This is a genomic window from bacterium (assembly GCA_021372535.1).
Classification (GTDB): Bacteria; Latescibacterota; Latescibacteria; order Latescibacterales; family Latescibacteraceae; genus JAFGMP01.
In genome coordinates this window covers 1-45,689 of record JAJFUH010000109.1, presented here as the reverse complement: position 1 = coordinate 45,689, position 45,689 = coordinate 1, and the positions used below count along the sequence as shown (strand labels likewise).

53 protein-coding genes and 1 pseudogene are annotated in these 45,689 nt (G+C 51.3%); 49 read left to right on the top strand and 5 right to left on the bottom strand.

The window, feature by feature from the left end; translation table 11 throughout:
* From tuf to rlmD, 35 genes are all read left to right on the top strand, one after another.
* Window positions 1–190, top strand: a 190-nt coding sequence (gene tuf, locus LLG96_10385; GenBank protein MCE5250612.1) for an elongation factor Tu, incomplete at its 5' end; no start/stop codon positions are given.
* Window positions 191–204: 14 nt separating this feature from the next.
* Window positions 205–513 carry a 30S ribosomal protein S10 gene (rpsJ, locus tag LLG96_10380; protein MCE5250611.1) on the top strand — a complete coding sequence of 103 codons (309 nt, stop codon included), beginning with the start codon at window positions 205–207 and terminating at the stop codon, window positions 511–513.
* Window positions 514–597: 84 nt separating this feature from the next.
* Window positions 598–1,215, top strand: a complete 618-nt coding sequence (rplC, locus tag LLG96_10375) for a 50S ribosomal protein L3 (protein ID MCE5250610.1) — start codon at window positions 598–600, stop codon at window positions 1,213–1,215.
* Window positions 1,216–1,305: 90 nt separating this feature from the next.
* Complete coding sequence (gene rplD / locus LLG96_10370) at window positions 1,306–1,935, top strand: 50S ribosomal protein L4 (protein MCE5250609.1); 630 nt, start codon at window positions 1,306–1,308, stop codon at window positions 1,933–1,935.
* On the top strand, window positions 1,932–2,222 hold the full coding sequence (locus LLG96_10365; protein ID MCE5250608.1) for a 50S ribosomal protein L23: 291 nt from the start codon (window positions 1,932–1,934) through the stop codon (window positions 2,220–2,222). The genes rplD and LLG96_10365 overlap by 4 nt, the downstream gene beginning before the upstream one ends.
* A 98-nt stretch (window positions 2,223–2,320) precedes the next feature.
* Complete coding sequence (gene rplB / locus LLG96_10360) at window positions 2,321–3,145, top strand: 50S ribosomal protein L2 (protein ID MCE5250607.1); 825 nt, start codon at window positions 2,321–2,323, stop codon at window positions 3,143–3,145.
* 101 nt (window positions 3,146–3,246) lie between these two features.
* Window positions 3,247–3,534: a 30S ribosomal protein S19 gene (gene rpsS / locus LLG96_10355; GenBank protein MCE5250606.1), complete on the top strand. Its 288-nt coding sequence runs from the start codon at window positions 3,247–3,249 to the stop codon at window positions 3,532–3,534.
* Between the two features lie 114 nt (window positions 3,535–3,648).
* On the top strand, window positions 3,649–3,993 hold the full coding sequence (gene rplV, locus LLG96_10350) for a 50S ribosomal protein L22 (GenBank protein ID MCE5250605.1): 345 nt from the start codon (window positions 3,649–3,651) through the stop codon (window positions 3,991–3,993).
* Window positions 3,994–4,007: 14 nt separating this feature from the next.
* Window positions 4,008–4,655, top strand: a complete 648-nt coding sequence (rpsC, locus tag LLG96_10345; protein MCE5250604.1) for a 30S ribosomal protein S3 — start codon at window positions 4,008–4,010, stop codon at window positions 4,653–4,655.
* A 92-nt stretch (window positions 4,656–4,747) separates the two neighbouring features.
* Window positions 4,748–5,170: a 50S ribosomal protein L16 gene (gene rplP, locus LLG96_10340; GenBank protein ID MCE5250603.1), complete on the top strand. Its 423-nt coding sequence runs from the start codon at window positions 4,748–4,750 to the stop codon at window positions 5,168–5,170.
* Complete coding sequence (gene rpmC, locus LLG96_10335; GenBank protein MCE5250602.1) at window positions 5,171–5,410, top strand: 50S ribosomal protein L29; 240 nt, start codon at window positions 5,171–5,173, stop codon at window positions 5,408–5,410.
* Entirely contained in the window at window positions 5,410–5,670 is a 261-nt protein-coding gene (gene rpsQ, locus LLG96_10330; GenBank protein ID MCE5250601.1) for a 30S ribosomal protein S17, read from the top strand. Before rpmC ends, rpsQ begins: the two co-directional genes overlap by 1 nt.
* A gap of 75 nt (window positions 5,671–5,745) precedes the next feature.
* On the top strand, window positions 5,746–6,114 hold the full coding sequence (rplN, locus tag LLG96_10325) for a 50S ribosomal protein L14 (protein MCE5250600.1): 369 nt from the start codon (window positions 5,746–5,748) through the stop codon (window positions 6,112–6,114).
* Window positions 6,115–6,128: 14 nt separating this feature from the next.
* Window positions 6,129–6,455: a 50S ribosomal protein L24 gene (gene rplX, locus LLG96_10320; GenBank protein MCE5250599.1), complete on the top strand. Its 327-nt coding sequence runs from the start codon at window positions 6,129–6,131 to the stop codon at window positions 6,453–6,455.
* A 14-nt stretch (window positions 6,456–6,469) separates the two neighbouring features.
* Entirely contained in the window at window positions 6,470–7,012 is a 543-nt protein-coding gene (gene rplE / locus LLG96_10315; protein ID MCE5250598.1) for a 50S ribosomal protein L5, read from the top strand.
* Between the two features lie 27 nt (window positions 7,013–7,039).
* Complete coding sequence (locus LLG96_10310) at window positions 7,040–7,225, top strand: type Z 30S ribosomal protein S14 (protein ID MCE5250597.1); 186 nt, start codon at window positions 7,040–7,042, stop codon at window positions 7,223–7,225.
* 107 nt (window positions 7,226–7,332) lie between these two features.
* Complete coding sequence (gene rpsH, locus LLG96_10305) at window positions 7,333–7,731, top strand: 30S ribosomal protein S8 (GenBank protein MCE5250596.1); 399 nt, start codon at window positions 7,333–7,335, stop codon at window positions 7,729–7,731.
* Between the two features lie 84 nt (window positions 7,732–7,815).
* Complete coding sequence (gene rplF / locus LLG96_10300) at window positions 7,816–8,379, top strand: 50S ribosomal protein L6 (protein ID MCE5250595.1); 564 nt, start codon at window positions 7,816–7,818, stop codon at window positions 8,377–8,379.
* Between the two features lie 107 nt (window positions 8,380–8,486).
* Window positions 8,487–8,858 carry a 50S ribosomal protein L18 gene (rplR, locus tag LLG96_10295; protein ID MCE5250594.1) on the top strand — a complete coding sequence of 124 codons (372 nt, stop codon included), beginning with the start codon at window positions 8,487–8,489 and terminating at the stop codon, window positions 8,856–8,858.
* Window positions 8,859–8,967: 109 nt separating this feature from the next.
* Entirely contained in the window at window positions 8,968–9,456 is a 489-nt protein-coding gene (gene rpsE, locus LLG96_10290) for a 30S ribosomal protein S5 (protein ID MCE5250593.1), read from the top strand.
* A gap of 64 nt (window positions 9,457–9,520) precedes the next feature.
* Window positions 9,521–9,703 (top strand): 50S ribosomal protein L30, encoded by a 183-nt coding sequence (rpmD, locus tag LLG96_10285; protein ID MCE5250592.1) that lies wholly within the window; start codon window positions 9,521–9,523, stop codon window positions 9,701–9,703.
* A 39-nt stretch (window positions 9,704–9,742) separates the two neighbouring features.
* Entirely contained in the window at window positions 9,743–10,186 is a 444-nt protein-coding gene (gene rplO / locus LLG96_10280; GenBank protein ID MCE5250591.1) for a 50S ribosomal protein L15, read from the top strand.
* 1 nt (window position 10,187) lies between these two features.
* Window positions 10,188–11,507 (top strand): preprotein translocase subunit SecY, encoded by a 1,320-nt coding sequence (gene secY / locus LLG96_10275; protein ID MCE5250590.1) that lies wholly within the window; start codon window positions 10,188–10,190, stop codon window positions 11,505–11,507.
* Window positions 11,508–11,617: 110 nt separating this feature from the next.
* Entirely contained in the window at window positions 11,618–12,178 is a 561-nt protein-coding gene (locus tag LLG96_10270) for an adenylate kinase (GenBank protein MCE5250589.1), read from the top strand.
* Complete coding sequence (gene map, locus LLG96_10265) at window positions 12,178–12,936, top strand: type I methionyl aminopeptidase (GenBank protein MCE5250588.1); 759 nt, start codon at window positions 12,178–12,180, stop codon at window positions 12,934–12,936. Before LLG96_10270 ends, map begins: the two co-directional genes overlap by 1 nt.
* Window positions 12,936–13,154 (top strand): translation initiation factor IF-1, encoded by a 219-nt coding sequence (gene infA, locus LLG96_10260; GenBank protein ID MCE5250587.1) that lies wholly within the window; start codon window positions 12,936–12,938, stop codon window positions 13,152–13,154. Before map ends, infA begins: the two co-directional genes overlap by 1 nt.
* A 55-nt stretch (window positions 13,155–13,209) precedes the next feature.
* The gene (gene rpmJ / locus LLG96_10255; GenBank protein MCE5250586.1) at window positions 13,210–13,323 is read left to right on the top strand and encodes a 50S ribosomal protein L36; all 114 of its coding nucleotides are present in this window, start codon (window positions 13,210–13,212) and stop codon (window positions 13,321–13,323) included.
* A 102-nt stretch (window positions 13,324–13,425) separates the two neighbouring features.
* A complete protein-coding gene (gene rpsM, locus LLG96_10250) occupies window positions 13,426–13,794 on the top strand; it encodes a 30S ribosomal protein S13 (protein ID MCE5250585.1) in 369 nt (122 codons plus the stop codon).
* 126 nt (window positions 13,795–13,920) lie between these two features.
* Window positions 13,921–14,310: a 30S ribosomal protein S11 gene (gene rpsK, locus LLG96_10245; protein MCE5250584.1), complete on the top strand. Its 390-nt coding sequence runs from the start codon at window positions 13,921–13,923 to the stop codon at window positions 14,308–14,310.
* Window positions 14,311–14,341: 31 nt separating this feature from the next.
* A complete protein-coding gene (gene rpsD, locus LLG96_10240; protein ID MCE5250583.1) occupies window positions 14,342–14,950 on the top strand; it encodes a 30S ribosomal protein S4 in 609 nt (202 codons plus the stop codon).
* 66 nt (window positions 14,951–15,016) lie between these two features.
* On the top strand, window positions 15,017–16,024 hold the full coding sequence (locus tag LLG96_10235; GenBank protein ID MCE5250582.1) for a DNA-directed RNA polymerase subunit alpha: 1,008 nt from the start codon (window positions 15,017–15,019) through the stop codon (window positions 16,022–16,024).
* A gap of 6 nt (window positions 16,025–16,030) precedes the next feature.
* Complete coding sequence (gene rplQ / locus LLG96_10230) at window positions 16,031–16,669, top strand: 50S ribosomal protein L17 (GenBank protein ID MCE5250581.1); 639 nt, start codon at window positions 16,031–16,033, stop codon at window positions 16,667–16,669.
* Between the two features lie 6 nt (window positions 16,670–16,675).
* On the top strand, window positions 16,676–17,938 hold the full coding sequence (locus LLG96_10225; protein MCE5250580.1) for a family 10 glycosylhydrolase: 1,263 nt from the start codon (window positions 16,676–16,678) through the stop codon (window positions 17,936–17,938).
* Window positions 17,935–19,143 (top strand): FAD-binding oxidoreductase, encoded by a 1,209-nt coding sequence (locus LLG96_10220; protein ID MCE5250579.1) that lies wholly within the window; start codon window positions 17,935–17,937, stop codon window positions 19,141–19,143. Before LLG96_10225 ends, LLG96_10220 begins: the two co-directional genes overlap by 4 nt.
* Window positions 19,140–20,492 carry a 23S rRNA (uracil(1939)-C(5))-methyltransferase RlmD gene (gene rlmD / locus LLG96_10215; protein ID MCE5250578.1) on the top strand — a complete coding sequence of 451 codons (1,353 nt, stop codon included), beginning with the start codon at window positions 19,140–19,142 and terminating at the stop codon, window positions 20,490–20,492. Before LLG96_10220 ends, rlmD begins: the two co-directional genes overlap by 4 nt.
* A 52-nt stretch (window positions 20,493–20,544) precedes the next feature.
* Here the strand turns inward: rlmD and LLG96_10210 are convergent, their stop codons facing one another.
* Complete coding sequence (locus tag LLG96_10210; GenBank protein MCE5250577.1) at window positions 20,545–21,843, bottom strand: hypothetical protein; 1,299 nt, start codon at window positions 21,841–21,843, stop codon at window positions 20,545–20,547.
* Between the two features lie 544 nt (window positions 21,844–22,387).
* Here LLG96_10210 and LLG96_10205 point away from each other — a divergent pair.
* The 12 genes from LLG96_10205 (at window position 22,388) to LLG96_10150 (ending at window position 37,329) form a co-directional block, all read left to right on the top strand.
* Window positions 22,388–23,335, top strand: a complete 948-nt coding sequence (locus LLG96_10205; GenBank protein ID MCE5250576.1) for an SDR family oxidoreductase — start codon at window positions 22,388–22,390, stop codon at window positions 23,333–23,335.
* Between the two features lie 4 nt (window positions 23,336–23,339).
* Entirely contained in the window at window positions 23,340–24,788 is a 1,449-nt protein-coding gene (locus tag LLG96_10200) for an FAD-dependent oxidoreductase (GenBank protein ID MCE5250575.1), read from the top strand.
* A 62-nt stretch (window positions 24,789–24,850) separates the two neighbouring features.
* Entirely contained in the window at window positions 24,851–25,414 is a 564-nt protein-coding gene (locus LLG96_10195; protein ID MCE5250574.1) for a DUF4416 family protein, read from the top strand.
* The gene (gene ligA / locus LLG96_10190; GenBank protein MCE5250573.1) at window positions 25,384–27,372 is read left to right on the top strand and encodes an NAD-dependent DNA ligase LigA; all 1,989 of its coding nucleotides are present in this window, start codon (window positions 25,384–25,386) and stop codon (window positions 27,370–27,372) included. Before LLG96_10195 ends, ligA begins: the two co-directional genes overlap by 31 nt.
* Window positions 27,373–27,601: 229 nt before the next feature.
* Entirely contained in the window at window positions 27,602–28,321 is a 720-nt protein-coding gene (locus tag LLG96_10185; GenBank protein ID MCE5250572.1) for a hypothetical protein, read from the top strand.
* A gap of 123 nt (window positions 28,322–28,444) precedes the next feature.
* Window positions 28,445–29,359 (top strand): creatininase family protein, encoded by a 915-nt coding sequence (locus LLG96_10180; protein MCE5250571.1) that lies wholly within the window; start codon window positions 28,445–28,447, stop codon window positions 29,357–29,359.
* Between the two features lie 118 nt (window positions 29,360–29,477).
* Entirely contained in the window at window positions 29,478–30,113 is a 636-nt protein-coding gene (locus tag LLG96_10175; protein MCE5250570.1) for a hypothetical protein, read from the top strand.
* Window positions 30,114–30,171: 58 nt separating this feature from the next.
* On the top strand, window positions 30,172–31,125 hold the full coding sequence (locus LLG96_10170) for a TIM barrel protein (protein MCE5250569.1): 954 nt from the start codon (window positions 30,172–30,174) through the stop codon (window positions 31,123–31,125).
* A gap of 389 nt (window positions 31,126–31,514) precedes the next feature.
* A complete protein-coding gene (locus LLG96_10165; protein ID MCE5250568.1) occupies window positions 31,515–33,965 on the top strand; it encodes a hypothetical protein in 2,451 nt (816 codons plus the stop codon).
* Window positions 33,966–34,031: 66 nt separating this feature from the next.
* Window positions 34,032–35,024, top strand: coding sequence for a substrate-binding domain-containing protein (locus LLG96_10160; protein ID MCE5250567.1), 993 nt, complete (start codon window positions 34,032–34,034; stop codon window positions 35,022–35,024).
* A gap of 117 nt (window positions 35,025–35,141) precedes the next feature.
* Window positions 35,142–36,356, top strand: coding sequence for a hypothetical protein (locus LLG96_10155; GenBank protein MCE5250566.1), 1,215 nt, complete (start codon window positions 35,142–35,144; stop codon window positions 36,354–36,356).
* Window positions 36,357–36,435: 79 nt separating this feature from the next.
* Entirely contained in the window at window positions 36,436–37,329 is an 894-nt protein-coding gene (locus tag LLG96_10150) for a sugar phosphate isomerase/epimerase (GenBank protein MCE5250565.1), read from the top strand.
* A 274-nt stretch (window positions 37,330–37,603) separates the two neighbouring features.
* Here the strand turns inward: LLG96_10150 and LLG96_10145 are convergent, their stop codons facing one another.
* Window positions 37,604–38,842, bottom strand: a complete 1,239-nt coding sequence (locus tag LLG96_10145; protein ID MCE5250564.1) for a M20 family metallopeptidase — start codon at window positions 38,840–38,842, stop codon at window positions 37,604–37,606.
* A 45-nt stretch (window positions 38,843–38,887) separates the two neighbouring features.
* Window positions 38,888–40,177: an aminotransferase class V-fold PLP-dependent enzyme gene (locus LLG96_10140; protein MCE5250563.1), complete on the bottom strand. Its 1,290-nt coding sequence runs from the start codon at window positions 40,175–40,177 to the stop codon at window positions 38,888–38,890.
* Between the two features lie 390 nt (window positions 40,178–40,567).
* On the opposite strand from LLG96_10140, the gene carB reads away from it, so the two are divergent.
* Window positions 40,568–43,768, top strand: coding sequence for a carbamoyl-phosphate synthase large subunit (gene carB / locus LLG96_10135; protein MCE5250562.1), 3,201 nt, complete (start codon window positions 40,568–40,570; stop codon window positions 43,766–43,768).
* Between the two features lie 65 nt (window positions 43,769–43,833).
* On the opposite strand, the gene LLG96_10130 is transcribed toward carB, so the two are convergent.
* Together LLG96_10130 and LLG96_10125 are read right to left on the bottom strand one after the other, a co-directional pair.
* Window positions 43,834–44,109, bottom strand: coding sequence for a T9SS type A sorting domain-containing protein (locus tag LLG96_10130; protein ID MCE5250561.1), 276 nt, complete (start codon window positions 44,107–44,109; stop codon window positions 43,834–43,836).
* Between the two features lie 33 nt (window positions 44,110–44,142).
* Window positions 44,143–44,961 (bottom strand): annotated as a pseudogene (locus LLG96_10125) (SMP-30/gluconolactonase/LRE family protein).
* A 412-nt stretch (window positions 44,962–45,373) separates the two neighbouring features.
* Here LLG96_10125 and LLG96_10120 point away from each other — a divergent pair.
* The coding region (locus tag LLG96_10120) for a twin-arginine translocation signal domain-containing protein (GenBank protein MCE5250560.1) at window positions 45,374–45,689 on the top strand (316 nt) is incomplete at its 3' end.

Here is a 45,689-nt window from a genome sequence, read left to right as displayed (position 1 = left end):
TTTCCGCACGACAGATGTGACGGGGATACTGAATCTGCCCGAGGGAGTCGAGATGGTGATTCCGGGAGACAGTATCGAAATCTATGGTGAGCTGATTACCCCGATTGCTATGAACGAAGGGCTTCGATTCGCTATCCGCGAAGGCGGAAGGACGATCGGCGCCGGTGTGGTCACACAAATTATTGAATAACAGGAGATCGTTCTGTGGCTGGTCAGAAAATCAGAATAAAATTAAAAGCTTACGATCATGCATCACTCGATCATTCGAGCGATGAGATTGTGAGAACGGCTAAACGCACCGGAGCGAGGATTTCGGGACCGGTACCTCTTCCGACAAAGAGGACGATATATACGGTTCTTCGAAGCCCTTTTATTGATAAGAAATCGAGAGAGCAGTTTGAGCGCAGGATACATAAACGTCTTATCGACATTTATGATTCCAATCCACAGACAGTGGATTCACTCATGAAACTCGACCTTCCGGCCGGAGTTGACATAGAAATACAGGTTTGATACTTTTGAGCCGTCAGCTTCAGGTTTCAGAAAGCTGATATGGATGCTGACCGCTGAGGACTGGCCGCTATTACGGAGTAAAATATGATTGGACTTATCGGAAGAAAAATCGGAATGACCCAGATTTACAAGGAGAACGGCGAAATATGTCCGGCTACTGTTCTTGAGGTCGGTCCCTGTCCTGTTGTCCAGGTGAAAACCGCTGAAGGAAAAGACAGGTACAATGCCGTGAAGCTCGGATTCTGGGAATCCAGGAAAGTGTCTAAGCCCATTAAAGGAATTGTTTCGAAGCTCGGACTGCCCGGTGTCAAGGTATTGAGCGAGTTTCGGGTAAACAATATTGCTGATTACCTTGCCGGGTCTGTTCTCAAAGCTGATGTTTTCGCGGTCGGTGATACGGTGATAGTCAGCGGTACAATGAAGGGTCGCGGTTTTGCGGGTGTCACCAAACGTCACAGATTCAAGGGCGGCGATGATACTCACGGATGCCGTGCCAAGAGAATCCCGGGCTCAATGGGAGGTTCATCGGATCCTTCAAGAATTTTCAAGGGTAAGAAGCTTCCCGGGCACTATGGCGCTGTAAAGAATACGGTTAAGGGGCTGGAAGTTCTTGTCGTCGATCCCGAAAACAACGTGATTTTTGTCAAGGGTGCAGTACCCGGGCCGAGAAAAGGTATTATTTTTGTGACTAAGCAGGTTTAATAATTTACGATCAGCATGGTATAATCGATAGAATAATGGACCAGTAAATCGTGAATTACAATCCTTGTTATGATGTAAGGGTAAAATATAATGAAAACGGTTACGGTTTACAGAAAAGACGGTAGTGAAGCGGGAACCATGGAGCTGCCCGAGGAGATTTTCGGGATAGAGCCGAATGCGACTGTGCTCTACCAGGTTATAAAAGCGTACCTCGCCAACAAACGGCAGGGGAATGCTTCGACCAAAACACGGAGCGAGGTTGATGTAACGAAATCCAAGCCTTTTCGTCAGAAGGGAACCGGCCGTGCACGTGCGGGAAGTGCAAATTCTCCGTTATGGGTTGGTGGAGGTATTGCATTCGGACCAAAACCCCATTCGTACTCCCAGAAGGTTAACAAAAAAATGCGACGGCTTGCCCTCAAGAGTGCATACAGCATGAAGGCGCAGGAAGACAGGATTAAAATTGTCGAGGATTTCACGCTGGAAAGCCCGAAAACTAAAGAATTCGTCGGTATGCTTAAAGCGCTCGGTATCGCAGGTGAAAAAACCATATTCCTCATGGTCGGAAAAGATGATACTCTCCATAAATCTTCACAGAACATACCGCGCCTGAACCTGGAAATCGCAGAAAACGCAAATACCTACGATCTCATGAATTCGGATTTCCTTCTCTTTACGAAATCAGCGGTTGAGAAGGTAAAGGAGGTTTTCCAGGGATGAAAAGCATGAAAAATATCATACGGAAGCCCATTATTACCGAGAAAGCCACGAGGCTTAAGGATAAGTCGAATAAATACGTATTCGAGGTTGTGCGGGACTGCAATAAAATCGAGATAAAAAAAGCTGTCGAAGAACTCTTCGGGGTGACTGTCGAAAGCGTAAAAACATACATAACACACGGTAAAATAAGGTCCCGCGGCAGGTTCTTCGGGAAAAGACCCGACTGGAAACGGGCTGTTGTCGAGCTTAAGCAAGGCGATTCCATCGAGTTTTTTGAAGGGGTCTGATAACGTTCACAGGGTGATTTACGGGAGATGATTATTTCCGTCAATAACAGGAAATAAAATCGTAAATCCAAGATAGCGCATCACATAAGGATTTTATTATGGGTGTTAAGACATACAAACCGGTAACACCGTCGCGGCGGTACATGACGACGTCCGATTTTAAGGAGATAACGTCTACTGTTCCTGAAAAATCTCTCCTTGCTCCGCTCAAGAGTTCCGGCGGAAGAAACTCGTATGGCCGGATAACCGTTCGCAGGCGCGGTGGGGGGCATAAGCGGTTTTATCGTATTATCGATTTTAAACGTGAAAAGTATGGCATCATAGCAAAAGTCGATTCCGTACAGTATGACCCGAACCGTTCGGCGCGTATAGCGCTTCTGCTTTATGCCGACGGTGAGAAACGGTATATACTGGCTCCCGATGGTCTGAATCCGGGTGATACCCTGATGAGCGGGCCGAATGCCGAAATCCGTACGGGTAATTCACTTCCCCTGGCGAAAATACCCCTCGGGTCCATGGTGCATGCCATTGAGCTGAAGCCGGGGAAGGGCGCCCAGTTTGCCCGCAGCGCAGGTGTGTCGTGCCAGGTTATGGCCCGTGACGCAGGTAAGGTGACGCTGAAACTCCCGTCATCCGAAATGCGCATGTTCAATGAGGACTGCATGGCAACCATCGGGCAGGTCGGGAATCTCGAACATTCGAATGAGAGCTGGGGAAAAGCGGGCAAATCGCGTTGGGTCGGAAAACGTCCCAAAGTTCGTGGTGTGGCGATGAACCCCCATGACCATCCGCATGGCGGAGGAGAAGGTAAAACCTCAGGAGGCCGTCATCCGGTGACTCCATGGGGTGTGCCGACCAAGGGGTACAAGACCCGTAAACTGAAAAAAGCGTCCGATAAGGTCATTGTAAAACGCAGGAAGTAACCGTACGGTAATTCATTGATACCGGTTTAAGGCCGAACAGCATTATATGATCAGCCATTAACCAAAACAATAAACCATAAACCAGGACAGAGGTATATAAAGTGGCGCGGTCGGTAAAGAAAGGACCATTTGTAGACGATCATATCATGAAGAAGATCAATGATCTCAACAAACGGAATGAAAAGAAAGTCATAAAGACATGGTCCAGGCGTTCGACAATAACACCCGAGTTTATTGGTCACACGATAGCGGTGCATAACGGGAACAAGTTCGTACCTGTTTATATCACTGAGAACATGGTTGGGCACAAACTCGGGGAATTTGCCCCAACCCGAACATACCGTGGTCACGGCGGCAAGCTCGTAGAACGCGCCATATCGCTTAAATAAAGCGGACGGCGATCGGTTTACGGCTGCAGGTTACGTGATGCGGAATTGCGGATGTACCGGATAACCGTAAGAAGCTGATTGCTGAACGCTCAGAGCTCATAAAGGATGTGGAACATGGAAGCTGTTGCAAAAGCTCAATTTGTAAGAGGTTCTGCCCGCAAGATGAGGCAGGTCATGGATCTTGTGCGGGGCAGGAATGTTGAGGAAGCCATCAATGTTCTCCGTTTTACGCGGAAAAAGAGTGCTTTCACCCTCGAGAAGGTTGTGAGATCAGCTGTTGCAAATGCGGTAAATATATATGGCGATAAACTGCATGATCCAAATACTCTCACGATTACCGAGGCATTGTGCAATGATGGTCCCATGATGAAAAGGATTCAGGCACGGGCGATGGGGAGAGCATACAGGATACGGAAAAGAACCTGCCATGTGAAAATCGTGGTAACTTCTGAAGAATAAAGGGGGTTAAGAATTTGGGACAAAAAACTCATCCCTTGGGATTAAGGCTCGGGATATCCAGAACATGGAATTCACGGTGGTTCAGTCATCGGGATTTTGAAGAAAATCTCCAGGAAGACATAATGCTGAGGAAGTATGTGACGAAACGTCTGGCTCGTGCCGGTGTTTCCAAGATAGAGATCGAACGGCGTACTTCGAATCAGGTTACTGTGAATATATTTACTGCTCGTCCCGGTATTGTTATCGGACGTAAAGGGTTGGAGGTCGATAAACTGAGGGATGAGCTGAAGCTCCTGACAAAAAAGGATGTATTCATAAACATCGTTGAGGTCAAACACCCCGAAATGGAAGCGAAACTCGTGGCTGAAGGTATTGCCCGTCAGCTCGAACAGCGGGTCAGTTTCCGGCGCGCAATGAAGAAAGCGGTAACCTCCGCGATGCGTCTTGGCGCCGAAGGAATCCGCGTTGCCTGCTCCGGTCGTCTCGGCGGAGCCGAAATGGCGCGAAAAGAAGGATATCTTGTCGGACGTGTGCCGCTTCATACGCTCAGGGCAGACATCGACTATGCGACCGCCATATCCTACACGACGTACGGAACGATTGGCATCAAGGTGTGGATATCCAAAGGCGAAGTTCTGGATACGCACGGAATATCAAAGTAATGCTGAATTCCGGCCGGATATCCGGACGCCGATAAAGGTTTATTGTTACAGCATATAATGTTCTACCAATTTTAACATAGAGGATACAGATCATGTTAATGCCAAAACGAGTCAAACACCGTAAGGAACAGCGGGGTCGCATGAGAGGTCTTGCATACCGTGGCCGCACGATTTCCTTTGGTGAGTATGGACTTGCGGCGATGGAGCCCGGATGGATAACCGACCGTCAGATCGAAGCGGCCCGTGTTGCCATAACGAGGCATGTAAAAAGAAGCGGAAAAGTCTGGATCAGGATTTTTCCATCGAAGCCGGTGACGGTCAAACCTGCGGAAACCCGTATGGGCAAAGGGAAAGGCGCGCCGGATCACTGGGTGGCACCTGTCAAGCCCGGATTAGTTCTGTTCGAGATGGAAGGTGTCGATGAAAGTATCGCACGGGAAGCCATGCGACTGGCGGGGCACAAACTCGCGATAAAGACCAAGTTTGTAATCCGGAAGGAATATGGAGAAGGATAAATGAAGCCGCATGATATTCGAGATAAAACCTTGGCAGAAGTGAAAAACGACCTTCTGGCCGCTCAGGAAAACCTGAGGACCCTGAGATTTCAGCTGGTAACATCCCAGCTTGAAAAATCATCAATGATCAGGGCAACAAAGCATGATATTGCCAGATTGAAAACCATTATCAGGGAACATGAGCTCGGTATTCATACCCTTGTGGAGTCGAAGGTTGCGGCCGGCGGGGAGGAAAAATAATGGAAGCTGAAAGAGGAAAACGTAAAATCAGGTCGGGAAGGGTAACGAGTGATGTCCGCGAGAAGACCATTACGGTTACTGTTGAGCGCACATACCGTCACCCTGTGTACGGCCGTGTTGTAAAAACCAAGAAAAAATTTATGGCCCATGATGAAAAGAATGAGGCGAAATCGGGAGATCTTGTCGAGGTAATGGAGACTAGGCCCCTATCGAAAACAAAACACTGGCGGCTCACGAAAATAATCGAACGGGCCAAGTAAACGGTTTATGAAGTACGGGGACGGTTTTTGATTTTATGGGAATCGTCAAACGTACGATGCTTGTGGAGTGGTCGAATGATCAGGGAATATTCAATACTTAATGTGGCGGACAACACCGGTGCCCGGCGCGTCATGTGTTTCCGGGTACTTGGAGGCACACGCCGTAAATATGCCAGTATTGGTGATATCATTGTCTGTTCCGTTAAAGATGCAGCGCCGAACGGGCAGTTGAAAAAAGGTGAAGTTGCCAGAGCGGTGATAGTCCGCACCAAGAAAGCCATAAGGCGTAAAGACGGTTCTTACATAAAGTTCGATGACAATGCTGCTGTGATCATTGATGCGCAGAAGGAACCGAAAGGAACCCGTATCTTCGGACCGGTGGCGCGTGAACTTCGTGAAAAACAGTATATGAAAATTATCTCGCTTGCGAGCGAGGTATTGTGAGAAGTGGTGATACTATGAAAAAAATACAAAAGGGTGATCGAGTAATTGTGTTGACCGGCGAGGACCGTGGAAAAGAGGGTCTTGTGCTCAAGGTCGATACGGCGAAAGAACGGGCAATCGTAGAGGGAATCAATTTTGTAAAACGTCACCAGAAACCTTCCCGGGTCAATCCCCAGGGAGGGATTATCGAGAAAGAAGCGCCGGTGCACATGACCAATCTCATGGTTATCTGCAGCAAGTGCAACGAAGGCGTTAAGACAAAAACGATTATACTCTCGGATGGTCGTAAGTCGAGAGCATGTAGGAAATGCGGTGAGATGATCACCGGATCAGCGAAGTAGAAGAGGTGGACTGTATGGCGCCGAGAATGAAACAGATGTATACAGATGAAATTGCCCCCGCTCTTCTGAAGGAGTTTCAATACAAGAGCCCGATGCAGATTCCGCGGCTGACCAAGATTATTGTGAATATTGGTGTCGGAGAAGCTGTACAGGATATAAAGAATCTTGACGGGGCTGTTGAGGATATGACCGTGGTTACAGGACAGAAGCCGGTCATAAGGCGGGCGAAGAAATCGATATCGAACTTCAAATTGAGGGCAGGGATGCCGGTGGGCTGCAAGGTGACGTTGCGCAGAGACCGGATGTTCGAGTTTCTGGACAGGCTTTTATCCTTTGCGATTCCGAGAATCAGAGATTTCCGTGGAGTTCCGGGACGTTCGTTTGACGGACGCGGGAATTATACGCTCGGTATAAAGGAGCAGATTATATTCCCTGAGATCGATTTCGATAAGATTGACAAAACACGTGGAATGGATATAACCTTCGTTACGACGGCGAAGAATGACGAGGAAGCCAAGGCACTGTTGAGGCACTTCGGAATGCCGTTCAGGGATTAATACATCACTTCGGGAGGGCATGCTTCTGTGGCAAAGAAATCAATGATCGTGAAGCAGAAGAGAAAACCGAAATTTCGGGTGCGAGCATACACCCGGTGCTTTCGATGCGGAAGGGCCAGAGGATACATGCGGGAATTCGGAATTTGCAGAATCTGTTTCCGTGAGTTGTCCCTTCGGGGAGATATTCCCGGAATAACAAAAGCAAGCTGGTAATATAATTTCGTCCTTCGTAGTGGATGTTTTGTTTGGATAGCTACGGAGAAAGTACCATAAACAAAACCACTATATAGAATGTACATAAGTGAACGAGGAGCGTTTCAATGGGTATGACAGACCCTGTCGCTGATATGCTTACACGGATTCGAAATGGTTCCCACGCACGGAAAAAGTGGATAGATCTGCCTGCTTCCAAGTTGAAGAAGGACCTTGCACGAATTCTTGCTGAAGAGCATTTCATCGATCGGTATACATACACCGAAGATAACAAGCAGGGAATACTGAGAATATACCTCAGATACGGAAAGAACGAGAAGCCCACGATACGAGGAATTACACGGGTTTCGAAACCGGGGTTGAGGAGATATTCCCGTGCCAGTGAACTCCCGAGGGTATTAAACGGTCTCGGGGTTGCAATTGTATCCACATCGAGTGGTGTGATGACTGATCGTGATGCCCGTAAAAAAGGTGTCGGCGGCGAAGTTATCTGCTTTATCTGGTGAATTACATGACGACGTACGAAATGCGACTGGCGAACCGGCACCGGTAATCGTCAATCGTCAAGAGTAAATCAAAGGAAGAATACTGTGTCACGAATTGGCAAACAACCGATAAAGGTCCCTGACGGAGTTACGGTGAATATCACCGGCCAGATGTTTACGGCAAAAAGCTCGAAGGGAGAACTGAAGGTGCCGTTTTCCGAGGCTGTTGAAGTAAAAGTTTCGGAGGATCGTAAAACTGTTACGGTTGCACCTGTTTCGAAAACGGACAAGAACAGCGCACTGTGGGGGTTGACAAGAGCTCTCATCTCCAATGCGGTAAAAGGTCTCCATAAGCAATGGACAAAGGAACTTGAGATTCGTGGTGTTGGATACCGTGCGCTGCTTAAAGGAAAGAACCTGGATATTCAGGTCGGGCATTCACACCCGGTCGTAATGACACCCCCTCATGGAATTTCGTTTGAGGTGGCTCAGGAGTCTCTTGAGGGGCAGACAATCCATGTGATAAAAGTTACGGGGATTGATAAGCAGCTTGTCGGTGATGTCTCCGCCGAGATTCATGCCTTGAAGCCGCCCGAGCCGTATAAGGGCAAGGGAATACGGTACCGTGGCGAGTATGTGCGCAGAAAAGCGGGGAAGGCTGCCGGTTAATGTGGTTTACAGCTCTGTCAGCCTGCGGGCTGATTCAATCGTGCAGGCTCGCCGGTTCTATGCTGCTGTGAACATTCAATGATAAAAAAACGGAGTTTCATAAAGCGATGAAGCATCCAAAGAAAGTGAAAATGGACCCCCGTGAAAAACGGGCACACCGAATCAGACGTAAAATACAGGGGACACCTGAAAGGCCGCGATTGGCTATTTTCAGGAGTCTGACCAATATTTACGTTCAACTGATCGACGATACAAAAGGTGTTTCGCTCCTTGGCGTTTCAACAAAGAGCCCCGAGATGAAGGGACAGACGGTTACGGGCGGGAAAACTGGTTATGCCAAAGCTGTCGGTAAACTTGTTGCCGAAAAAGCGAAAGAAAAAGGGATCATCAACATTGTTTTTGACAGATCGGGATACCTCTATCACGGACGCATAAAGGCAGTTGCTGACGGCGCACGTGAGGGGGGACTGAATTTTTAGTGTATACACGGAGGATAAACGCCAGAAAGCGTTTTTGCTGGTAAAACGTCATTCAACATGTGTTTATCCTGAATCCTTATAAAGAAGGAGAGTACTCGTCTTGGCAAGGATGCAAACAGAAGAGACCGAATTACTGGAAAACGTAATTCATATTAACCGCGTCGCAAAAGTTGTCAAGGGTGGCCGTCGCTTTTCGTTCAGCGCACTTGTTTCGGTCGGTGATGGCAAGGGAAAGGTCGGAGTCGGTCTTGGTAAGGCGTCTGAAGTATCTGAAGCCATACGCAAGGGAACAGAAAACGCCAAGAAGAACATGGTTTCCGTACCCGTTGAAAACGGGACGATACCTCATATCATCGAAGCCAAGTATTCAGCGGCCCGGGTTCTGCTCAAACCTGCGGCTCCGGGAACGGGACTCATCGCCGGCGGTACTGTGCGGGCTGTCCTTGAACCGGCGGGAATTATCAATATTCTGGCAAAATCGCTCGGTTCGCCGAATCCTCATAATGTCGTGAAGGCTACCATGAAGGGTTTGCTTGAGCTCACCGATGTATATTCGGTTTCAAAGATCCGTGATTTGCCGGTTAATAAGATTCGTTAACATCTGTCAGTCTGTACTTTCCGATTTTATTTATCCGGCTGGCTGACTGCTGAAAGGGAACGTAATGGGTAAACTTCAGATAAAGCAGGTTCGTTCGCATATCGGGAGGAAATACGATCAGCGGGAGACGCTTGTCGCCCTGGGTATTACCAGAATGGGACTTGTTGTCACGCATAACGACACACCGCAGATCAGGGGCATGATCAACAAGATCGGTCACCTTCTCGATGTTACGGAAGTGGAATAATATATTAACATATAATGGATAAAACGAGCGAGGGCTGTTGTGAAACTTAATGAATTAAAGGTTCCGAAGAAAGCCACCTCAAGACCGACGAAACGGCGCGGGATGGGAAGAGGTACCGGTCAGGGTGGTACAGCCGGCAGGGGCCATAAAGGGCAGAAAGCCCTCTCCGGCGGGAAAGTCCGGCCCGGGTTTGAAGGCGGCCAGATGCCGCTTATCCGCAGAGTACCAAAAAAAGGTTTTTTCAACCTGTTCAGGAAAACTTACGAAATTGTGAATTTATCCGATATCGTGAGAAAAAACCTTGAAGGCGAGATTACCCCGGAAATATTACGATCGGCGGGTCTTGTCAAGAAGGCCGGTGCAAAAGTTAAGATTCTAGGTGTAGGCGAACTCGGGAAGGCATTGACAATCAAGGCTCATGCGTTTAGCCGGTCTGCAAAAGAGAAGATCGTGAACGCAGGCGGAACCGTAGAGGAAATGTGACGTGGTAGGATCATTGAACAGTTTGTACAAGATCCCCGATCTCAGGAAACGCCTGACATTTGTTCTTCTCATGTGTATTGTGTTCCGGATCGGGGGAGTCATTACCATTCCTGGCATTAATGCCCAGGCGCTCATGGCTTACATGAGCAATATGAGCAATACCCTCATGGGATTATATGATATGTTCGTGGGCGGCGCATTCAGCAAGATGACCATTTTCGCCCTCGGTATCATGCCCTACATTTCAGCGTCTATTATTATCCAGCTTCTCGGCTCGGTTGTACCGTTTTTTCAGCGACTGTCCAAGGAAGGCGAAGAAGGACGCAAGAAAATCAACCAGTACACCCGGTACGGAACCGTGGTTCTGGCTGCTGCCCAGGGATTTGGTATTGCCAAGTGGCTTGAGAGCGTACAGATAGGCGGCGGAATGATGGTTGTACCCAATCCGGGAGTCAATTTCATACTCCTTGCGATGATAACCATTGTAGCGGGAACCGTATTCCTCATGTGGGTTGGAGAACAGATGACCGAGCACGGTATCGGAAACGGTATCTCGCTTATCATCTTTTTCGGTATTGTCGACCGTCTCCCGAATGCATTCAGTCTTCAGATCAGGGAGTTGATGGCCGGGACCATGAATATTTTCACCTTCATCATACTCCTGGTATTCATGGTCATTGTTGTTGCGGCCGTTGTGGTGCTGACACAGGCCCAGCGCAGAATCAGGGTGCAGTATCCCAAGAAGGTCATCGGACGCAAGATATATGGCGGCCAGTCGACCTATATTCCCATGCGTGTCAATACGGCGGGAGTTATACCCATCATTTTTGCACAGGCGATCATGTTTGTTCCGAGCACGGTTGCCACGCTGGTACCGCTGGAATTTTTCAGATGGTTACAGTCCTATTTCCAGATGACTCATCCGGTGTACTGGATTTTCTACGGACTGCTGATCATCTTTTTCACGTATTTCTATACGGCGATTGTGTTCAACCCTGTTGACCTTGCCGACAATCTCAAGAAGTATGGCGCGGTGATTCCGCAGAAACCCCCCGGAAAGAAAACGGCGGAGCATATCGATAAAATCCTTACGAGGATTACACTCCCCGGATCGATTTTCCTTGCGCTTATTGCGATAATGCCGTACTTCCTGATCAGATTCGGTAAGGTGAATTATCAGTTTGCATCGTTCTTCGGAGGCACCGGTCTTCTGATTGTTGTCGGTGTTGCGCTCGATACTCTGCAGCAGATCGAGGCGAAGATGGTGGAGCGTCATTACGAGGGTCTGCTGAAAGGTGCAAAAGTACGGGGCCGTCGTTAAAACGGCGACAAGAACCCGGATTCGATCGAACGTTGAGGAAAATTTTATAATGTGGTGGTTACCGGTATGAAGAAAAGGCCGGTAACAGGTCATGGAGAAAGGATTAACCGGTGAGACTGGTACTTCTTGGCGGCCCCGGAGCCGGAAAAGGCACTCAGGCGGCGAAATTGAAGGAACATTATACAATACCGCATGTTTCGACCGGCGAGATTCTTCGCGAGGCGAGGTCTTCCGGCACGGAACTCGGAAAAAAGGCCGCAGAGTTCATGGATGCGGGGAAGCTTCTTCCGGATGATATCATCCTGGGTATCATTGATGAACGGCTCGATATGCCGTCCATGAAAAACGGATTCCTTTTCGATGGTTTTCCGAGGACGATTGCTCAGGCCGAGGGTCTTGACCGGCTGCTCAAGGCTCGTAACACAGGTCTGGATGCCGTTGTCTCGGTTGATGTGCCCGATAAGATAGTCGTCGATCGCCTGCTCAAACGCGCCGAAATCGAAGGCAGGCCCGATGATAACCGTGAAACAATCCAGAAGCGGCTGGGAGTCTATTATACGCAGACAGAACCGCTCAAGGATTACTACAAGAAACTTGGAATTCTCAAATCGGTTGACGGTGTCGGGACGGTTGAAGAGATTTTTGACAGGATAAAGGCAGTTCTCGGGTGATGATCCATATACGTTCAGAAGAAGACATAGCTCATATGCGGTCTGTATGCCGTCTTGCCGCGGAAACGATGGAAGAAGCCGGTAAAGAGATAAAACCGGGTGTGACAACCCGTGAGATTGAAGAAAAAACGAGGGGATTCATAGAACAACACGGTGCAAAAGCGGCCTTTCTGGGATACAACGGATTTCCGGGAGCGATCTGTGTCTCTGTCAATGAAGAGGTTGTACACGGAATTCCAGGTGACCGTGTTCTCAGGGAAGGCGACCTTGTTAAACTCGATATCGGTACCTATCTGAACGGTTTTTACGGTGATATGGCTCGTTCGTATCCTGTCGGGAAGATATCTGCCGAGGCCGAGGCGCTTGTAAAAACGACCCGGGAAGCTTTTTTTAAAGGTGTCGGCAAGGCAGTCGCCGGAAACCGTGTCGGGGATATCGGCCATGCGATTCAGGCATATGCGGAACTGCATGGATATTCTGTCGTACGGGACCTTGTCGGGCATGGCATCGGCCGTCATCTTCATGAAGACCCGCAGGTGCCCAATTTCGGTCATCAGGGTTCCGGGCAGATGCTCAAGCCGGGCATGATACTTGCTATAGAGCCCATGGTCAACATGGGCGACTGGGCTGTCGAGGTTCTGGACAATGACTGGACTTTTATAACAGCAGACAGGAAACTGTCGGCGCATTATGAGAATACATGCGTTATCCGTGACGGATATGCTGAAATACTGACACTCATGGATGAGGAGCGATAATGGCGAAAGACGACACAATAACTGCGGAAGGTGTAGTTGTTGAGTCTCTGCCTAATGCAATGTTCAAGGTCAAGCTTGAGAACGGGCATGTTATTCTGTCTCATATTTCCGGAAAGATGAGGATGCATTTTATCAAGATACTGCCGGGAGACAAGGTAACAGTAGAGCTTTCTGTGTATGACCTTTCGAGGGGACGGATTACGTATCGGCACAAGTGATGTGGTGTTAACGGTGATTCACCATACCAAAGTATAGCATAGAGGATGTGAGAGTATGAAAGTAAAAGCATCTGTGAAAAAGCGGTGCAATCAGTGCAAGCTCATTAAACGCAAGGGAGTATTGCGCGTTATCTGCACCAACCCCCGGCATAAGCAGAGACAGGGGTAGACCATATACGCATGAGGTGTGAGGCACAAGGGTGAATGGCTTCGGCCATGTATCATTCTTCAGGCTTCAACCTTCATAATCATATGTTTGGAGGTATTGCACGTGGCAAGAATTGCAGGAGTGGACCTGCCAAGGGAAAAAAGGACGGAAATAGCGCTTACCCGGATATTCGGGATAGGTCATGCGCTGGCGAGAGAAATATGCTCGAAGGCCAATATTCCTGATGATTCGCGGGTAATGAATCTCACCGAGGAACAGATCAATCAGCTCCGCCATGTTATCGAGGGTGATTACACGGTTGAAGGCGAGCTTCGGACTGAGATCACGATGAACATCAAGAGGCTCATGGATATCGGTTCCTACCGCGGTTTGAGACATCGCCGCGGGCTGCCTGTTCATGGTCAGCGGACCAAGACAAATGCGCGTACGAGAAAAGGCCCGAAGCGGACTGTGGCGGGTAAGAAAAAGTAGCATATCAGGTGATGAATACTGAAGCATGAACCATGAGGGATGATAAACGGTGACGAATCATGTTTTCAGCCGTTCATATTCATGATTCACTATTCATAAAACATAATTCAAACAGGAGGTTCCGGTTTGGCAACTCCCAAAAAACGGACCAAGAAAAAGGAAAAAAAGGTAGAGTCGCGGGGAATGGCGCATATTCAAGCGACTTTTAACAACACGATCGTTACCATAACCGACATGAACGGGAATACTATCTCGTGGTCTTCCGCAGGGAAAGTCGGATTTAAAGGTTCACGGAAATCGACACCGTTTGCGGCCCAGACTGCGGCTGAGAATTCGGCCAAGGAAGCGATAGCGCTCGGTCTCAGGAAAGTCGAAGTCGAGGTCAAAGGTCCGGGTGTCGGCCGTGAAGCCGCCGTTCGTTCCCTCCAGGCCGCCGGTCTTGAAATTACAGCGATAAAAGATGTTACCCCTATTCCACATAACGGCTGCAGACCTCCCAAGAGGCGCAGAGTTTAATACACCAAGAAAAATCTTGGAGGCACTATTAATGGCACGATACAGAGGCCCGATTGTAAAAAAATCCAGAAGGCTTGGAATACCACTTTCCGATAAATCGGCGCGCATCATGGAAAAACGGCCCAATCCCCCCGGTCAGCATGGCGGGAAAGGTGCTCGAAAGTTGTCTGATTATGGCAGGCATCTCCTTGAAAAACAACGTTTCCGTTTTATCTACGGTCTTCAGGAAAAGCAGTTCAGAAACTATGTCCGTAAGGCGATGGCCAAATCAGGTGTGGCCGGCGAAAACCTGCTTCAGATGCTCGAAACCCGTCTTGACAATCTTGTATACAGAGCCGGTTTCGCTCATACAATCCGTGAAGCACGGCAGCTTGTTACGCATAAACATATTATGGTTGAAAGTAAGGTTGTGAATGTGCCCTCGTTTCAGATCAAGCCGGGGATGAAGGTTAAAGTGACCGAGAGTATGCAGAACAATCAACAGCTCCGCGATGCTGTCGGTAAAACTTCGAATACCCCTGGTACGTTTCTTGAAGTTTCAAGACCGGACTTGAGCTTCACGTTAACGATTGTTCCGTCACGGGATATGATTCCGGTAGAGCTTAATGAGAATATGGTAATTGAGTTCTACTCGAAATAGGGGTAAGCCATACATTACCCTTGCAAGATAGCATTGTCATAACCTTTTTGAAAGGTGTGATACCTCATGAAATGGAAAAGTCTCCACATGCCCAAGAGCATTGAAGTCGATGATGCGACACTGACCGACTCGTATGGAAAATTTGAAATACAGCCCCTCGAGCGTGGTTTCGGTATAACCCTCGGAAATGCCTTGCGCCGTGTTCTGCTATCATCTATTCAGGGAGCAGCACTAGATTCAGTACGATTTAAAAGCGTGCATCATGAATTCTCCACGCTTCAGGGGGTGGTTGAGGATATTCCCGAAATTATTCTTAATCTCAAGGAAATTGATATAAAACTTCATGCTGACGACCCGGTTCAATTTTCGGTGAATATCAAAGGTCCTCATAAACTGATTGCGGGAGATCTTGCAGTGGATTCGCGATTTGAAATCATGAATCCGGACCACTACATTGCCCAGATCGATAAAGATGGTCAATTTGTATGTGATTTCGTGATCAATGACGGCAGAGGGTATGTTCCCGCCGATGAAAAGACACGAGGCGAACAATCGGTAGATACAATTCTCATAGATTCGATATACAGCCCGATCCGTAAAGTTAATTACATAGTCGGAAACGCCCGTATCGGTCACAAAACCGATTACGATAAACTCACCATTGAAATCTTTACAAACAAGACCATCATGCCGGCGGATGCGCTGGCGTATGCAGCAAAAATCATTACGGACCATCTCAAGCTCTTTATCAATTTCGAGGAGGAGTTCGAAGAGGTTTCGGACGAGTCCATCGATGAGGAGAAGGTCAGAATCGCACAGCTTCTCGATATGCCGGTGGAAGAAATGGAATTGTCCGTACGATCGTCAAATTGCCTGAAGGCAGCAGGAATAAAACGTATCCGCGACCTGGTTACCCGAACTGAAGCCGATATGCTCAAATACCGTAATTTTGGCCGTAAATCGCTCAGTGAACTCAACGAGGTTCTCACCGATATGGGTTTGTCTTTCGGGCTTGATGTTTCAGGATACGATGCAGAGCTGGTTAAGTATCAGAAAAGCAGAAAGGCAGGGTAATAATAGATGAGGCATCTTAAAACCGGCCGGAAACTTTCAAGGAGAAAGTCACATCGCACGGCGATGCTTACGAATCTCGCGGCCTCACTCATCAAAAGCGGCAGAGTAAAAACGACCGATGCAAAAGCCAAAGAGATCAGACCTTTCGTTGAACGCATGGTTACCTTTGCAAAGCGGGGCGATTTACATGCCCGGAGAATTGTGCTCTCACGTCTCAAGGATGTTCTGGCGGTCAAGAGGCTCTTTGATGAACTCGGGCCACGGTTTGCGGATCGTCTTGGTGGCTATACCCGTATTCTCAAGCTCGGATTCAGAAACGGCGACAGCGCGCCTGTGTCTCTCATTGAGTTTGTCGGTGAGGAAGCGGAGATAAAAGCCGCGAAAAAAACGAAGACAGCAAAAGCCAAAACCCGTAAAAAAGCCACAAAAGAAACCGGAAAAACGGTTGAAACGGGTGAAACCGAATCTCAGGAAGTAGAGACTGAAGCTGTAGAAGCTTCCGCCGAAGCCGAAGATACGGAAACTGAAGATTCTGAGGAAGTCGCCGAAGGTGAAGAACAAGCGGCTGATGAAACGGCTGAATCGTCCGCGGAGGATGAGAAAAAACAATCCGCCGGAGAGGAAAACTCAGAGAAATCAGAGTAAGTGTACATGGCACTTATATATGAATACAGCATGGAAGGGTGTGGGACAGTTAAAACCGCACCCTTTTCTTGTTCTGAGTTTTCCCGTTATTTCTGCGTGGGAATACTGTTGTTCCTCTTTTTCTCCCGTACGCCAGCGGTTGATGCCGGGTCTGAGGTGCGCGGTCTGTGGGTTGTCCGTGACAGCATCGTGAGCCTTGAGCGTGTTAAAAAAGTTGTGGCGCTTGCCGACTCGCTTCATGTCTCGGTTCTTTTTGTCCAGGTCAGGGGAAGGGGCGATGCTTACTATAAAAGCGCATTTGTGCCGCCGCCTGAGGGTTACCCGAACATCCCCGATTCGTTCGATCCGCTCGCAACCATAATCGAGCTCGCACATAAGCGTGGTATCGAGGTTCATGCCTGGTTCAACATATATCTGGCATGGTCCCAGACCGATTCCCCCGTCGATCCAAAACATCCGGTAAACATGCATCCCGACTGGTTCATGGTATCGAAAACGGGAAAAAACCTGGGAAGATGTCCCGGCGATTCCATCATCAGCCCTACACTTGAAGGACGTTATTTATCGCCCGGAGTAGAGGCTGTGAGGTTATACATCGTCCGGGTGATCAGCGAGGTTGTCACGAATTATGCCGTTGACGGCGTTCACCTGGATTATGTCCGTTACCCGGGGCGCGATTTTGATTTTCACAGTTCGGTCCGGAGCCAGTTCAAGCGGCGGTATGGTATCGATCCGCTCGATATTGTGAACAATGGCAAGGGAATCGATCCGGATTTGAAATTCCTCGAGACGTGGGTTACACACCGGACACGTCAGATCGACAGCACCGTGCGAGCCATTTCGGATCGTATCAGGCTGGTCGACCGGCATATCAGGCTTTCCGCCGCGGTGAAACCTCATCCCGATGAGGCGATGTACGAGTTTGGCCAGAACTGGGTCGGATGGCTCGATGAAGGCATAGTTGACTTTGTCGTCACCATGGGTTACTTTCCTGAAAACGGTGTTTTTACCGCGAACATTGACAGAGCCCTCAAAAAGGTCGATAAAAAGAAGATCATCGGCGGGATAGGTATTTACAGAATGGACCCCGAAAAGGCGATGCAGCAGATAACAAGCGTCCGCGAGGCAGGACTCCTCGGATATTGCCTGTTTTCCTATTCTACATTTACGGAGAATTCGCAGTACCGGGCAACATTTTTCCGCGAGCTTTCCTCCGAAAACGTGCAACCGCCCGGGGAATTCAAACCGTATGTGAGGTCGAAAAAATGAGCGATGCGTTTTACGGGGATTTTGAAAATCTCATTGGCCCTGAAAACTTCGATATGACTGCCGATCCGCCGGTTCTCAGACCGGCTGACGAGGAACAGCTCTGCGGTACGGTTGTTCTGGCGGGCAGGAAAAGCGTGAAAATTCATATTGTCGGAGGAGGTACCCTGCCCGCTCCATCCCGAATGGACAACTGCGTCACCGTCTCGCTCAGGGCGCTTTCGGCTGTCCGTGAAGTGAGCCCCCACGATTTTGTCATCGTGGCACAGGCCGGGGCTGTCGCCGACTATGCCGTGAAAGAGGCCCACGCCGGTAACCTTCATCTTCCCCTCGATATCACATCGGGTTCTGCGGCTACAGTCGGCGGCGCGTTTGCTTCCGGATCGGTTGCGCCTTCATCAGCCGGTTACGGGTCTTTCCGGGATGCGGTCATCGGGGTACGGTGTGTTACGGCCGAAGGGAAGGTTGTCAGATTCGGCGGACGAACTCCTAAGAATGTCACCGGATATGATATCACGTGGTTTCTATGGGGTACGATGGGACTCTTCGCGATTGTAACGGAATTGACCGTCAAGGTTCTCCCGCTGCCCGAATCACGAACCTGTGCGGTTGCGAGGTTCGCTCGGGGCGCCCGTCTCTCCGATGATATTTTTGCACAACTTGGCAGGGTAAACCATGTGACGAGCCTCGAATTGATCGCTCCCGACGGACTCGGTGGAGAAACTGTTACCGGTATTGGTATCGAAGGCATGGAAACGCTCGTTACAAAGAGCGCCGGACAGTGCAGACGCCTCATGGAATCACCAGGCTCGACCGGGTATGACGAGGGCGATCCGGGCACGATTTTCAGGCCATATTACAGGGATGTGGCGAAACGGCTTACGGGACCCGGTTTTTACACCGTAACAGCGCCGCCATCCGCATCGGGAGCTTTCCTCGACCGTCTGTCCCGGAGCATGCCCAATGCGCCGGTAATAGCTCATCCGCTCTTAGGCAGATTCCATATCGTGTGCGCTGATGCAGAATCCGTTCAAATCCTTGAAAAGACATCGCTCGTTGTGGGCGGAAAACAACCCGTGGAATGGGGAGCCGTTGTAACCGGCGGGATTCAGGGGCTTTTCACCGGAAGCGAACTGGCGCTTGCACGATCGTTGAAACGCGAGCTCGATCCTCACGGTTTACTCAACCCGCACCTGGGGCTTTTATGAAACGCGGCGACACCGTACGAATCCGTATCGAACGCCTGTCAACCGAAGGCAAAGGTTTTGCCTGTATCGAAGGAAGGGCAGTCGTAATAAAAGGCGCTCTTCCGGGCGATGTGGCCGATGTGCGAATCATGGGGCTCAAACGTCATTCTGCGCGGGTTCACCTCGAAGGTATTGTCGAACAGGGTGTCGAACGTGTCGAAGCCGAATGCCCTCATTTCGGCAGGTGCGGCGGGTGCGCCTGGCAGGATGTCCCGTACGGCGACCAGTGCCGGTTGAAAGCCGGGCTGGTTACAGACACGCTGAACACAATTCCGGGGATCGACTACGCCGGGACTGTCGACTGTGTCCCATCACCGGATATATTTTTCTACCGCAACAAGATGGAATTTTCCTTCGACCGCTCTCCGGGCGAGGAACGGCATGCACAGCTCGGGCTTCATGAGACCGGCAGGTATGACAGGGTTTTCGACCTCGAACGGTGCCTCCTCCAGAGCGACCGTTCCAACCGCGCCGTCCAAACCGCCCGCGATTTCGCGATAAATCACAACCTGAGCGTATACGGTCTCAAATCCCATGAGGGACTTCTCCGTTTTCTCATGATCCGTGACGGGAAAAACACCGGCGATTTTATGGTCAATGTCGTGACATCGGGGGACGATTTCCCGCTTGCCGGAGCTTTTGCCGAGCACATGGCCCGCGAGATTCCCGAAACCACCGCCATTGTCAGAAGCATAAACCGCCGCACGGGCAGCGTGGCAGCAGGAGAGGAACGGGAGGTTCTGCGCGGGAAAGACATGATAGAAGAAACCATCGGCGGCTGTGCATTCAGGATTTCTCCGGATTCGTTCTTCCAGACCAATACCCGCCAGGCGTTCAACCTCTATAATACCATCCGCTCGTTCTGCCGTCCCGACGGCACCCAGCGGCTGCTCGATCTCTACTGCGGAACGGGCACTATCGGCATTTTCTGCTCGGATGGAGTCCGGACGGTAACCGGGGTCGAATCGGTCGGGGATGCGGTGAACGATGCGCGGATGAATGCGGAGCTCAACAGCGCTGTCAATTGTACGTTTATTGAGGGGCAGGTCGAGCGGTTCCTCGACGGATGCACAGGTGAGTTCGATGTGGTTGTCTGTGATCCGCCGCGCGCCGGTATTCACCCGAGGGCGATGAACAACCTCGTGCGTCTCCGTATACCGCGGATGGTGTATGTCTCGTGCAACGTCAAGGCGATGCCCGCCGATATCGAGCTGCTTGCGATGGCGGGATACCGGGTCAGTGAAGTCAGAGCGTTCGATATGTCGCCCCATACGCCCCATGTGGAAACCGTGGTGCTCCTCGAACTCTGATACCAGGGTGCTTATACAGTACTACAATACAGATGATTTTCACACCGCTCTTCTAGTATCCCCGTTTATCTGCTATCGCCAGCGCTTCCGCGTTGTACTGCTCGCTTCCCGCAAGATGAGAACCCATGAGATAGCAGGGCGGTTCCCCCCGTTCAGCGAGACTGTCGGTAATCGCTCCGATCACCATCCACATAAGAATACAGTTCATAATGCCGCCCGTATGGAGAAATGGCGGGCGACCGTCATCGAAAGACATGACTCCGGTGCTCTCGGAGCTCAGGTTGTCGAGGCCGTGAGCCGATTCCTTGAACAGGCGGTACCCTCCGGTTTCATCGCGGGGGCAGATGGTGATCACGGCATTCGTGACGGAGCGTAACGCCCTGATGAGATTGAGGTCTCCGGTTGCATTCGACCGCAGGGACCCGAACAGAACGACATCACCGGATTTCAGGAAGCCGCCCTGTATCTCCTGCCGTGAAATGGGATGCGCGAAAAGCGGGATTCCCGATGCATCCGGCAGCATGGTTTTCAGCGCATCGCGGCTGTCATAAATCCAGAGACGCCCTCCACCGGCAATATGTTCAGCCGCCATGGTTCCGGCCTGATGTATTGTTGCAGCCTGATTTGCAAGCTCGTTCATGCGGCCGAGAACCGTGCCGATGAAGCCGGCTGCATCGCGGGGAAGTGTGTTTCCCGTTAATCCAATGCCGCCCGATCGCCGGTAGGTTTCTCCTGCGAGCGCCATGACCAGCAGAAGACGCACCGGAATAGTGGCAGGAAGGATGGAAAAGGGATATTCTGGACGTTTCACGAGCCCGTCCCGGAACGGAAGATGAGAGCGGATCAACATGTCGGCGCTGTCTCCCATGTGTTTTATTACCGCGAAAGAACCGTACAGGGACTGCTTGTATTCATCGGTAAACGGCGGTGATGTTATACCGACAATGCGCGCGCCGTTTTTCCGGGCGATATCGGTGAATTCGCCGGTATCCGTCGCAAGGAGCATATCGCCGGATCGTATGGTTTCGGCCATGGGCAGAGAGCGGAGGTTGATGAAAATCCGCGGTAACCCGGGCATATCCTCGTTGAGATAACCGGGCTGTGCAGGAAATCCGGTATAGAGAAAACAGCGGTTTCTGGCGATCAGCGTATCCGCGGAAAGGTTCGCGGCGTCACGGATGGCTCCGGATTCGGTTCTTATGATAACGCTGAAAATCTTCATGAGAGCGTGAAGGTATGTTTCAGCCGACGAAGCGGGCGGTTTCCCGCATGACAGGCTGAGCTGATACAGCGGGAGAGCGGATGATGCCAGCATCTTTTTGAGGAATTCTCTTCTCGGGGATACGGTCACGTTATTATTTCTCCAGAGAATGATTTTCGTACCTCTGAAAGCAACAAATAATATATTTAATCATCGGGCGCGTGAAATATATATTTTTTTCTGAGCTCTCCTTATAGGGGATTCATCTCATTGCGCTTACATTTTACCTCGATTAAGCAGGGGCCTATACTCATAATCATGGATTAATCGGGATATTATTGCTCCGGTGATTATACAATGACATCATCGATAAAAACATGCGCTGAATATATACACGTTTTCTGTCCCCCCTTCGATAAGGAGGGATTACAGGGGGGATCTTCGTAACCTGTTGAGATACTTGATCCCCCTGTCCTTTGGACATCCCCCTTTTTAAGGGGGATTTTATGCAGAATCGAACGTATCTGTGATTTTTTAAATTGTCATGTATAAGTCGGTTGTTACATATTTAACCACCGGAGTATTAACCCTTCATACCGTTTCAAGGTTTCATTATCACGTTGTCTGGTACCGAATAATTGCGTATATTGAAATCGTTTATTCAATATACACAAGCAGATGAAGGATATATCTCATGCGTTTTCTCGTGACCGGCGGGGCAGGTTTTATAGGATCGAATATCGTTGAGACGCTTCTCGACGGGAATGCGGAAGTTGTCGTTCTCGATAATCTGTCGACAGGCAAAAAGGAAAATATCGAATCCTTTGAGAACAACCGGAATTTCACCTTTATCGAAGGCACCATAACCGATCAGAAAACGTGTGTCAGAGCGTGTGATGGCGCCGATTATGTGTTCCACGAAGCCGCGTTGTGCAGTGTTCCCCTCTCGATCGAAAAGCCCGAAGATACGTACGAGATAAATATCAAAGGTACCTCGAATGTTTTTCTTGCCGCCCGCGAGGCAGGAGTGAAACGGGTTGTTTGGGCTTCCTCGACCTCGGTGTACGGCAATCCGACAGTCCTTCCGAATGTGGAAACCATGCCTCTGTGCCCGCTGTCGCCATATGCGGCATCGAAAGCCGCCGGTGAGATGCTGGCCAGCGCGTACAGCGAGGTATACGGCATTCCGATAATCAGTCTCCGTTACTTCAATGTTTTCGGGAAACGTCAGGACCCGAATTCGTTTTATGCCGCCGTGGTTCCCCGTTTTATTTCACTGCTCATGAAGGGTAATGCCCCGACTATTTATGGCGATGGTTTGCAGACGAGGGATTTCGTTCATATCGAGAATGTCGTTCAGGCCAATATAAAAGCCGCGACCCAGTCAAAACCGGAAGCGTACGGCCGTGCCTTCAATATCGGCGGGGGAACGAAGATTTCCATCAATGAGCTGTACTCGATGATAGCGGAAGAGCTCGGTTGTGGCATTACACCGCAGTATAGTCCCGGACGGCCCGGTGAAGTCCGTGATTCCTTTGCCGATATCGGTGCGGCGCGCAGTGCTTTCGGGTACGACCCCGCTATCACCGTGAGGGAAGGATTAAAACGGGCACTTGTCTGGTATAAGGAACATCAGGATTGATTTCATGTTCAGGAGTATTCGTTTAGTTCTGTTGATAGTTATCAGCAGTTTTCTTGTTTTTTCCGATTGCGGGAAAAAAAATATACCGGTATTGCGGGTTGTGGATACCGAGAATAATAAACTGATTATTCTTTCCGGAGACAAAACCAAGCTCCATAAATTTTATGATGCGGATTTTGTGATTCTGGGCGGGGGGCTTGGCGGTATTGCCGCGGCGCTGTCCATCTGTTATTCGGGCCGTACAGCGATCCTTGTCGAGGAAACAGACCGAATCGCCGGGTGTTTCGCCTATCAGGATACCGGCTATTTTGCGGATAATGGTTTTATCGAGACCTCCGGATCTTCCAGAACATATCAGAAATTCCGATCAACAATCAAAGAGTGGTATGCGGAAAAGTCCCAGTCCCCTCCGGACCTTTTTCGTGATACATATCCCCTGCTGGGGGAATTCAGGACAAACGGACTCTGTTTTGAAACCGAAGCGGCGCTCGATGCTATCGACCGGATGCTCCAGGAACGGATCGATCACGGTAATCTCACAATAATCAAGCGTCACAAAGTGGCAAAGGTCATACGATTCAAAGACCGTATCACATCGCTTGTCGCAGTGGATCTCGACTCATTGACCGTAACTCAGTTTACGGGGTGGATGTTTGTCGATGCCACGAGAACCGGCGATCTTGTCCCCCTGCTCGGTCTTGATTATTCTTACGGCCGTGAAAGCAGGGCCGAAACTGACGAACCTCATGCAGCCGAAATCCCCGACAGTCTTTCCGCACAGGATGTGTTCTATTACACGAATACCCGGAATTCAAAGTCACACAGGAACGTTTCACGGTGTTCTGTAATCGATCTTCAGCGCAATCCGGGAGCAGCCGATATCATGGTAGCTGTGGTTATCCACAAAGAGCCCCGACGAATCAAGGGTCTCAAGCGTGTTTTCGAACAGGATATTTCCGCTCAGTTTCATGAGGGACCACGCGCCCGTTTTTTCCACGATTCCGTAGGCATCGGATATCAGCCAATACTTATCCCCAATGCGAATTCAGGTTCGGAGCCGCTCATAGTACAGACGAAACCGTTCCAGATCCCGCTCGGGGCACTGGTAACAAAGAGTTGTTCGAATTATCTTGCAGGAGGGGGGAATATAAGCACATCTTATGTTGCCGGTACCGCTTACGGCTCGCCGTCCGTTGAATGGGCTATCGGAGAGGCAGCCGGAGAAGCGGCAGCATACTGCGCAGGCTTGAAAATCAACACCATAACGCTTGCAACTGACCGGAAACACACTCACGGCCTCCAGGAATGGCTCGTGATAAAGCGCGGCGCACCCATTTACTGGTACGATGATGTGGCTCCCGACGACAAGGATTTCAAAGAGGCCCAGTTAAGGCCGTTCAGAGACCCGGACTATGCCCGAACTTCTCAAACTCTCCACTATCACGGCGAATAACGAGTGTATTAGATAATTTCCGGTTTTTAGATTTTCTATCGCACATCAAGGATTACAGATATATGGGAGAGATACGACCGGTTACCCAAGGCGCGCTCATTGTCGGTATCACCTTCACAGATGAGTGTAAAATTGAAAATTCCATGAATAAACTCGTCGAAAAATATGGGCCGGTCGCCTTCATGAGCGATGTGTTCGATTTTACCATGACCGATTACTATACTGCCGAAATGGGAGAAAACCTGAAAAAGCGTTTCTGCTGTTTCGAGCGCCCGATCGGGCTTGAATCCCTCCCGGATATCAAGCTCTTCACCAATGCCATTGAAACGGAGTATGCCCGGAGTGACGGTGAACGTCTCCTGCGTACGGTCAACATCGATCCGGGGTATGTCATCCTGTCGAAACTCGTGCTCGCCACCACCAAAGACTACAGCCACCGTATCTATATAGGGCGTGGAATATATGCCGAGGTTACGCTCCGGTTTTTAAAGGATTCGTTCGCACCGCTCGATCATACATATCCCGACTATCAGACTCCGCTTGCCATAGGATTCTTCAACGAGGTCCGCGATTTTTTAAAAAGGAACAGGTATCGATGGATGACCGGGAACGAATCGAGTATTTGAAAAAGAGTATCCGTGAGCACGATCACCGGTATTATGTGCTGGCGGAACCGGAGATCACGGATAAAGCATACGACATGCTCCTCAAGGAGCTTGAAGAGCTCGAATGTCAGTATCCCGGGCTGAAAACGCCCGACAGCCCGACCATGAGGGTCGGAAGCGATCTCGCGAAAGAGTTCCCCTCCCGCACCCATACATCCCCCATGCTCAGCATCGCCAACACGTACAGCGAGGAAGAGGTCATCGAGTTCGACCGCCGTGTCCGGTCGCTTCTCCCCGGCGAGGAGATCATGTACACGTGCGAGCTCAAGATAGACGGCGTTGCGCTGTCTCTGCACTACGAGGGCGGTGTGCTTCGGACCGGTGTGACCCGCGGCGATGGAGTGACCGGCGAAGACATCACCCCCAATGTGAAAACCATCCGCGCCATTCCGCTGAAAATCCTTGATTTCAGTGAAAACTGTGAGGTCCGCGGCGAAGTCTATCTCGAACGCGAGGCGGTAAATTTCATGAATATCGGCCGTGAGGAAGCAGGCGAAAAACTGTTCGCCAATCCGCGCAACGCCGCTGCCGGCTCGCTCAAACTCCAGGACCCGAGAATAGTCGCCCGTCGCCCGCTCAAGTTTTTTGCATATTGGCTTGCGATACCGGGAGGAAGGCTGGACAGCCAGTGGGAGCGGCTCGATATGCTTTCACGGTTCGGGTTTCCGGTCAACGGGAACCGGAGACGGTGCGCTTCAATCGAGGATATCATGGAATTCGCCGGGGAAATGGAGCGGAAGCGCGACACGCTCCCCTATGACATCGACGGCATCGTGATCAAGGTCGATTCAATCGATCAGTTCGACCGTCTCGGCACGACGGCTAAAAGCCCCCGCGGCGTCGTTGCGTACAAATTTCAGGCCCGCCAGGCGGAGACTGTTCTTGAGGACATTATCGCACAGGTGGGCCGGACCGGGACAGTCACCCCGGTGGCTGTGCTGAGGCCGGTGCTGCTTGCGGGCTCGACCATCAGCCGGGCGACCCTTCATAACGAGCAGGAAATCGCCCGCAAGGATATACGGGTCGGCGATACGGTCATCATCGAGAAGGGCGGCGATGTCATTCCGAAAGTGGTGAGCGTTGTGGCCGAGAAACGTCCCCCCGGTACGAAACCTTATCGTCTGCCGGATGTCTGCCCTGAATGCTCGTCACCGCTTGTGCGCGATGAACGCGAGGTCGCAGTGCGCTGTGTCAACGCATCCTGTCCCGCGATGGTCGAGGGACGAATCCTGCATTTTGCTTCGCGCGAGGCGATGAATATCGAGGGTCTGGGGCCGTCCCTCGTCACACAGCTTGTCCAGAGCGGACTTGCCGGTAATTATGCCGATCTCTACACGCTTACCCGCGAGAAACTCGCCGCGCTCGAACGCATGGGGGACAAAAGCGCCGATAATATCATTGCCGCGCTCGGAGAAAGCAGGAAAAAAGACCTCTGGAACCTTATCTACGGGCTCGGCATACGGCATGTCGGCGCCGGTTCCGCCCGTGTTCTGGCGGAGCAGTTCGGATCGCTCGATGAGCTCATGGCCGCCGACAGGGAAAAGCTCGAATCGGTCGAGGATATCGGACCGGTTGTCGCCGAAAGCATTCGTGCGTTTTTCGACAACGATGAAAACCGGTTGACGGTCGAGCGGCTGAAATCGTACGGACTTCGCATTGAGACCGACCGACGCGAACGTATCGCCGATGATTTTTTCGCCGGTAAAACGTTTGTGCTTACCGGTACGCTCGGTTCGATGTCGCGAAACGAGGCTTCGGATTTAATCCGTGAGCGGGGTGGGAATGTATCGTCCTCGGTTTCGAAAAATACCGATTATGTGTTGTTCGGTTCCGACCCCGGATCGAAATATGACAAGGCAAGAGAGCTCGGTGTTACCCTCCTGGGCGAGGAGGAATTCAGGGTACGTCTCAAGCAGTAAAAGTCGATGATTACCATTCGGCACGTTTTGTGATGTATGAAAATACCCATGAAATTTTTGAACTGATAAAAAGCTGATTCACATCAACCTTTCCATCATTGCCTCATGCATATAACCAGAAGTTATATTTTTTGTTGCCTTTTCTATCCGTTTTTAGTATATAATTTTGTTCATATTTTATCACTTGATGCCATTTAAATAATATCGCGGTACACAATAGGATGCCTTGATGGATACTATGGCGGATCATGATACACCGAACTATGCGGCGGGACAGTGTGTACATGTACCCCTCGTAAGGCGTATAGGGGCATATATTGCCGCCTCGCTGGCAGTGGACAGCCTCGTTTTATATCTGGGATACCCCGTATTGATGCAGGGTAATCACCGTTATTCGGAAACTCTTTATTTTATAGCTCCGATACTGCTTCTGGGCGCCCTGCTCGTGAAATGGCAGAGGGAAATGGCAAGGGGGAAACGGCCATGGTTTGTCGCTGTTAAACCATATATATTCATGGGTATTCTGCTTGTCGTAACCGTTCTCCCGGTTGTATGGACCTTTCTGCATCGGCCAGTCAAACCCCGCGGTTCCCTGTCTTTTATAAAAATCTATGAATTCAGGTGGTTTTTCATGTTGTATCTCTCGCTCTGGTGGTGCGACGGTTTTGATTTAAAAATAAATCAGATAATATCCGGTATACTTTCCTGGAGATTATACGAAGTAATTTACGTATACTTTGGTACTGTAACCATGGCGATGGCAACACGGCCGGATACAATAATGGGTGCCGTACTGGGCATATTTCACCATACTGTCAAGGTATGGCTCGGCATATTGATATTTGATGAAGCGGGAATGGGGGCTGTAGCGATAGTCCTGTATGTAGTGCTTTCACTCGTAATACAATACCTCAACAGAATATTTGCCAAACCGCTCAGGACTGTATGACCGGCCTCTCCGGGGGAAAGGGAGATGGATACCGTGACATCCGGGAGCGGATAGTATACCATATCGTTCGGTATTTGCGGATACCATATCCATTATTACCTTTTCATCTGGGGAGATAGCACCATGAAAACGCTCTGCGGGTTAATTGGAATTTTAGCATGCGCGATGTCAGTTTCATTCACGGGTGTCGTAGCCGCCCAGCAGTCAGCCGGTGCAGCGGCGAAGCTGCCGGTCAGGTATGAGGAGCTGACAGCGCCGGATTTTATAAAGGCTGTTGAAAAATCGGGCATGACCTGTATCATTCCTATCGGCATCCTGGAAAAGCACGGTCCCCATCTGCCACTCGGAACGGACCTGCTTGATTGCAGGGAAGTATCGGTGCGTGCAGCCGAAAAGGAATATACCATTATTTACCCGCAGTATTATTTCGGCCAGATATACGAGGCGAAACATCAGCCCGGAACTATCGCATACAGTCCCCAGCTTGTCTGGAATATGCTGCAGGAAACGTGCGACGAGCTTGCCCGAAACGGGATTAAAAAGATAATCCTCGTGAACGGTCATGGCGGCAACAATTCTTTTCTCCCCTACTTCTGCCAGGCGCAGCTCGCAAGCCGCAAGGATTATGTTGTGGTCTGGTTCCGTCCCGCCGATGATCCCGAAGTGGAGAAAAAAGTGAACGCGCTCCGTAAAACCACAACAGGGGGACATGCCGATGAGAGCGAAACATCGACCATGCTCGTTCACCGGCCTGACCTGGTTCATGTGGACCGCGGCAGAGATCAGTCAGGCGAGGATTTAAACCGTCTCGGCTTGATTCCGTATGCGTACATGGGAATCTGGTGGTATGCGAAGTATCCGAATCATTATGCGGGGGACGGGAGCCACGCCGACCGTGCAATCGGAGAGCTGCTCATCAACAGCGAGGTCGACCAGCTTGTGAAGCTTATCAGGGTGCTCAAAACCGACGACAGCATTCTCAAGCTCCAGAATCAGTTCTTCGACGGTTCCGAACAGCCGCTTAAAACAAAGCAGTGACGGCGTATGGTCAGACGTATGGTTTTTTTTATCAGGTTTTATGGTGTTGACACTATGAATTGCCCGGTTAATATTTTTAACTCTTTTTGAGATTGCATTTCAGCGAGAATAATTGTGTATGAAAAAAATGACTGTACCCGCCATGCTTGTATGGATATCATGTATCACATATAGTCATGCTCAAACCGTGAATACCAGGGATTTTATCGATAAAGCCAGCATTTCCTATAAAACGAGCTTTACCATCGATGCCACGCTTGATATGTGGAACCGGATATTGAACAATCCCTATCTCATCGGCAAGCTGTGGGAGGTGTATGATTTTACACCGCGCTACAAGGTGAGCATGAAGGGCGCCGCTCTCCATGTCATCGATCCCACGGGGATCGAAGGTGACCTTTTCGTCATTCAGTCAGACGAAAACAACAAGGTTTTTTATGCCCGCGGGAAACTGAAAAACTGGGGTATACCCATATCATTGATGGGGAAAGTGCTTTTCCTGTTGAATTATACCGGTAATCAAAACTCCGTTTCGGTAACATTGAATATCTACGGCGAGGGAGGCGATAACATCGTTGCCAGCCTGCTGCTCAAGGCGGTGTCACCAATCCTGAGCCGGTATATCAACCGCAGGGTGACGAGCAACGTTCGTGATCTGAAAATAATAGTTGCCGACATTGTCAATAATCCCGATAAAATCCGTGTATCGCTCAACGGCGATATACTTGAGGATTTCAACCGGTTATACCATTGATACCGGTTATAAGGGAAAATTGATACCATGCACTGACACATCTGACAGAGGAGTGTATATGATGACCGAAATTAAATCCCTGACACGGAGGACGTTTCTCAAAGGCGCCTCCACGGCCGGTATTGCATCCGCAGTTTTGGGCGCCGGTCACAGTACCGGTGCGCAGGCCGCTGAAAAATCCGTGCTCAAATTCGGAGGGTTTACCAAAACATTCCAGAGCCTTGGACTCAATTACGAGGAGACCGCCGAGGCTGCTGCGGAAGTCGGATGGGACGGCATCGAATGCCCTGTCCGCCCGGAAGGACATGTCCTTCCGGAACGGGTTGAGGATGACCTCCCCAGGATGGTCGAGGCGCTCGGAAAAAGGAAACTTGAACTGCTCATCATGGCGACCGCAATCCGTAATCCCGATGAACAGTATACGGAGCGAATTCTCCGGACCGCGAGCAAGCTCGGAATCAGGTACTATCGCTGCGGGTGGTGGCAGTACAGGGACGATGCCGCTATTCAGGATCAGCTCGCGGAAATCAAGCCGCAGCTCCGTGACCTCGCACAGCTCAACAAGGAACTTGGGATGTGCGGCCTCTACCAGAATCATTCGGGCCGGAATATGGTCGGCGCCGCTGTCTGGGATGTGTATGAGATCATCCGGGACCTCGATCCACGGTATCTCGCCTCGCATTTCGATATCGGTCATGCCACGGTGGAGGGCGGATTGTCCTGGCGCACGCAGTACCGGCTTATTCAGTCGCACATCGGAGCGGTGATTGTCAAGGATTTCACCTGGGAATGTACTCCCGGGAAAGGCGGGACAGTCGACTGGTGTCTCCTCGGAAAGGGAATGGTCAGCGCCGAATTTTTCACCATGCTGAAAAAGTCAGGGTATCAGGCTCCCATCACCCAGCATTTTGAGTATCCCATACCGGGTGACTCGAAAGCCGAACAGCTTAAAAACCATATCCGCGACCTGAAGGAAGACAACCGTGTCCTGCGAGCGCTCATGGGGACATGAAATAATTTCTGATAATTCAACGAGTGCATAAAACTTACGAATGAGACGATTGTACACGTTTGAGTGTCATTCCCGTGACAACGGGAATCCATTATCTCATGCGCATGACACAGTGAAGGTAATACTGGATTCTCAATTCACTTCGTTCTTGGGAATGACGATTCTTGTACAATACTGTAGAAGCATGGTGAAAAATACCGTTTTCGGGGATACAGGCTGTCAAGAGTCGGCATAAAGTTCCAATTTACATGCTTTTGACAGCGAACAATTAATACATTTCATTATCGGACGTGTGAAAAAGAGACTTTTTCACCGCCCTCCTCATTGAATAACCCAATGTAATTTAAAATATATGTATGGTTGTTCTGAACGAAAGAGGGGACGCTGCGATGATATTGAGAGTTTTTTATCGGCGTATCGTACGGTTACTGATGACAGCGGGAACCATCGCGATGTATGCCGTTACCACAGGCAAACCGGCTTGTGGACTTGAGACGGCATCGTTTCAATCGGCGAAACCGGTCTGGCCGGAAGGACGTGACCGTGAAAAGAATCTTACAGTCGGCTTCCGCGCCGCATTCCCACAATCAGATGCCAGGAACATCATGCTGCGGGTTGCCGGTTCGACGATTTACCGCATCTATCTGAACGGCAGGTTTGTCGGTCATGGCCCGGCGAGAGGTCCGCATGGTTTTTACCGGGTCGATGAATGGAATCTGAGCGGGCTGGCGACTGCGCCGCAAAACCTGCTCGCTATCGAGGTTGCGGGATACAATGTGAACAGCTACTATCTCCTCGACCAGCCTTCCTTTCTTCAGGCAGAGATAATTGCGGACGGAAAGGTTGTCGCATCCACGGGCGGCGGAGGTACGCCGTTCGATGCCTGCATACCCGGGAGACGGCTGCAGAAGGTTCAGCGGTTCAGTTTTCAGCGCCCTTTTATCGAATATTACCGGCTCGGGGAGGGATATAACCGGTGGCTGACCGATGTTTCGGCGCCTGTGGAGCGAGTGGCATGTGCTGTTCTTCCGGCGAAGAACCTGATTCCGCGGCGGGTTTCGTACCCGCGCTTCCGGCTCCGTCAGCCCTCGCAGTATGTGTCGCAGGGACAGCTCGAACGTGATGTGCCGGTTGAAAAGCTCAGGAAAGACCGGGCGCTGACAGACATCAGCACCAAACTGAAGGGATATGAGGAAAGCGAACTTGAAATTATTCCGTCGATCGAGCTTCAAAAAATTCGCACGGTCTCCATGCGGCAGATAGACGATTCATATAATCCGGATACACCGGTCAGGCTCGGGGATAATTCATGCGCCATTTTCGATTTCGGCACCAACCTTACCGGATTCATCGGGATGCGGATCGGGTGCGCGAAGGCAGCGAAACTGTATGTGACTTTCGACGAGATTCTGTCCGATGGCGATGTCGATTTCAAACGGCTCGGCTGTGTCAATGCAATAGGGTACGAGCTGGAACCGGGACTCTACAGCCTTGAATCCTTTGAACCTTATACGTTCCGTTATCTCAAGCTCAACGTGGTCTCTGGTTCGTGCGAGGCCGGAGGGCTTTACCTGCGCGAGCTCGCCAATCCCGAATCCGACGGCGCTTTTTTTGCCTGCAGCGATCCCCGTCTCAATACAATCTTTGAAGCAGCGCGCGAAACATTCCGCCAGAACGCGGTCGATATATTCATGGACTGTCCCTCGCGTGAGCGGGCGGGCTGGCTCTGCGACAGCTTCTTCACCTCGAGGGTGGCGTTCGATCTGTGCGGCAATGCGACCATCGAAAAGAATTTTTACGAGAATTTCCTTCTCCCGAAGTCCTTCGAGTACATGCCGGACGGGATGCTTCCCATGTGTTACCCGGCCGACCACAACGACGGTGTCTTTATCCCCAACTGGGCGCTGTGGTTTGTCGTCGAACTCGAAGAATATCAGGCCCGCAGCGGCGACCGTGAGCTCGTGGACGCCCTCAAACCGAAAGTGTTGGCGCTTTTCGACTATTTCACACGGTTCAGAAACGGTGACGGTCTGCTCGAGAATCTGGAAAACTGGATATTTGTCGAATGGTCTGCGGCCAATCAATTCGTCCGGGATGTCAACTACCCGTCCAACATGCTCTATGCCGCAGCGCTGTCCGCCGCCGGCAGAATGTACGATATGCCCGGACTTGCCTCTCAGGCTGAGCAGATTCGCGAAGTGATACGGCGTCAGTCGTTCGACGGGCGTTTTTTCGTCGACAACGCTGTGAGAAAGGACGGCAAACTCGCTGTTACCGGTAACCGCACCGAGGTCTGCCAATACTATGCCTTTTTCTTCGATGTCGCCGCTCCCGAAAAGAATGAAGGTCTCTGGCGCATGCTGACCACGGAATTCGGGCCGGATCGCGCAAAAAAAGGTGCATATCCCGATATCCATCCCGCAAACGCTTTCATAGGCAATTACCTCCGTATCGAGCTCTTGAGCCGTTACGGCCTCTGCGGGCAGGAGAAGGACGAACTGGCGGGATACTTCCTCTATATGGCGGAAAAGACCGGGACACTCTGGGAGAATATTGGAACGACTGCAAGCTGCAACCATGGTTTCGCATCGCATGTTTCCCACTGTCTCTACCGTGACATTCTCGGTGTATACCGTATCGATACGCAGAACAAACGCGTGAACCTCCGTTTCTGCGATACAGGACTGGAGTGGTGCGAGGGACGGATGCCTGTTCCCGGTGGCGATGTGAATGTGTCGTGGGCGAAGGAAGGCGAGAGCATCAGGTACAGCATCGATGTTCCTGCCGGATATACCGTTACGGTGGAAAATCTGAGCGGGAAAACGCTCGTCCGGCGGTGATGATCGCCGAATCCGCGCGATTCCGTGAAGAGGAAGAAAGAAGCTGCGCACAGGAGAACCATTCCCATGAACCGACTTTTATGTTATGGCATACTTATACCGGTGGTATTTGCTCTGACCGCTGCCGGGTGCGGAAAATCCGAGAAAAGCTCCCAAAAACCGGCGAAGAAAGAAACCATAACCATTGCGGTCATTCCGAAGGGCACGATCCATGAATTCTGGAAAACCATTCACGCTGGCGCGCTCGATGCAGCCCGTGACACCGGAGTGGAAATAATCTGGAAAGGTCCGCTCAGGGAAGACGACCGTGAGGAGCAGCTCCAGATTGTCGAGACGTTCATTTCATCCGGGGTGAGCGCCATTGTCATCGCTCCCCTCGATGACCGTTCACTCATAAAACCGGTCGCAGAGGCGCAGCGTCTGGGAATCCCGACCATTGTCATCGACTCCGACCTCCAGGGCGATTTTCATGCCGCATTTGTCGCGACCGACAACTACCGCGGCGGTGTGCTTGCCGCCGAACGTGTCGGCGAACTCCTGAACGGCGCCGGAAAAATCATTGTGCTCCGCTACCAGGAGGGAAGCGCTTCCAACACCAACCGTGAAGAGGGATTTCTCGATACCATGCGCTCGAAATTCCCTTCCATCGAGATTCTCTCGGACAACCAGTATGCGGGAGTGACAACTGAATCCGCTTACCGTCTGAGCGAGAACCTTCTCAACCGTTTCAAGGAAGTGGATGCGATATTCGCTCCCAACGAGCCGGTGACATTCGGCTGCCTGCGGGCACTCCAGGCCCGGGGACTCGCTCATACAATCAAACTCGTCGGATTCGATGCATCCGAGAAACTCACCGAAGCGCTCGGAAAAGGCGAGATTGAAGGGCTGGTACTTCAGGATCCGTTTAAAATCGGCTCTGTCGGTGTCAGAACAGCGGTCGCTGTTCTCCGTGGGGAGAAAGTTGAAAAACGCATCGATACGGGCGTTGTTCTTGCCACTCCCGCGAACATGAACGAGCCTGAAATCAACACTCTCCTGCACCCTGTGACGGTACAATGAATGGTTTGAATAAAAAAGGCACAAGGCATAAGGAAAAAAATATGATTGAAGCAAATTACATGGAATACAACAGAGAATGACAATACATAACAAAACTATAATAAAGGAGATACATTCATGAATACGCTTTCACTCGCTTCGGCGGCTCTCGACCGGGGCAAAGGAATCGTGCGGCTCGCCCCGACCTGGGTACCCCGTTCTTTCTGCATCCCGGGACGAAGAATAAAACTGCACCCCGATGATTACTACGCTTTCGGCGGAGAACGGGGGGGAATCGACGAACGATGGTTTTCCTCGACTACGCCTGCCGACAACGGCCCGCTGACAAGCCCGAACGAAGGCCTGAGCTCTATCGTTTTCGAGGACGGCCCGCGTATCGAAAAAGTGCTGTTCCGTGATGCGGTCGACGGGCTGAAAGGTTCTCTTCTTGGTGACCGTATCTGGAAAAAGCACGGATGCTGGCCCATGTATTCGAAATTTTTCGACAATAAAAAGGCGCTTCCCCATCACATCCATCACCGTGACGAACACGCGGCCCTGACAAACCAGATGGGCAAACCGGAAGCGTATTATTTTCCCCCGCAGGTCAATAATCACAGCGGCGATTTCCCGTATACCTTTTTCGGGCTCGAACCCGGCACGACTAGGGAACAGGTCCGGCAGTGCCTCATGGACTTCACCAAGGGCGACAACCGGATTACCAGCCTCTCACGGGCATATGTCCTCGAGGTCGGCACCGGCTGGGATGTTCCGCCGGGAGTTCTTCATGCTCCGGGGAGCCTCTGCACGTACGAGCCGCAGAAGGCATCGGATGTTTTTTCCATGTACCAGTCCCTCACCGGTGACCAGGTGGTCTCCGAGGAGCTTCTCTGGAAAGACACGCCTTCCGATAAAAAAGGCGACATCGACTTTCTGCTCGATATCGTCGACTGGGACCTGAACCTCGATCCCAATTTTAAGGAGCACCGTTTCATGCGCCCGCTTCCGGCGCGGCCGATGGAGGAAATGGAGGCCCAGGGATACCGTGAAATGTGGATTTCTTACCGGTCGGACGCATTCAGTGCACGGGAACTGACTGTCCTTCCGGGGCGAACAGTGACGATCAAAGACAGCGCGGCGTATGGCCTGATAATGATGCAGGGGCATGGAACGATGGGTGTATGGGACATCGAAACACCCGCATTGATACGGTTCGGTCAGCTGACTCACGACGAATACTTCGTGTGTGAGGAGGCGGCCCGCGAAGGGGTAACTATTACCAATCCGTCCGCCACCGACCCCATAGTGATGCTCAAGCATTTCGGGCCCGGAAATCCGGATCTTCGCATGTAACGGGACAAACATCGGAACCAGAGAAAAAAATAAACCGGCTCCATGATTGTTTAAAAAAGCAGGAAAAGGAGTGGTTGTCATGGCTGGAACACAATCGAGAAGGGGATTCATGAAGGCTTCTGCCCTCACGGTTTCTGCGGGGTCATTGCTCGCCGCTGCACCGTGTCATGGCGCTCCCGAGGAGAAAAGCGCGGGTGAACCGCTGCATCTCGGCCTCGTTACCTATAATCTGGCGAAATCGTGGGATATCGATACGATCATCAAAAACTGCACGGAGACAAAATTCGAAGCGGTCGAGCTCCGTACCACCCATGCACACAAGGTCGAGGTCGATCTGACCGCGGCGCAGCGCAGGGAAGTACGAAAGAAATTCGAGGATTCGCCGGTTGTTCTCGCGAGCCTCGGAAGCGCTTTCGAGTTCGATTCACCCGACCCGGATGTGCTGAAAAAGAATATCGACGGTACGAAAGAGTATATCTTGCTCGCCCAAGATGTCGCCGCCGCCGGGGTCAAGGTGCGGCCCAACAACCTCCATGTCGGTGAGGGTATCCCCGAAGAAAAAACGCTCGAACAGATCGGGAAGTCGTTCCGCGAGGTGAGCGAATTCGCCGGAAACCACGGCGTCGAAATCCGTGTCGAGGTTCATGGAACCGAAACAAGCCGTGTGCCGAGAATCAGAAAGATGCTCAATTATGCGGACAGCGGCAACTGCTTTATCTGCTGGAACTCGAACCAGTCCGACCTGCTCGACGGCGGCCTGGAAGACAACTTCAACCTCCTCAGGGATAAGATACATTTCGTCCACATGCGCGACCTCTTTCTGGAAGAATATCCCTTCCGGAAACTATTCACGCTCCTGCGGGGAAACGGTTACCGGGGATACTGCTGTGCGGAAATACCGGAAAGCACCGACCCGATCCGTGTCATGCACTACTACCGGGCGCTGTTTCTTGCGTATCAGGATGTTCTGTAATGAAAATCTTCATATAACCACGAAGACACGAAGACACGAAGACACGATAGATGAGAAAAGATTAATTCATGGTGCATCATTATAAAGGTTTTTACCCCTTTTAAACGCAACCTAGTATTATCAATTCTTCGTGCCTTTGTGCCTTTGTGGTTATTGCTCCGGCGAATAAATAATGATACTCATATCAGGAATAGATACCGAAACAAGTTCGGCATGACGTCATCCAATGTCACTGTTTAATTACCAAAGCAATAATTCCGAACCGTTCCCCGCATCATGAACCATCTTGGCTGAGGAAGCTCAGCGCCGCGGAAGCAAGCACGCTCACACCCACCGCTATCGACCGCTCGTCCACATCGAAGCGATCGTTATGGAGCGGGAACCGTATACCTTTCTCGTCGTTCGCAACTCCGAGTTTCAGGTAGTGACCCGGTACCCTGTCGGTGAAGTGAGAGAAGTCTTCCGCCGTCATGGGACATTTCTTCTGGACGATGACGTTCTCCGGGCCGAGAACGGACGCTGCGGCATCGGAAATTATGGTGTCGAGGTACTGATCGTTCACAACGGGAGGGTAGAAATCGTCAATGATGAGCTCGCCTTTTAGGTCGAGTATACGGGCGATGCCGTCCACGGCGTCCTTCATGAGGCCGTTGATGTACTCCATCGATTCCTTCGAGAGTGTCCTGACCGTTCCGGTAAGACTGATTTTCCCGCCGATGACGGACTGGATGTTTCCGCCCTCGATATTGTTGATTATGAGGGCATACGATTCGGCAGGGTCTGTCCGCCGTGAGGTTATGTGGTAGAAATCGTTGATTACATACGCCGCGCCGAGCATGGTGTCCCTTCCCTTCTGCGGCGTAGCGCCATGAGCCTGCTGACCGTTCAGAACGACCTGGAATGCTTCGGCGGCGGCCATCGCGGGACCCGGTCCAACGCCGACCTGCCCGGCATCGAGATCGGGCCAGCAGTGAAGGGACAGAATCGCATCCATGCGGGGAGATTCGAGCACGCCGTCATCGATCATCTTCAGCGATCCGCAGCGCTGTTTGTACGGATTCTCCTCGGAGGGCTGGAAAATGAATTTAACCGTTCCCCTGAACCTGTCTTTCATGCGTGCGAGAATGCGCGCAACGCCGATAACCACCGTGGTGTGGACATCGTGTCCGCACGCATGCATCGCGCCGTCGTTCTGGGAACGATAGGGAACATCGCTCTTTTCCTGTGTAGGGAGAGCGTCCATATCGCACCGTATACCGAGCACCTTCCCTTCCCCGAGGCCGCCTTTGAGGAGTCCCACAACGCCTGTTTTACCGACTCCGGTCTGTACGTCGATGCCGAGGTTCCTCAGGTTGTCTGCGGCTATCTTCGCTGTCCGAACCTCCGTGAACCTGACTTCGGGATGAGCATGGATGTCGCGTCTGATGGCGATGAGATCATCGAGCATACGTTCGGCCTGTTCGCGTATCTGCCGGAATGATCCCGCAAGCTGATCGTCGATTGGTTTATTCATGATAGATACTCCCGGTTGTGGTGACGGCTCGAAGCCGAGATGCTATTATTTAACGAGCGTCCGGAGCGCCTTGAGAATGTAATGGACTTCCTCGACCGTGTTGTAGTGCACGAAGCTCGCTCTCACGGGGTAATGAAGATTGAAGAAATCCTCGGATTTCGACCAGTACAGGATCGACCGGATGGCGATATTGTAATCATCGACAAGACGGCGCTCGACCGCGCTGCCTTCCAATCCCTCGATACTGAACGCAAACGTGGGGTCGCGTTCATCGAGCCTGTTTACATCACCGAGGCCGTAAAAACTGACTCCGGGAATATCCGGAAGCCCCGGAACATCGTCGAATCCGGTCAGTACAGCCCGTGAAATCTCTTTCTCGTACGAGTCGATGGCATCCATCCCCATCATGACCGACCGCACCCGCCCGGAATATCCGGCAAACTTGCCGGTATAGCGATCCTTGACTCGGTCGCCGAGCCATGCGAAGTAATCGACGACCGCTGTGATTGCCGCCAGCTTGCCGTGGTCAGGAGTGCCCCAGCTCCACTTGCCGCGTGGATGGCCGTGGTCTTTTCCCGAGGAATAGGGGCGCATGGATTCGAGGTGTTCCTGTTTGCCGAACATGAAGCCCGAATATTTGGGCGCAAAGCTTTTGTATGCCGTAATGACGAGGAAATCGCACCCGATATCGCGGACATTCATGTGCCCGTGTGCCGCATGATGGACACCGTCGATGACATAGTATGCGCCGGCATCACGGGCGATAGTCCCGATTTCTTTGAGCGGGCTTTTCGATCCGAGAAGGTTGGAGGCGGCGGACACGGTGATCACTTTTGTATTCTCGTCCACAAGACTCCGCAGATGATCCATGTCAAGAGTACCGTCCTCATGAAGGTGAGCGAAGCGGACTTCCTTGATTTTTCCGCGCTCGACAAGCTCCAGCCATGGATTGACGTTGGCGAGGTGTTCGTAGTAGGTGGTGACCACGTTATGCCGCTTCTCGCACTCGTTTCCGAGGGCATAGCTGATCTGAAAGAGCAGGCTTGTTGCCGTCTGACCCATGACTATGGTATCGGGGGAACCGGCGTTGAAGAGGTCGGAAACAGCCTTGTATCCTTCGGACTGGATTTCATCCACTTTTCTGCATTCGGGGAACGCGGGCCCGAAGCTGCTGCTGAATTCAAGCGAAGCATGATACTGGGCATCCGCGGCGCGTTTGAGAATCAGGGTACCGGGGCCGTTATCGACAAAGACCCGTTTTTTCCCCCACGGGTCGGTATGTGCATAAGGAAACTCCTGTTCGATTTCCTTCAAAAGTTCAGGGTCAAAAACCATTAGCGTGCTTCTCCTTCTGAGTGTGGATGCATTACTGTGATAATTTCTTTTCTGTTTGAATTGTCCGGTAAAAACAATCTTGTTTGCTTTCGGGTATGGTATCCTTTTCAGGGATGCCCAATGTGCTCAATATACATTATACTGTGCTTCGTATCAAAATGAAATCCGGTGCCAATATGGGTGAAACACAGTACGGATGACAGTGACCCGTATAACCCGGAAATAATTCTTCGGTCATGTTTTTTTTCTGGTATTCTTGAATATTTTTAGATACCATATAAAACTTACCCATGGTGCGAATCCTGTGCCATGTGTACGGCGATAAAACCGCAAGCAAGCCGACATTAAATAATTTCTTAAACCACAGAATCAGAGACTGAAGGAGTCGCCATGCCCAGACGCAACGATTTGAAAAAAATTCTGATTATCGGTTCCGGCCCCATTATCATCGGCCAGGCATGTGAGTTTGATTATTCCGGCACACAGGCATGCAAGGCGCTGCGGGAGGAAGGATACTCGATCGTCCTGGTCAATTCGAATCCCGCCACGATTATGACCGATCCCGGGATGGCCGACAGAACCTATATCGAGCCCCTGACTGTCGAAAGCCTTGAAAGGATCATCGAAAAGGAACGTCCGGACGGACTCCTGCCGAACCTCGGCGGTCAGACGGGATTGAATCTTGCGTCGAGCCTCTTTAAAGCTGGTATCCTTGACCGTTACGGAGTGGAGGTTATCGGTGTAAAAGCCGATGCCATCGAGCGAGGAGAGGACCGCATCGCCTTCAAGGAAACCATGCACAGACTTGGAATTCCCGTTCCCCGATCTGATCCGAGCCATTCCGTGGAAGAAGCGGAGAAAATTGCCGAGATGCTCGGCTATCCGGTCGTGTTGCGGCCCGCTTATACGCTCGGAGGCACGGGCGGCGGAATTGTATACAATGTGGAGGAACTTCGTACGGTCGTTACGCGCGGTCTCAATGCCAGTCTCGTGCACCAGGTTCTTGTCGAGGAATCCGTGCTCGGATGGGAGGAGCTGGAGCTCGAGGTCGTCCGCGATGTCAAAAACCAGAAGATCACCGTATGTTTTATCGAAAATATCGATGCCATGGGAGTTCACACCGGAGACAGCTTCTGTGTCGCGCCCATGCTCACCGTACCGGAGAAGCTGCAGAAACGGATGCAGGAGCTTTCCTACCGGATCGTCGATGCCATCGGCGTCGTGGGTGGGACGAACATCCAGTTTGCCCATAACCTCGAAGACGACAGGCTCGTGGTCATCGAGATCAATCCACGGACTTCACGGTCTTCCGCGCTTGCATCCAAAGCGACCGGCTTCCCGATTGCCCGCATATCGACAAAGCTTGCAGCGGGACTGACCATGGACGAGATTCCGTACTGGAAAGAGGGAACCCTCGAAAAGTATGAACCGAGCGGTGATTACGTCGTTGTCAAGTTCGCGCGGTGGGCTTTCGAAAAGTTTCCCAAGGCGAAGGACATGCTCGGAACCCAGATGAAAGCGGTCGGCGAGGTCATGAGTATCGGTAAAACCTTCAAGGAAGGATTCCAGAAATCGATCCGTTCACTGGAAATCGGCAGATATGGTCTCGGCGGGGCAAAGAATTTCAAGAGCCTTTCCCTCCAGGAGTTGAAAGAAAAACTCGTCAACCCAACGAGCGAGCGGGTGTTTCTCATGTATGAAGCGCTCCGCAAGGGTATGAGCGTCGAGGAACTCTATGCGTTGACGTATATCGGTCGCTGGTTCATTTCGGAGATGAAAGAGCTTGTCGAGTTCGAGGAGAAACTGCTGAAGTATTCATGGGAAAACCTTCCGGATGATGTACTCAGAGAAGCGAAGGAACTGAGCTTTGCCGACCGGTATCTCGCCCGGCTGTTTAACATCCCGGAGAAGACGGTGCGTGAAAAGAGGATCGCGCTCGGGAAAATCGCCCGTTATAAAGTCGTTCCCGTGAGCGGTGTCGAGAATGCGGCATATTACTACTCGACCTATAACGACGATGTCGATTCGGTTCCGGTGTCCAAGAACCGTAAGGTCATGATTCTGGGTGGCGGACCCAACAGGATAGGACAGGGAATAGAGTTCGATTATACCTGTGTTCATGCGGCGTTTGCTCTCCGCAACGAGGGATTCGAATCGATCATGGTCAATTGTAACCCGGAGACCGTTTCCACGGACTACGATACATCGAACAAGCTCTATTTCGAGCCGCTGACTGTCGAGGATGTTCTCGCCATTTACGAGAAGGAAAAACCTGAAGGCGTCATAGTCCAGTTCGGCGGCCAGACCCCGCTCAATATCGCCCAGGAGCTGAAGGATAACGGTGTCAGGATTCTCGGTACATCGCCCGAGAGCATCCGCATGGCCGAGGACAGGGAGTATTTCAGGGAACACATGATTACCCTCGGTGTTCTCCAGCCGGAAAGCGGGACGGCGCGGTCGCTCGAGGAAGCGCTCGTTCTTGCCGAGAAGATCGGCTATCCGCTCATGGTCCGCCCCTCGTTTGTGCTCGGCGGACGCGGCATGGAGGTAATCTACGATGAAACCATGCTGCGGAAGTATGTCCAGGAGGCCATCGAGATAACCCCCGAATACCCCATGCTCGTCGATCGGTTTCTCGAGGATGCAATCGAAGTCGAGGTCGATGCGCTTGCCGATGGCGAGGAAGTGTTCATACCCGCCGTTATGGAACATATCGAGCTTGCGGGGATACATTCCGGCGATTCGGCCTGCGCCATTCCATCGAGAACCATCAGTAAAAAGAATCTCGATACCATCGAGCAGTATACCGCTCTTATCGCCCGTGACCTCAATGTAGTCGGCATCATGAATATCCAGTATGCGATCTGCGAAGACAAGGTCTATATCCTGGAAGCCAACCCGCGGGCTTCACGGACTGTTCCTGTGGTGTCAAAGATAACGGGTATCACCCTTGCACACCGTGCGACCCAGATCATGCTCGGGAAGAAAATCAGGGACTTTCCCGACCTCAAAAAAGGGAAAATCCCCTATTTCGGCGTCAAGGAAGCGGTTTTCCCCTTCAACATGTTTCCCGAGGTCGATCCTCTGCTCGGTCCCGAAATGCGCGCGACAGGCGAGGTCATGGGCATCGCCGATTCGTTCGGCCTCGCTTTCTACAAAGCCGAGGAAGCAGCGGGCGCGCGGCTCCCGCTCGAGGGAAATGTGCTCATGACAGTCGCGGACAAGGATAAAAAGGCGCTCCTTCCCGTTGCCCGCCAGCTTGCTGAGATGGGCTTTACGATCTATGCGACGGAAAACACGAGCACCTATCTCAATGATAACTGTGTTCCCAACACAAGGATAAAGAAACTGCACGAGGGACGGCCCAATATCATGGATGCGATAAAAAACAACGACATCCATCTCATTATCAATACGCCCCTCGGCCGTTACAGTAAAGACGACGACAGTTTTATCCGGATGATGGCGATCCAGCAGAAACTGCCGTATGTGACTACCATCGCGGCAGCCCAGGCCAGCGTTAAAGGTATAGAGGCCATGAAGAAAGAAAAAACCGCTCCGAAACCGCTGCAGGATTATTACCTGAAGTAGTATGCAGGAACGGTGAAGTTTTTTTGGATGTAGATATCGTAGTAGGGGCAATTCACGAATTGCCCCTACTTCACGAGCGTCATCTTCCTTGTCCCGCTCAACCCGTTTGCCCGTATCATACAGATATACATTCCGCTCGGGAGCTGTCCGGCATCCCACCGTACCGTATGATTCCCCGCCTGTTCGATTCCTTCGCTGAGCACGGCGATTTTCTGGCCGAGCGTATTGAACACGGCAACCTCGATCCGTGATTTCCTCATCAGGGTGTAGGAAATGGTCGTCGAAGCGTTGAATGGATTGGGATAATTGCCCGTGAGTGTAAAGTCACGTGTCCGGGCGATATGTTCAGCAACAGCGGTTGGCTGACGTTCCTGGTAGAGCTTCCAGCTTCTTCCGGGTTTGTCGACCCTGAATGTCTCGATGGTGCGGCGGTCCGCCATGGTTACATAGCAGGTGCAGCCGTCCGGCCCCCCGAACGCGATATTGGAAGGACTTTTCCCCCTGAGCTTTATTTCGAGAAGCACTGTGCCATCGGGGGATACCTTTACCACAGTGCCCGTGCTGGTGCGGGTGATATAGAGATTGCCGTCCACATCGCACCGCATGCCGTCCATGCCGTAATCGGGAAATCCGATGAGCAGCCGTTTGTTCCCGATATCGCCGTTCGATGAAAGAGCGTACGCCCACACATTCCGCTGCCGGGATTCGTTGACATAGAGAATACGCTCGTCGGGGCTCACCTCGATACCGTTCGTCGTGCCCATGCCCGATTCGAGCAGGGTGACCGCACCGTCGGTATCGATGCGCCAGATGTTACCGGTCGAATTATTCCAGTCGGGGTCGCTCGCATAGAGGATGTCATTTGCCCCTATGGCGAGGTCGTTCGGCTGGTTCATGGATGGCTCGTGAGCATAAACGCTGACCTCACGGGTCTGCATGTCGATTTTAAGGACATTGTGGCCGGTGTAGTCGGCAATGAGCATGTGCCCCTGCGAGTCGAACCGGATGCCGTTGCCCGCGCTTCCGTCGGGGAGGGTTGCAAACAGGCTGCTTACGCCATCGGGAGTCACCATACCGATAGTTTCTTTCGCGCCGTAACTGACCGCATAGAGAATACCGTTGATGTCGCAGGCGGGACCCTCGATTCCGGAGGTAAACAGGCTTTCCTTGAGGAGGTCGGTGCTGATGTACAGTTCTTCATCAGCCGCTGAAGGTTTGAGGAGTTCCGCGTCCGAAACAGACGCCCGAAGCCCTGCGGCAGCCGCACATGAATAGAGAACACCATTTTTCATGGTGCGGAGAAACAGTCGCCGCGACAGAGGTTCAGTGTTTATAAGCACTTCCAATGACATCAAGTATCCTTTCAGGTATGGTTTCCACTATGTTTCCAATATAGCACCGGTATATTCCGATACAAAGTCTTTGTTGAACATGATATCCCGATTTCGACCGCTTAAAACTGCGGAAATGACCGGCATACATATAAAAGAATCATATTTTCCCTTGTTTTCGCCGATTCGCGTAAGCTTATTATAAAGATACGTAAAACCGGATTTTGAAACAATCAGCCAATTACACCACACAGCAATAAGGAGGGGGGGTTCCATGGAAAGATCGGGATCAGACCGCCGGGAATTCATGACCAGAGCCGGTTCCGCGGGAGCAGCGCTCGCGGCGCTCGGAGCTTCGAAGGTTCACGCCGCCGAGAAACCGAAAGAGTCCGGCGGATTGTTCAGGGTGGGATGCCTCAATGTGTACTCTTACTCGCATCTTATCGGTCTCTGGGGGCCGCTCATCAACGCCCGCAAGGGCGAAAAGGATACACCGTTCACCAATATGCGTATTACCCACTGCTGGGACATCGAACCCGACAGGGCAGAGGAGTTTGCAAAACTATACGGATGCGAGACGGTCAAGAACT

Bases quoted from the DNA above. Each gene is read 5' to 3' on its own strand.
- rplC (MCE5250610.1), top strand. From the start codon at position 598: ATGATTGGACTTATCGGAAGAAAAATCGGAATGACCCAGATTTACAAG.
- rplD (MCE5250609.1), top strand. From the start codon at position 1,306: ATGAAAACGGTTACGGTTTACAGAAAAGACGGTAGTGAAGCGGGAACC.
- LLG96_10365 (MCE5250608.1), top strand. From the start codon at position 1,932: ATGAAAAGCATGAAAAATATCATACGGAAGCCCATTATTACCGAGAAA.
- rplB (MCE5250607.1), top strand. From the start codon at position 2,321: ATGGGTGTTAAGACATACAAACCGGTAACACCGTCGCGGCGGTACATG.
- rplV (MCE5250605.1), top strand. From the start codon at position 3,649: ATGGAAGCTGTTGCAAAAGCTCAATTTGTAAGAGGTTCTGCCCGCAAG.
- rplP (MCE5250603.1), top strand. From the start codon at position 4,748: ATGTTAATGCCAAAACGAGTCAAACACCGTAAGGAACAGCGGGGTCGC.
- rpmC (MCE5250602.1), top strand. From the start codon at position 5,171: ATGAAGCCGCATGATATTCGAGATAAAACCTTGGCAGAAGTGAAAAAC.
- rpsQ (MCE5250601.1), top strand. From the start codon at position 5,410: ATGGAAGCTGAAAGAGGAAAACGTAAAATCAGGTCGGGAAGGGTAACG.
- rplN (MCE5250600.1), top strand. From the start codon at position 5,746: ATGATCAGGGAATATTCAATACTTAATGTGGCGGACAACACCGGTGCC.
- rplX (MCE5250599.1), top strand. From the start codon at position 6,129: ATGAAAAAAATACAAAAGGGTGATCGAGTAATTGTGTTGACCGGCGAG.
- rplE (MCE5250598.1), top strand. From the start codon at position 6,470: ATGGCGCCGAGAATGAAACAGATGTATACAGATGAAATTGCCCCCGCT.
- rpsH (MCE5250596.1), top strand. From the start codon at position 7,333: ATGGGTATGACAGACCCTGTCGCTGATATGCTTACACGGATTCGAAAT.
- rplR (MCE5250594.1), top strand. From the start codon at position 8,487: ATGAAGCATCCAAAGAAAGTGAAAATGGACCCCCGTGAAAAACGGGCA.
- rpsE (MCE5250593.1), top strand. From the start codon at position 8,968: ATGCAAACAGAAGAGACCGAATTACTGGAAAACGTAATTCATATTAAC.
- rpmD (MCE5250592.1), top strand. From the start codon at position 9,521: ATGGGTAAACTTCAGATAAAGCAGGTTCGTTCGCATATCGGGAGGAAA.
- map (MCE5250588.1), top strand. From the start codon at position 12,178: ATGATCCATATACGTTCAGAAGAAGACATAGCTCATATGCGGTCTGTA.
- infA (MCE5250587.1), top strand. From the start codon at position 12,936: ATGGCGAAAGACGACACAATAACTGCGGAAGGTGTAGTTGTTGAGTCT.
- rpmJ (MCE5250586.1), top strand. From the start codon at position 13,210: ATGAAAGTAAAAGCATCTGTGAAAAAGCGGTGCAATCAGTGCAAGCTC.
- rpsD (MCE5250583.1), top strand. From the start codon at position 14,342: ATGGCACGATACAGAGGCCCGATTGTAAAAAAATCCAGAAGGCTTGGA.
- LLG96_10235 (MCE5250582.1), top strand. From the start codon at position 15,017: ATGAAATGGAAAAGTCTCCACATGCCCAAGAGCATTGAAGTCGATGAT.
- rplQ (MCE5250581.1), top strand. From the start codon at position 16,031: ATGAGGCATCTTAAAACCGGCCGGAAACTTTCAAGGAGAAAGTCACAT.
- LLG96_10225 (MCE5250580.1), top strand. From the start codon at position 16,676: ATGGCACTTATATATGAATACAGCATGGAAGGGTGTGGGACAGTTAAA.
- LLG96_10220 (MCE5250579.1), top strand. From the start codon at position 17,935: ATGAGCGATGCGTTTTACGGGGATTTTGAAAATCTCATTGGCCCTGAA.
- rlmD (MCE5250578.1), top strand. From the start codon at position 19,140: ATGAAACGCGGCGACACCGTACGAATCCGTATCGAACGCCTGTCAACC.
- LLG96_10205 (MCE5250576.1), top strand. From the start codon at position 22,388: ATGCGTTTTCTCGTGACCGGCGGGGCAGGTTTTATAGGATCGAATATC.
- LLG96_10200 (MCE5250575.1), top strand. From the start codon at position 23,340: ATGTTCAGGAGTATTCGTTTAGTTCTGTTGATAGTTATCAGCAGTTTT.
- LLG96_10195 (MCE5250574.1), top strand. From the start codon at position 24,851: ATGGGAGAGATACGACCGGTTACCCAAGGCGCGCTCATTGTCGGTATC.
- ligA (MCE5250573.1), top strand. From the start codon at position 25,384: ATGGATGACCGGGAACGAATCGAGTATTTGAAAAAGAGTATCCGTGAG.
- LLG96_10185 (MCE5250572.1), top strand. From the start codon at position 27,602: ATGGATACTATGGCGGATCATGATACACCGAACTATGCGGCGGGACAG.
- LLG96_10180 (MCE5250571.1), top strand. From the start codon at position 28,445: ATGAAAACGCTCTGCGGGTTAATTGGAATTTTAGCATGCGCGATGTCA.
- LLG96_10175 (MCE5250570.1), top strand. From the start codon at position 29,478: ATGAAAAAAATGACTGTACCCGCCATGCTTGTATGGATATCATGTATC.
- LLG96_10170 (MCE5250569.1), top strand. From the start codon at position 30,172: ATGATGACCGAAATTAAATCCCTGACACGGAGGACGTTTCTCAAAGGC.
- LLG96_10165 (MCE5250568.1), top strand. From the start codon at position 31,515: ATGATATTGAGAGTTTTTTATCGGCGTATCGTACGGTTACTGATGACA.
- LLG96_10160 (MCE5250567.1), top strand. From the start codon at position 34,032: ATGAACCGACTTTTATGTTATGGCATACTTATACCGGTGGTATTTGCT.
- LLG96_10155 (MCE5250566.1), top strand. From the start codon at position 35,142: ATGAATACGCTTTCACTCGCTTCGGCGGCTCTCGACCGGGGCAAAGGA.
- LLG96_10150 (MCE5250565.1), top strand. From the start codon at position 36,436: ATGGCTGGAACACAATCGAGAAGGGGATTCATGAAGGCTTCTGCCCTC.
- LLG96_10145 (MCE5250564.1), bottom strand. From the start codon at position 38,842: ATGAATAAACCAATCGACGATCAGCTTGCGGGATCATTCCGGCAGATA.
- LLG96_10140 (MCE5250563.1), bottom strand. From the start codon at position 40,177: ATGGTTTTTGACCCTGAACTTTTGAAGGAAATCGAACAGGAGTTTCCT.
- carB (MCE5250562.1), top strand. From the start codon at position 40,568: ATGCCCAGACGCAACGATTTGAAAAAAATTCTGATTATCGGTTCCGGC.